Annotated in this window: 55 protein-coding genes and 1 riboswitch; of the genes, 15 read left to right on the top strand and 40 right to left on the bottom strand. The window is 74.0% G+C overall.

The features are described 5' to 3' along the window. Positions 1-303: glycerophosphodiester phosphodiesterase family protein (locus VGP36_18440; protein ID HEV7656698.1), on the bottom strand; the 303-nt coding region annotated here is incomplete at its 3' end. 17 nt (positions 304-320) lie between these two features. Here VGP36_18440 and VGP36_18435 point away from each other — a divergent pair. Next, positions 321-1502: a cytochrome P450 gene (locus VGP36_18435; protein ID HEV7656697.1), complete on the top strand. Its 1182-nt coding sequence runs from the start codon at positions 321-323 to the stop codon at positions 1500-1502. A 9-nt stretch (positions 1503-1511) separates the two neighbouring features. On the opposite strand, the gene VGP36_18430 is transcribed toward VGP36_18435, so the two are convergent. After that, positions 1512-2192 carry a hypothetical protein gene (locus VGP36_18430; GenBank protein ID HEV7656696.1) on the bottom strand — a complete coding sequence of 227 codons (681 nt, stop codon included), beginning with the start codon at positions 2190-2192 and terminating at the stop codon, positions 1512-1514. A 59-nt stretch (positions 2193-2251) separates the two neighbouring features. Here VGP36_18430 and VGP36_18425 point away from each other — a divergent pair, with 59 nt between their 5' ends. Then, positions 2252-3109, top strand: coding sequence for an oxidoreductase (locus tag VGP36_18425; GenBank protein HEV7656695.1), 858 nt, complete (start codon positions 2252-2254; stop codon positions 3107-3109). Here VGP36_18425 and VGP36_18420 read toward each other — a convergent pair. Then, a complete protein-coding gene (locus VGP36_18420; GenBank protein HEV7656694.1) occupies positions 3090-3698 on the bottom strand; it encodes a hypothetical protein in 609 nt (202 codons plus the stop codon). The genes VGP36_18425 and VGP36_18420 overlap by 20 nt on opposite strands. Before the next feature lie 56 nt (positions 3699-3754). Between VGP36_18420 and VGP36_18415 the strand changes: the two genes are divergently transcribed. Continuing rightward, positions 3755-5383, top strand: coding sequence for a long-chain fatty acid--CoA ligase (locus tag VGP36_18415; GenBank protein HEV7656693.1), 1629 nt, complete (start codon positions 3755-3757; stop codon positions 5381-5383). 6 nt (positions 5384-5389) lie between these two features. Here VGP36_18415 and VGP36_18410 read toward each other — a convergent pair whose 3' ends face one another. The 4 genes from VGP36_18410 to VGP36_18395 form a co-directional block, all read right to left on the bottom strand. After that, entirely contained in the window at positions 5390-6511 is a 1122-nt protein-coding gene (locus VGP36_18410; protein HEV7656692.1) for an alkaline phosphatase family protein, read from the bottom strand. A 20-nt stretch (positions 6512-6531) separates the two neighbouring features. Then, on the bottom strand, positions 6532-7659 hold the full coding sequence (locus VGP36_18405) for a winged helix DNA-binding domain-containing protein (GenBank protein HEV7656691.1): 1128 nt from the start codon (positions 7657-7659) through the stop codon (positions 6532-6534). Further along, on the bottom strand, positions 7656-8171 hold the full coding sequence (locus VGP36_18400; GenBank protein HEV7656690.1) for a hypothetical protein: 516 nt from the start codon (positions 8169-8171) through the stop codon (positions 7656-7658). Before VGP36_18400 ends, VGP36_18405 begins: the two co-directional genes overlap by 4 nt. A gap of 19 nt (positions 8172-8190) precedes the next feature. After that, positions 8191-9486, bottom strand: a complete 1296-nt coding sequence (locus tag VGP36_18395) for a cytosine permease (protein HEV7656689.1) — start codon at positions 9484-9486, stop codon at positions 8191-8193. After that, positions 9480-9589, bottom strand: a riboswitch (TPP riboswitch). It overlaps the preceding gene by 7 nt. Positions 9590-9701: 112 nt before the next feature. On the opposite strand from VGP36_18395, the gene VGP36_18390 reads away from it, so the two are divergent. Next, positions 9702-11423, top strand: a complete 1722-nt coding sequence (locus tag VGP36_18390) for a RecQ family ATP-dependent DNA helicase (protein ID HEV7656688.1) — start codon at positions 9702-9704, stop codon at positions 11421-11423. Here VGP36_18390 and VGP36_18385 read toward each other — a convergent pair. Then, positions 11420-11752, bottom strand: coding sequence for a rhodanese-like domain-containing protein (locus VGP36_18385; GenBank protein HEV7656687.1), 333 nt, complete (start codon positions 11750-11752; stop codon positions 11420-11422). The two genes, VGP36_18390 and VGP36_18385, sit on opposite strands and share 4 nt — an antisense overlap. Positions 11753-11790: 38 nt before the next feature. Beyond that, on the bottom strand, positions 11791-13590 hold the full coding sequence (locus VGP36_18380; GenBank protein ID HEV7656686.1) for a cellulase family glycosylhydrolase: 1800 nt from the start codon (positions 13588-13590) through the stop codon (positions 11791-11793). 187 nt (positions 13591-13777) lie between these two features. On the opposite strand from VGP36_18380, the gene VGP36_18375 reads away from it, so the two are divergent. Further along, positions 13778-14812 (top strand): hypothetical protein, encoded by a 1035-nt coding sequence (locus tag VGP36_18375; GenBank protein ID HEV7656685.1) that lies wholly within the window; start codon positions 13778-13780, stop codon positions 14810-14812. A 194-nt stretch (positions 14813-15006) separates the two neighbouring features. On the opposite strand, the gene VGP36_18370 is transcribed toward VGP36_18375, so the two are convergent. The 7 genes from VGP36_18370 to VGP36_18340 all read right to left on the bottom strand — a co-directional run bounded on the left by VGP36_18370 (position 15007) and on the right by VGP36_18340 (position 20795). Further along, the gene (locus VGP36_18370; GenBank protein ID HEV7656684.1) at positions 15007-15222 is read right to left on the bottom strand and encodes a hypothetical protein; all 216 of its coding nucleotides are present in this window, start codon (positions 15220-15222) and stop codon (positions 15007-15009) included. A gap of 129 nt (positions 15223-15351) precedes the next feature. Beyond that, on the bottom strand, positions 15352-16995 hold the full coding sequence (locus tag VGP36_18365; GenBank protein HEV7656683.1) for a cation acetate symporter: 1644 nt from the start codon (positions 16993-16995) through the stop codon (positions 15352-15354). Next, positions 16992-17339 (bottom strand): DUF485 domain-containing protein, encoded by a 348-nt coding sequence (locus VGP36_18360; GenBank protein HEV7656682.1) that lies wholly within the window; start codon positions 17337-17339, stop codon positions 16992-16994. The genes VGP36_18365 and VGP36_18360 overlap by 4 nt, the downstream gene beginning before the upstream one ends. Positions 17340-17479: 140 nt before the next feature. After that, positions 17480-19000, bottom strand: coding sequence for a cation acetate symporter (locus tag VGP36_18355; protein HEV7656681.1), 1521 nt, complete (start codon positions 18998-19000; stop codon positions 17480-17482). Beyond that, positions 18997-19389 (bottom strand): hypothetical protein, encoded by a 393-nt coding sequence (locus VGP36_18350; protein ID HEV7656680.1) that lies wholly within the window; start codon positions 19387-19389, stop codon positions 18997-18999. The genes VGP36_18355 and VGP36_18350 overlap by 4 nt, the downstream gene beginning before the upstream one ends. A 19-nt stretch (positions 19390-19408) precedes the next feature. Continuing rightward, the gene (locus tag VGP36_18345) at positions 19409-20113 is read right to left on the bottom strand and encodes a hypothetical protein (protein ID HEV7656679.1); all 705 of its coding nucleotides are present in this window, start codon (positions 20111-20113) and stop codon (positions 19409-19411) included. A 532-nt stretch (positions 20114-20645) separates the two neighbouring features. Next, a complete protein-coding gene (locus tag VGP36_18340; GenBank protein ID HEV7656678.1) occupies positions 20646-20795 on the bottom strand; it encodes a hypothetical protein in 150 nt (49 codons plus the stop codon). A gap of 219 nt (positions 20796-21014) precedes the next feature. On the opposite strand from VGP36_18340, the gene VGP36_18335 reads away from it, so the two are divergent. Beyond that, a complete protein-coding gene (locus VGP36_18335; GenBank protein HEV7656677.1) occupies positions 21015-21239 on the top strand; it encodes a hypothetical protein in 225 nt (74 codons plus the stop codon). A 48-nt stretch (positions 21240-21287) separates the two neighbouring features. Here VGP36_18335 and VGP36_18330 read toward each other — a convergent pair whose 3' ends face one another. From VGP36_18330 to VGP36_18250, 17 genes are all read right to left on the bottom strand, one after another. Then, positions 21288-22040: a LytTR family DNA-binding domain-containing protein gene (locus VGP36_18330; GenBank protein HEV7656676.1), complete on the bottom strand. Its 753-nt coding sequence runs from the start codon at positions 22038-22040 to the stop codon at positions 21288-21290. Positions 22041-22101: 61 nt separating this feature from the next. Next, on the bottom strand, positions 22102-23217 hold the full coding sequence (locus VGP36_18325) for a histidine kinase (GenBank protein HEV7656675.1): 1116 nt from the start codon (positions 23215-23217) through the stop codon (positions 22102-22104). Positions 23218-23333: 116 nt separating this feature from the next. After that, the gene (locus tag VGP36_18320) at positions 23334-24392 is read right to left on the bottom strand and encodes an FAD-dependent oxidoreductase (GenBank protein ID HEV7656674.1); all 1059 of its coding nucleotides are present in this window, start codon (positions 24390-24392) and stop codon (positions 23334-23336) included. Between the two features lie 36 nt (positions 24393-24428). After that, complete coding sequence (locus tag VGP36_18315; GenBank protein HEV7656673.1) at positions 24429-25796, bottom strand: hypothetical protein; 1368 nt, start codon at positions 25794-25796, stop codon at positions 24429-24431. Beyond that, positions 25793-26305: a SigE family RNA polymerase sigma factor gene (locus VGP36_18310; protein HEV7656672.1), complete on the bottom strand. Its 513-nt coding sequence runs from the start codon at positions 26303-26305 to the stop codon at positions 25793-25795. Before VGP36_18310 ends, VGP36_18315 begins: the two co-directional genes overlap by 4 nt. 52 nt (positions 26306-26357) lie before the next feature. Then, positions 26358-27695 carry a hypothetical protein gene (locus tag VGP36_18305; GenBank protein ID HEV7656671.1) on the bottom strand — a complete coding sequence of 446 codons (1338 nt, stop codon included), beginning with the start codon at positions 27693-27695 and terminating at the stop codon, positions 26358-26360. Beyond that, positions 27692-28207, bottom strand: a complete 516-nt coding sequence (locus VGP36_18300; protein HEV7656670.1) for a SigE family RNA polymerase sigma factor — start codon at positions 28205-28207, stop codon at positions 27692-27694. Before VGP36_18300 ends, VGP36_18305 begins: the two co-directional genes overlap by 4 nt. Before the next feature lie 39 nt (positions 28208-28246). After that, positions 28247-29131, bottom strand: coding sequence for a DNA-formamidopyrimidine glycosylase family protein (locus VGP36_18295; GenBank protein ID HEV7656669.1), 885 nt, complete (start codon positions 29129-29131; stop codon positions 28247-28249). 326 nt (positions 29132-29457) lie between these two features. Next, on the bottom strand, positions 29458-30096 hold the full coding sequence (locus VGP36_18290; GenBank protein HEV7656668.1) for a hypothetical protein: 639 nt from the start codon (positions 30094-30096) through the stop codon (positions 29458-29460). After that, positions 30093-30707, bottom strand: coding sequence for a transcriptional regulator (locus tag VGP36_18285; protein HEV7656667.1), 615 nt, complete (start codon positions 30705-30707; stop codon positions 30093-30095). Before VGP36_18285 ends, VGP36_18290 begins: the two co-directional genes overlap by 4 nt. Before the next feature lie 37 nt (positions 30708-30744). Further along, positions 30745-31719: an L-histidine N(alpha)-methyltransferase gene (egtD, locus tag VGP36_18280; protein ID HEV7656666.1), complete on the bottom strand. Its 975-nt coding sequence runs from the start codon at positions 31717-31719 to the stop codon at positions 30745-30747. Further along, on the bottom strand, positions 31716-32486 hold the full coding sequence (gene egtC, locus VGP36_18275) for an ergothioneine biosynthesis protein EgtC (protein ID HEV7656665.1): 771 nt from the start codon (positions 32484-32486) through the stop codon (positions 31716-31718). Before egtC ends, egtD begins: the two co-directional genes overlap by 4 nt. Further along, the gene (gene egtB, locus VGP36_18270; protein HEV7656664.1) at positions 32479-33783 is read right to left on the bottom strand and encodes an ergothioneine biosynthesis protein EgtB; all 1305 of its coding nucleotides are present in this window, start codon (positions 33781-33783) and stop codon (positions 32479-32481) included. Before egtB ends, egtC begins: the two co-directional genes overlap by 8 nt. Continuing rightward, positions 33780-35021 (bottom strand): glutamate-cysteine ligase family protein, encoded by a 1242-nt coding sequence (locus VGP36_18265; GenBank protein ID HEV7656663.1) that lies wholly within the window; start codon positions 35019-35021, stop codon positions 33780-33782. Before VGP36_18265 ends, egtB begins: the two co-directional genes overlap by 4 nt. 63 nt (positions 35022-35084) lie before the next feature. Then, positions 35085-36053, bottom strand: a complete 969-nt coding sequence (locus VGP36_18260) for an ABC transporter substrate-binding protein (GenBank protein ID HEV7656662.1) — start codon at positions 36051-36053, stop codon at positions 35085-35087. A 4-nt stretch (positions 36054-36057) separates the two neighbouring features. Next, complete coding sequence (locus VGP36_18255; protein ID HEV7656661.1) at positions 36058-36996, bottom strand: D-2-hydroxyacid dehydrogenase family protein; 939 nt, start codon at positions 36994-36996, stop codon at positions 36058-36060. 11 nt (positions 36997-37007) lie between these two features. Next, complete coding sequence (locus VGP36_18250; protein HEV7656660.1) at positions 37008-37481, bottom strand: MarR family transcriptional regulator; 474 nt, start codon at positions 37479-37481, stop codon at positions 37008-37010. 65 nt (positions 37482-37546) lie between these two features. Between VGP36_18250 and VGP36_18245 the strand changes: the two genes are divergently transcribed. Beyond that, the gene (locus VGP36_18245) at positions 37547-38440 is read left to right on the top strand and encodes an ABC transporter ATP-binding protein (GenBank protein HEV7656659.1); all 894 of its coding nucleotides are present in this window, start codon (positions 37547-37549) and stop codon (positions 38438-38440) included. Further along, positions 38437-40014, top strand: coding sequence for an ABC transporter permease (locus tag VGP36_18240; GenBank protein HEV7656658.1), 1578 nt, complete (start codon positions 38437-38439; stop codon positions 40012-40014). Before VGP36_18245 ends, VGP36_18240 begins: the two co-directional genes overlap by 4 nt. A 9-nt stretch (positions 40015-40023) precedes the next feature. Here VGP36_18240 and VGP36_18235 read toward each other — a convergent pair whose 3' ends face one another. Both VGP36_18235 and VGP36_18230 read right to left on the bottom strand, forming a co-directional pair. Further along, positions 40024-40674, bottom strand: coding sequence for a response regulator transcription factor (locus tag VGP36_18235; protein HEV7656657.1), 651 nt, complete (start codon positions 40672-40674; stop codon positions 40024-40026). Continuing rightward, positions 40662-41825 carry a histidine kinase gene (locus tag VGP36_18230; protein HEV7656656.1) on the bottom strand — a complete coding sequence of 388 codons (1164 nt, stop codon included), beginning with the start codon at positions 41823-41825 and terminating at the stop codon, positions 40662-40664. Before VGP36_18230 ends, VGP36_18235 begins: the two co-directional genes overlap by 13 nt. 273 nt (positions 41826-42098) lie before the next feature. Here VGP36_18230 and VGP36_18225 point away from each other — a divergent pair, with 273 nt between their 5' ends. Next, positions 42099-42464 (top strand): hypothetical protein, encoded by a 366-nt coding sequence (locus tag VGP36_18225; protein ID HEV7656655.1) that lies wholly within the window; start codon positions 42099-42101, stop codon positions 42462-42464. Between the two features lie 102 nt (positions 42465-42566). On the opposite strand, the gene VGP36_18220 is transcribed toward VGP36_18225, so the two are convergent. Further along, a complete protein-coding gene (locus VGP36_18220) occupies positions 42567-43406 on the bottom strand; it encodes a helix-turn-helix transcriptional regulator (GenBank protein HEV7656654.1) in 840 nt (279 codons plus the stop codon). Between the two features lie 162 nt (positions 43407-43568). Here VGP36_18220 and VGP36_18215 point away from each other — a divergent pair, with 162 nt between their 5' ends. After that, positions 43569-43901: a hypothetical protein gene (locus VGP36_18215; GenBank protein ID HEV7656653.1), complete on the top strand. Its 333-nt coding sequence runs from the start codon at positions 43569-43571 to the stop codon at positions 43899-43901. A 23-nt stretch (positions 43902-43924) separates the two neighbouring features. Here the strand turns inward: VGP36_18215 and VGP36_18210 are convergent, their stop codons facing one another. Further along, a complete protein-coding gene (locus VGP36_18210; protein HEV7656652.1) occupies positions 43925-44137 on the bottom strand; it encodes a DUF397 domain-containing protein in 213 nt (70 codons plus the stop codon). A 448-nt stretch (positions 44138-44585) separates the two neighbouring features. Here VGP36_18210 and VGP36_18205 point away from each other — a divergent pair, with 448 nt between their 5' ends. The 4 genes from VGP36_18205 to VGP36_18190 all read left to right on the top strand — a co-directional run bounded on the left by VGP36_18205 (position 44586) and on the right by VGP36_18190 (position 46964). Continuing rightward, positions 44586-45485 carry a helix-turn-helix transcriptional regulator gene (locus VGP36_18205; GenBank protein ID HEV7656651.1) on the top strand — a complete coding sequence of 300 codons (900 nt, stop codon included), beginning with the start codon at positions 44586-44588 and terminating at the stop codon, positions 45483-45485. A gap of 250 nt (positions 45486-45735) precedes the next feature. Next, a complete protein-coding gene (locus VGP36_18200) occupies positions 45736-46128 on the top strand; it encodes a cupin domain-containing protein (protein HEV7656650.1) in 393 nt (130 codons plus the stop codon). A 42-nt stretch (positions 46129-46170) separates the two neighbouring features. Then, on the top strand, positions 46171-46476 hold the full coding sequence (locus VGP36_18195; protein ID HEV7656649.1) for a metalloregulator ArsR/SmtB family transcription factor: 306 nt from the start codon (positions 46171-46173) through the stop codon (positions 46474-46476). Next, positions 46473-46964 carry an SRPBCC family protein gene (locus VGP36_18190; protein HEV7656648.1) on the top strand — a complete coding sequence of 164 codons (492 nt, stop codon included), beginning with the start codon at positions 46473-46475 and terminating at the stop codon, positions 46962-46964. The genes VGP36_18195 and VGP36_18190 overlap by 4 nt, the downstream gene beginning before the upstream one ends. Here the strand turns inward: VGP36_18190 and VGP36_18185 are convergent. The 3 genes from VGP36_18185 to VGP36_18175 form a co-directional block, all read right to left on the bottom strand. Then, the gene (locus VGP36_18185; GenBank protein HEV7656647.1) at positions 46952-47884 is read right to left on the bottom strand and encodes a hypothetical protein; all 933 of its coding nucleotides are present in this window, start codon (positions 47882-47884) and stop codon (positions 46952-46954) included. The genes VGP36_18190 and VGP36_18185 overlap by 13 nt on opposite strands. A gap of 2 nt (positions 47885-47886) precedes the next feature. Beyond that, a complete protein-coding gene (locus tag VGP36_18180; protein ID HEV7656646.1) occupies positions 47887-48330 on the bottom strand; it encodes a nuclear transport factor 2 family protein in 444 nt (147 codons plus the stop codon). Between the two features lie 237 nt (positions 48331-48567). Next, on the bottom strand, positions 48568-49611 hold the full coding sequence (locus VGP36_18175) for an alcohol dehydrogenase catalytic domain-containing protein (protein ID HEV7656645.1): 1044 nt from the start codon (positions 49609-49611) through the stop codon (positions 48568-48570). 285 nt (positions 49612-49896) lie between these two features. On the opposite strand from VGP36_18175, the gene VGP36_18170 reads away from it, so the two are divergent. After that, entirely contained in the window at positions 49897-50859 is a 963-nt protein-coding gene (locus tag VGP36_18170; protein ID HEV7656644.1) for a TIGR03118 family protein, read from the top strand. Positions 50860-50934: the final 75 nt, after the last annotated feature.

Genomic DNA, 50934 nt, shown 5'->3' with positions numbered 1-50934 from the left:
CGCGAAGTAGGGCGAGTCGCCGATGAGCTCGTCGGCCGAGTTCGGAAGTTCGCGATGCCGCGACGCGAAGTCCAGTTCCTGCAGCGCGTGCAGTTCCAGATCACTGACGACCCCGCGGCCGTCCGACGTACGGTCGACCTTGCGGTCGTGGACGCAGATGAGGTGCCCGTCGCGGGTCAGCCGGACGTCGCACTCCAGCGCCCCGGCACCCTCGTGGAGCGCCCGTATGTAGGCCCCGAGCGTGTGCTCGGCCAGCGCGGACGACGACCCGCGGTGCGCGACGACCAGCGGCTGCTCCCGCATCCCCCTACCGTTCGGTCGTGGAGTTCGACCCGACCGTGCCCTCGATCATCGCCGACCCGTACCCATTCTTCGCCGAGCGGCGCGCAGCCGCTCCCGTCTCCTGGAGTCCGGCGCTGGGCGAATGGGTGACGTACGGGCACGCCGAGGCCGACACCGTGCTGCGGCATCGCGGGCTCGGCCGGCTCTGGAGCCTGCGCTGGCCGGACGAGCCGCTGCCGGACTACACGCTGCTGCACGAGCACTCGCTGCTGGAGAACGAGCCGCCGACGCACACCCGGCTGCGCCGGCTGGTCGCGGCCGGCTTCGGCCGCCGCCAGGTCGAGCGGCTGCGGGACCGGGTCACCGACATCGCCCGCGGCCTGGCCCGGGACGTCCGGGACGCCGGCGCGGACGGCTCCGCCGTCGACCTCCTCCCGCTGTACGCCGAGCCGCTCCCGGTCGCGGTCATCGCGACGCTGCTCGGCGTCCCGGACTCCGACCGCGGGCTGCTGCGGCCGTGGTCCAACGCGATCGTCAAGCTCTACGAGGCCTCCCCCTCGGCGGCGACCCGGCAGGCCGCCGAGACCGCCGCCTCCGAGTACGTCGCGTACGTCCGGGAGCTGGTCGCCTTCCGCCGCCGCACCCCCGGCGACGACCTGCTCTCCGACCTCATCGCGACCCGGGACGCCGACGGCGCCCGGCTGTCGGAGGACGAGCTGGTCGCGACCGCGGTCCTGCTCCAGATGGCCGGGCACGAGGCCAGCGTCAACGTCGTCGGCAACGGGGCGTACGCGCTGCTGACCCACCCGGCCGAGCGGGCCCGGCTGACCCCGGAGCTGGTCCCGTCCGCGGTCGAGGAGCTGATCCGGTACGACTCCCCGCTGCAGCTCTTCGAGCGCACCGCGACCCAGCCGGTCCCGATCGGCGCGGTGACGGTCGAGCCCGGGCAGAAGATCGCCGCGCTGCTGGGCGCGGCCAACCGGGACCCGGCCGTGTTCGCCGACCCGGACCGGCTGGACCTGACCCGCTCCCCCAACCCGCACCTGGGCTTCGGCGCCGGCATCCACTTCTGCCTGGGCGCCCCGCTGGCCCGGGTCGAGCTGCAGGCCTCGCTGGCCACGATGCTCACCGACCTGCCCGGGCTGGCGCTCGCGGGCGAGCCGGTCCGGCACCCGACCTTCACCCACCGCGGCTTCGCCACACTCCCGGTGACGATCTAGGCGACCCGCTCAGACCAGGCCGAGCTCGCGGGCGCGGAGGCCGGCCTGGAAGCGGGACGTCGCCCCGACCGCCGCCATCAGCTCCGCCACCCGCCGCCGGTAGGTCCGCAGCGACATCCCCAGCGCCCGCGCCGCGGCCTCGTCCTTCGACCCGGACGCGAGCGCGTCGAGCAGGCTCGGGGCCAGGTCGCGCAGCCCGCCCAGCGACGTCTCGTACACGGCCCGGTCGGTGGCCGCCCGCCAGGCCGCGTCGAACAACGCGCTGACGCTCCGCACGACCTCCGGCGCGCTGACCACGCGGTAGCGGCGCGGCCGCTCGTCCGGGTCGCCGGCCATGATCACGAACCGCCGGTCCACGATCATCGTCTCGTGCAGGTCGGCGGTGGTGATCCGGATCGTCGCGCCGTACGCCTCGAGCTGGTGGACGTGCTCGGCCGCCCGCGGGTCGACCAGCACCTGCGGCCGGTAGAGCTTGCGGGAGCGGAAGCCGCCGGCGACCTTCGGCACCCAGGACGGGACAGCCGGCGCGGCCGCGTCGGAGACGTGCAGCACGGCCCAGGTCCGCAGGTCGGGCGCGGCGCAGGACATCTCGAACCGGGCCGCGGCGAAGATCGGCGCCGCCCGCAGCCGCAGCTCGGCCTCGCCGCGGACCTCGATCGCGTTGTCCATCGCCGCCGTCACGCATTCCATGGTGGCACCTTGCTGCCAGACCCGCGCCCGGCCGGGCTCCGGCGGGCACCGTGGCAACCATGACGACGGCGACAGCAGCAGGAACGTGGGCACTCGGCGGGGACCTCGAGGTGGCCCGGATGGGGTTCGGCGCGATGCAGCTCGGCGGGAAGAACGCGTTCGGCCCGCCGGCGGACAAGGAGAAGTCGCAGCGGGCGCTGCGCACCGCACTCGAGCTCGGCGTACGGCACGTCGACACCAGCGACTACTACGGGCCGTACCTGGTCAACGAGCTGATCAAGGAGACGCTGGCGCCGTACCCGGACGACCTCGTGCTGGTGACGAAGATCGGCGGCCGGCGCGACGACGCCGGGCAGTGGCTGCCGGCGCTGAGCCCGGAGGAGATCCGCTCCGGCGTGCTGGAGAACCTGGAGCACCTCGGCGTGGACCGCCTCGACGTGGTCAACCTGCGCGTGATGACCACCGGCGAACCGATCGGCGACAAGTTCGCCGTGCTGGCCGCGATGCGGGAGCAGGGACTGATCCGGCACCTCGGGGTGAGCAACGTGGACGCCGCCCAGCTGGCCGAGGCGCAGGCGATCGCACCGGTGGTCTGCGTGCAGAACATGTACAGCCTGGGCAACCGGGCCGACGACGCGCTGTTGGACAGCTGCGCCGAGCAGGGCATCGCGTACGTCCCGTTCTTCCCGCTCGGCGGCGGCTTCTCGCCGTTCGCGGCCGAGGGGCTGGCGGCGGTGGCGAAGCGGCACGAGGTCGGCCCCCACCAGGTCGGCCTGGCCTGGCTGCTGCAGCGCTCGCCCAACGTCCTGGTCATCCCGGGCAGCGGCGACCCGGCCCACGTCGAGCAGAACGTCGCCGCCGCCGGGCTGACCCTCGCCGAGGAGGACCTGACCGAGCTCAGCAGTTCGGGAAGCTGACGCCGCCGAGGTCCGAGAGCAGGGTGTAGTCGGTGTCGATCGTGGGGGCGGCCGCGTCGGCCTGCTCGCTGACCACCGCCTGGACCGGGTACGGCGTGGGGCACTCGTCCGGCAGCTCGAAGTAGAGCGTGGCGACGACGAACGAGGCCGGCCGGACCACGACCGGCCGGGCCCGGCCGAGCCGGTTGTCGGTCAGCAGCGTCCCGGTCGGCGGGCACGAGCCGGACCGGATCGTGTACCCGCGCTCCTTCAGCCCGGCCTCGGGCCGGTTCGGCGACACCGCGGTGAGCCGGACCGGCTTGGCGCTGTTGTTGCGCAGGGTGAACGAGACGGCCAGCGAGACCGGGCTCGACGGCGTCACCGGCCGGCACACGTCGCCGAGCGCGAGCACCGGCGTCGGCGGCAGGATGACGCCCGGCGGCGCGGGCAGCTGCGACGGCCCGTTCGAGGCCCGCGGGAGCGCCGGCGGGTCGACCCCGCGCCGCAGCGAGGTCACCGCCGCGACCGCGACGATCACCCCGATGAGGACGAACAGCACCGTACGGCCCCGGCGCGGCGGCCGGTCGCCCCCGCTGATCTCGTCGGCCATCAGCCGATTGTGGCAGGCTTCACAAGACAGACCGGACGCTCGCGAGGAGGCCTGCCGTGCAGGGCTTGATGCAGGACTACCCGCTCACCTTGCCGTACGTCTTCGACCGGTTCGAGAAGCTGCACGGCGACAAGCAGCTGGTCTGGAGCACGGTCACCGAGCGCAAGCGCACCTCGATCGCCGAGTGGACCGACCGGGCCCGCCGCTTCGGCGGCGTGCTGGACGCGCTCGGGGTCCCGGCCGACGCCCGGGTCGGAACGTTCGCCTGGAACACCGCCGACCACCTCGCGCTCTACTGGGCCGCGCCCTGTTCCGGCCGGATCCTGCACACGCTGAACATCCGGCTGTTCCCGGAGCAGCTGACGTTCGTGGTCAACCACGCCGAGGACGACGTGGTGTTCGTGGACCGGTCGCTGCTGCCGGCGTTCTGGAAGCTGGCCGGCACCTTCGAATCGGTCCGGCACATCGTGGTGATGGACGACGGGGCGCCGTGCGAGATCCCGGCCGACCCGCGCATCCGCCTGCTGGACGAGCTGCTCGCGGACGCTCCGCCGGTGAGGTTCGCGGCCGAGGACGAGAACGCGGCCGCGTCGATGTGCTACACGTCCGGCACCACCGGCAACCCGAAGGGCGTCGTCTACTCGCACCGCTCGATCTACCTGCATTCGCTCGGCGTGCTCAACGCGGCCGCCGGGATCGGGATGATGGAGCGCGACCGGGCCCTGCCGGTGGTGCCGATGTTCCACGCGAACGCCTGGGGCTGGGGGCACGCGCCGCTGTTCGCCGGCACCGAGCTGGTGCTGCCGGGGCCGCAGATGACGCCGGCCGCGATCGCCGCGATGCTCGAGGAGGAGCACGTCACGATGACCGCCGGCGTGCCCACGATCTGGATGGGCATGCTGCCGGAGCTGGACGGGCGTGACCTGTCCTCGCTGCGGGCGGTCCTCTGTGGCGGGTCTGCGGTGCCCAAGGCGCTGTCCGAGGCGTACCGGGAGAAGCTCGGGATGCCGATCCTGCACGCCTGGGGCATGACCGAGACCAGCCCGCTCGGCTCGATCAACGGCAACTTCAGCGCGTACGACGGGGTGGGCGAGCAGGAGGCCGCGGACGTCCGGTCCCGGCAGGGCATCGCCCCGGTCGGCGTGGACGCCCGCATCGTCGAGCCCGGCACCCTCACCGAGCTGCCCTGGGACGACAAGGCCACCGGCGAGCTGCAGGTCCGGGGCCCCTGGATCGCCGCCGACTACTACAAGGTCGAGCACTCCGAGGAGTCGTTCACCAGCGACGGCTGGCTGCGTACGGGCGACGTCGGCGCGATGGACGCGCACGGCAACATCCGGCTGTCGGACCGGACCAAGGACCTGGTGAAGTCCGGCGGCGAGTGGATCAGCTCGGTCGAGCTGGAGAACCACCTGATGGCGCACCCGGCGGTGGCCGAGGCCGCGGTGATCGGCGTGCCGCACCCGCGCTGGCAGGAGCGTCCGCTCGCGACCGTCGTGCTCAAGGAGGGTGCGAGCGCGACCAAGGAGGAGCTGCTGGAGTTCCTCACGCCGCGGGTGGCGAAGTGGTGGCTGCCGGACGACGTCGTGTTCATCGACGAGGTACCGAAGACGTCGGTCGGCAAGTTCTCCAAGAAGGACCTGCGCTCCCGCTTCGCCGACTACCAGCTCCCGACGATCGACTGAGCCGCCTCAGGCCGAGTACGTCAGCAGCGGGATCAGCAGCTCGTCCTCGGTCAGGGAGCCGTGCTGGCCGGTGAGCTCGGACAGCACCGGCTCGGTCTCGGGCCGGGTGATGGCGGTGGTGCCGGTGCAGGCCGCGACGATGTCGCCGATCCGCGGCGCGATCCGGTCCTGCACATGGCCGAACCAGCCCGCGTCGACCGCCTCGTCCCGGGTCAGCACGGTCGCTCGGGTGCCGAGCGACTCCCGCCAGGTGGCGAGGACGTCGGCCTCGGCACCGGGTTCGGCGTACACGTGCCGGGCCCGGGGCTCGCCGGCCAGCAGCCGGACCCCGTCGAGCAGGCCGGCGGCATCGATGCGGTCCGCCTCGCCGACCTGGACCATGCCGTGGTCGGCGGTGACGAGCAGCAGGCCGCCGGCCGGCAGCCGCCGGGCGACCGTCTCGACCAGCCGGTCGACCTGGGCGAGCTGGTAGCGCCAGGGGTCGGTGCCCGGGCCGTAGACGTGCCCGATCAGGTCGAGGTCGCCGTGGTAGCCGTAGCGGAAGGTGCGGTCCGACTCGGGCTCGCCGGTCAGCGCGGCGACCAGGTCGCCGAGGGCGCGCACGCCCCAGTGCTGGCCGCCGCGCAGCACCGCCCGGGTCAGCCCGCCGCCGACGAACTGGCCCGGCAGCACCACCCGGACCGCCACCCCGTGCGCGGCCATCCGCTCGAACGTCGTCGGCAGCGGCTGCACGTCCTCCGGCGGGAACCGGTCGCGGAGGTCGCGGACGTGGCCGTCGCCCTGGGCGGTCCAGCCCAGCGCGTTCATCGGGGTGTTCTCGCCGACGTCGAAGGCGAGCCCGACCACGCCGTGCGCGCCCGGGGCCATGCCGGTGCCGACGCTGGCCAGGCTGGTCGCGGTGGTCGAGGGGAAGCCGGCCGTGATCGACCGGCCGGCCAGCCCGGCCAGGAACGGCGCCTCCTCGGCGTACGTGTGGAGCAGGTTCCAGCCCATGCCGTCGATCAGCAGCAGCACGATGTGCCGGGCCTCGGGCAGGCCCAGCACCTCCGATCCGCCCGGGACGTCCAGGGCGGTCAGCACGCCCGGCGTCACGTCCGACAGCGCACCGGCACCGTAGGCAGGATCCATGCCCGGAGCCTAGACACGCCTCAGGCGTGCGCGCCGACGGTGATCGGGCCGATCGTGAGCCGCGGGGTCAGGCCGAGGAAGGCGCCGATCCGCTCGACCTCCGCGTCCAGCGCCTTCCGGTGCGCGGCGGACAGCTCGTCCAGCGGCTCGACGGTGACGTCGACGTACCGGCCGGCGCGCTTCTGGTGCCAGACGCCACCGACGACGCCACCGAGCAGCAGGACCGGGAAGTTGCCGGCCTGGCTGCGGGCCAGCGCCCGGCCGGCCGCGCGGCCCGGGTAGACGAGCTCACGTGGGTGGGAGCCCACCGCGTACGCGTCGAAGTACGGCAGCAGGCGCAGGCCGCGCGGTGGGGCGTCAGGGAACGTGGTGTCGCCGGCGACGACCCAGCCGAGCTCGCCCGCCAGCTCGATCTCGCCCTCGAGCGTCTGGAACAGGCCCGTCGCCCACGCCGCCGGCGCGCTCAGCCAGCGGGCGAAGTGCTCGGGCCGGGCCGGCCCGTACGAGTGCAGGTAGGAGCGGACGAGCCAGGCCAGGGCGTCGGGTCCCGGTACCGGGACCAGGCCCGGGGACCAGCGCTGCGGCGAGGTGTAGGTGACCTTGCGGGCCCGGTCCGGGCCGAAGCAGAGCGCGCCCCGGTTCGCGGCCGTGTCGACGGCCTGCCGCCAGCGCGGCCAGAGCTCCTGGAACGCGGGCATGCAACGCTCCACCGCCCAGGGCCCGACCTCGGCGGCCAGCGCCTCGGTGAGCTCGTCGATGGTCAGCGCCGCGGCCGCGAGCACGGTCTGGATACCGGCCACGATCTCGTCCAGCTGCTCGGGCGCCAGCCGGACGGCCGGGTCGAAGGAAGGCAACGGCCGGGGCACCGCGCTCAGCGCCCCGGTCCACCGGCCCAGGTCCCGGGTCGGCAGCAGGTGCACGGTGCCGCGCGGGCCGAACGTCTTGACCAGCTCGCGGGTCTCCCAGAGCGCGGCCTGCACGTCCGGCCGGGTCGTACCAACCAGCCGCAGCCCGATGGAGAGCTCGCCGGCGGACAGGATCTGGGCGTGCGCGCCGACCATGCCGGCGACCACGTCCGCGGGCGACGGGCCGGGAGCGGTGAGGAAGTGCCGGTCCAGCCGCCGGGCCCGGGCCTGCGCCCAGGTCACGGGCGCTCGGCCGCGTCCAGGGCGCTCTCGGCGGCGTCCAGCCGGCCCCGCAGCCGCGCGCTCGACAGTGCCCCGGCGATGGCGATGCCGAGCATCACCACGGCGATGGCGTAGTCGGCCCGCGCGCCGCCGCTGATGCCGAGGCCGAGGAACGCGAGGCCGAGCAGACCGAACAGCAGCGGGATCCAGCGGTAACGCTGCAGTTGCTCGCGCTGCCGGGCCAGCAGCGTCCGGGCGCCGGGCCAGGCGGCCGGATCCGGCGGCAGCTCGCCGCGCAGCACGGCCCGCTCGGCGTCGGCGTGCTGGTCGGCGTCGAACCCGGCCTGCTCCCGCTCCTGGTTGCGCTGCCGTACGAACCACCAGGTCATCGCCGCGCCGAAGATCGGGGCCGCGTACGGCAACCCGCTGGAGTCGGCGCTCGCGAGCCCGTCCCAGGCCAGGGCCAGGACGGCGAACAGCACCGTGCAGACGGCGAGGATCACCGGCCACGGCGCCTGCCGCCAGCGGGTCATGTCGTGCCGGGGAGGACGCTCACCCGCGCGATCCTAGGCGTGCCACCGGGGTGAGCAGCGCGGCGACCGCGAGCGCGACGATCGAGGCCGAGAAACCGTTGGTCGGCGAGATGTGCAGCAGGTCCTGGCCGTGCCGCCAGAACGACTCCCAGCCCGGCCAGGACGAGAGCACCGTCGGCGCGGTCAGCTGGTACGCGACGAAGCCGGCCACCCACGGCACCAGCATCAGCCACCGCCCGGGCGCGTCGTCGGAGGTGTCGTACCGGCCGCGGGAGAGCGCGAAGTCGATCACCACGGTCGCGGCCAGCGGCACGAACACGGCCCCGATGAGGAACAGGAACGGCTCGTACGCGCTGCCGTCCACCGCCAGCGCCAGCACCGTCGCGAGCCCGCCGACCAGCACCGCGAGCAGCCGCCGGTCCGCCCGCGGCAGCACGTTCTGCGCGGAGGTCGCGGTCGAGTAGATGTTGGCGAAGGCCTCGTCGACCTCGTCCACCGCCAGGATGACCAGCGCGATCGCCCCGGCCGGGACGGCCAGCAGCGCGCCGACCACGTCCGCCGACGCGTCGGAGTACGCCCGCAGGGCCAGCACGCCGAGCAGGAAGAAGACCGCGCTGGAGGCCGCGTACCCGATCCCGGTGCCGAGCGTGGCCGCCCGTGGCGACCTGGAGAACCGCGAGTAGTCCGCGACCAGCGGGATCCAGGACACCGGCAGCGCGACGACCAGGTCCATCGAGGTCCAGAACCCGGTCCAGCCGCCCTCGGTGAACCCGCCCAGCGGCCGCCGCAGCGTCTCCACCAGGAAGTACGCCGAGCAGGCCAGCACCGCGACGACCGCGATCCGCTTGAGCAGCCGGACCGAGCCCAGCGGCCGCAGCGCCATCCCGGTGGCGACCGCGCCGGCGATCAGCACGTACACCCAGCGGGGCAGGCCGGCCCAGACGGCGTGCGCGGCGAACGAGATCACCCAGATCTCGTACGTGGCCCAGCCGACGCACTGCAGCAGGTTCAGCACGGTCGGCGCGTACGACCCCGAGCGGCCGAGCAGGCCGCGCAGCAGCACCATCGTCGGCGCCCCGGTGACCGCGCCGGCCCGGGCGACCGCGGCCAGCAGCAGGCAGCCGAGCGCGGTGCCGGCCACGATCGCGACGACGGTGGCCAGGAACGACTGCCCGGGCGCGACCAGGAACGTCGCCGTGACCGGGATGAGCAGGCTGATCCCGAGGTTGGCCCAGAGCCCGAGCTGGTCGGTGAAGCCGAGCGAGCGGGGCTGGTCCTCGGTGAGGGTGGCAGGGGCTTCCGCGGTGGTGGCCAAGTGAGCACGCTCCCTACGCCGGCATGACCCGGACAGGTTCCGACGGTCGGCGGCCCGCTGCCGCCCTCTCAGCCCGGTACGCCGGGCTCCCGTGTGTGGCGAGGTCACCGTACCCTCCCGCTCGTGGGAGCCGCCGGTCGCCGAATGCGCGCCCCCGGCCGCCGCCTGGAGCCGGGCGCGTGTCGGGCCGGGCGGCGCCGGGTAGCGACCGCGGCGTGAGCAGCGCAGCCGTACGCAAGGCCGTCCGCGAGGTCCTCGGCACGTCCCGGTTCCGGCGCACGACGTTCCGGCCCGGGCAGTCCGAGGCGATCGAGGCCGTGCTGGAGCGCGACACCCTGGCCGTGCTCGCCTCCGGCACCGGCAAGACGCTGATCTACACGGTCGCGGCCAAGCTCATCGACGGCGGCACGCTGGTGGTCTCCCCCACGATCGCGCTGCAGCACGACCAGCTGCGCGCGCTGGAGGGCGCCCACGAGACGGCCGCGCTGCTGAACAACACCCTGCCGGCCGCGCAGCGGAAGGCCGCGCTGGCCGACTTCGCCGCCGGGAAGATCGAGTTCCTGCTGCTGGCGCCGGAGCAGCTGGCCAACGACGAGGTCCTGGCCGCGCTGACCAAGGCCCACGTCTCGTTGTTCGTGGTGGACGAGGCGCACTGCATCAGCGAGTGGGGCCACGACTTCCGCCCGGACTACCTCGGCCTCGGCTCGGTCGCCCGCGCGCTCGGCTCACCCCGGCTGCTCGCGCTGACCGCGACCGCCTCGCCCCGGGTGCGGGCCGAGATCGTGCGCCGGCTGCGGATGCGCGACCCCGAGATCGTGGTCCGCGACGCCGACCGGCCCAACATCTGGCTCGGCGTCGACCTGGTCGGCTCCGAGGGGGCGAAGCGGGACGAGCTGATCCGGCAGGTGCTGCTGTCGCTGCACGGCGAGCCGGACCACGAGGAGATCGACGGCCGGACCCGCTCTGACCACTCGACCCTGCCGACCGGCTCCGGCCGGGTGTCGCCGGGCGGTCCCGGCATCGTCTACACCGCCACCCACCGCGGCGCCGAGGAGCTGGCCGCGGTGCTGCGGGACAACGGGGTCGACGCGGTGCACTACCACGGCGGGCTGTCCCGCCAGGATCGCGAGTCGGCCCAGGACGCGTTCATGAGCGGGGCCGTCGAGGTGATCGTGGCGACCAGCGCGTTCGGGATGGGGGTCGACAAGCCGGACGTCCGGTTCGTCTTCCACGCCGAGCCGCCGGACACGCTGGATGCGTACTACCAGGAGATCGGGCGGGCCGGCCGGGACGGGCTGCCCGCCCGGGCGGCGTTGTTCTACCTGCCCGGCGACCTGTCGCTGCCGAAGTTCTTCGCCTCCGGCGGCGGCCCGACGGTGCCGGAGATGGCGGGCCTGCTGCAGGTCATCAAGGACGACGGGCCGATCTCCCGCAAGGACCTCGCCGCCGCGACCGGGCTGTCCACGGCCCGGGTCACCGCGATCGTCAACGAGCTGGAGTCGGCCGGCGTGATCCGCGCCGGCACGGACCGGAAGGTGTCCACGACCAGGACGGGCCGGGAACGCGCCGCGGCCGACATCGCCGCCGCGGCCAAGGACCGCCGCGAGGTCCGCCGCGAGTACGCCAAGTCCGCCGTCGAGATGGTCCGCACGTTCGCGGACTCGACCGACTGCCGGCGCCGGATCGTGCTGGAGCTGCTGGGCGAGTCCCACCCGCAGCGCTGCTTCCACTGCGACAACTGCGACAGCGGCGCGGCCGTCGACTCCGGCAACCGCCCGTTCGACGTCGGCTCGCACGTGCGGCACCCGGAATGGGGCCGCGGCACGGTCCAGACGTACGAGGAGGGCGACCGGATCGTCGTCCTCTTCGACTCGGCCGGCTACAAGACCCTCTCCCTCGGCCTGGTCGAGGACCAGCACCTGCTCCGCAAGGCCTAGAGGACCGTGCCGGGGGTGCCGGTGTCGGTGACGAGGGGGCGGCCGGCGGCTTCCCAGGCCTGCAGGCCGCCGGCCAGGTTGGTCGCCTCCCGGCCCTGGCCGCGCAGCCAGGCCGTCACCTGGGCCGAGCGGCCGCCGACCTTGCAGACCACGAGCAGCGGCCCGTCGTCGGGGATGTCCCCGGCGCGGGCGGGCAGCGCGCTGAGCGGGACGTGGGCGGAGCCGGCCACGTGCCCGGCCTCCCACTCGTCGTCCTCGCGTACGTCGAGGATGGTCACGCCGTCGGGGACCTCGGTCGCGCCGACGGTGGGGAGGTGTCCGGGATGCACCCGGTGATGGTGCCTCATCACCCCCACGGTAGGACCGGTCAGGGTTCGCTGCCCCAGACCTTCGTCCCGTCGACGTACGCGGTGACGTGCGGTGCGTCCGCGTACGGGCCGGCCGGGCCGGAGCTCCAGTCGTCGGTCTGGGTGAGGGCCGACCAGTCGGTCCGGTTGAACCGGGTCTGGATCTCGCCGGTCGACCCGCCCGGCGCGAGCGGGCCCGAGCCGAACCCGACCTCCAGGTACGGACGGCCGCCGAGCACCACCCGCTCCGTCACCGACCCGCACCCGATCCGGGCGTAGTCGCAGTACGTCGCGTAGCTGGTGCCGCCGTCGGTGAACCAGTACCGGAGGGTGACCCGGCTCAGGTCCAGCGGCGCGGTCCCGGTGTTCCGTACGGCCAGGCCGGGCTGGACCTGCGGGGCGGTCACGGCGGCGTTGTCGTTCGCGTACTGGGCGGCGAGGACGCCCGGGCGCACCGGCCGGCCGGGCCCCGTCGGCACCGGAGCAGGCGCCGGGATCGTCACCGGCGGCACCGTCGGAATCGGAATCGGAATCGGAGTCGGGGACGCGGCCGTCGGGACCGGGGTGGGGCTCGGCGCCGGGGTGAGGCTCGGCGCCGGGGTGAGGCTCGGCGCCGGCGTGGTCGGCAACCCGGCCGTCGGCGCCGGGACCGGCACGGTCCCGCCCAGCGGCGACTTGATCGGGGCGAGCATCCCGTCCTTGGCGGTGTCCACCGTGGTCCAGTCGTCCTGCAGGATCCCGCGCGTGTCCCCCGAGTCCGGGTTCCAGGACCAGAACGTCCACCCCACCGACCGCGCCCCCACGTACGAGACCAGCGCGGTCAGCCACTGCCGGTCCGACTCGGTCGCCAGCTTCGAGCCGAACTCGCCCAGCAGCAGCGGCGCGGTCCCCGCCCGGGCGAGGTAGCCCCAGTGCGTGTCCCAGACCGCGGGCAGGTTGGCCGGGTAGTCCGGCGCGGCGAACCAGGTCTGCGGGAAGGTCGAGGCCGGGTAGTCGTGCGGCGAGTAGACCAGCCGGTGGGCCACGCTGAGGCGGACCGGGTAGCGCCCGGCCGCGGACAGGTTGCCGCCCCACCAGGTCGAGTCGGCGCCGACCTTCTCCACGCCCTCGACCAGGATCAGCCAGCTCGGGTCGGCCGCGAGGATCGCGTTGCCGGCCCGCTCGGCCGCGAGCCGCCAGTCCAGCGCCCGGTCGCCGCAGCCCCAGCAGGCCGTGCCGTGCGGCTCGTTCATCAGGTCGCCGCCGACCACGGTCGGGTTGTTCGCGTAGCGCCGGGCCAGCATCACCCAGTCCGAGATCCAGCGGGACTCCGGGTACTGCGGGGTGTACCAGAGCTCCGACTGCGCACCGGAGTCCGGCCGGTGCCGGTCCAGGATCACCCGCAGCCCGAGGCTCCCGGCGTACGCGACGACCTTGTCCATCACCCGCAGCCCGGTCAGCCCGGCCAGGTCGGCGTTCTTGCCGCCGTCGAAGGCGATCCCGGTCGGCGTCGAGCCCCGGTCGAAGAGCTGGCTGCTGTACGGCAGCCGGATCGTGTTGTAGCCGGTGGCCCGGATTTGGTCGAGCATCGAGCGGTAGTCCCGGGTCCAGAGCCCGTGCGGCGCGTAGTTCGGCGTCTCCAGGCCGAACCAGTTCACCCCGGCGATCCGGACCGGCCGGCCGGCCCGATCCACGATCCGGCTGCCGTCGGTGTGCCAGTAGCCGGACGCGGCCGCGTCGGCCCGGGGCGTGCCCGGCGGGGCGACGGCGAGGCCGACCGCCACCAGCGCGGCCGCCAGCAGCGTGACGACCGTGCGGACCACGCGGGGAGAGGTACGCATCCGCTGAGCATGCGCCCGCCCGCGCACCCGGACCGGGCGTTCGGCCGAACGCGACGTACGTCCCCCACCGACCCCGGTCCGTCCCCGTTCCGCCGCCGAGGTGTTACCCGAACGAGTTCTGCTGCGCGAGCACCGAAAGTGACACCATATCTATTCTGGTAGTCAGACACCGCTGATCGGAGGATCGGTGACCGAACCCGCCGTACGCCGGACGGACGAGCCGGCAGATGCCGAGCCGACCGTCGACGGCCTCGGCTGGAAGGACTTCGCGACCACCCTCAAGACCACCGCGGTCGGCGCGAACGTCGTGCTGGCCGCGATCTCGACCGGCCTCGCGGTCTGGACCGACGGCGTCGGGCGCTGGCTGCTGGCCGGGCTGGTCGCGGCCTCGGTGCTGCTGTTCCTCGGCCAGCTCGCGGTCGCCTGGGTCCGGCTCCGGCAGCGCGCGTGGGCCCAGCTGGCCGAGACCCGGCACCAGCAGGAGCTGTCCGAGGCCCGGGAGGAGGTGGCCCGGGCGACCGAGCGGGCCGCGGCCGCCGCGGCCGAGCTGTCCGGGCTGCAGGCGCTGCGCGGGCGGTGGTCCGCGGCCCAGGCCGCGCTGCACGACCTGTGGCTGGGCTACCCGGCGCCGTACACCGACGAGGTCGAGCTGACCTACCTGGTCGGCACCGACACCGAGGCCGACCGGGTCGTCGAGCACCGCCGTACGGTGCCGGACCGGGGCGCGGCGCTGCCGTTCCTGCAGGGCCGGCTGACCACGCCGACCCAGCTCGACGCGGACGGCGTCACGCTGGCCGACATCGAGCTGGTGACCCGCTCGGAGGACGACCGGACGGCGATCGGGCAGATCGCGCTGACCGAGAAGCCCGGGCTGCTGCGCTGCATGTTCGTCTTCCGGCCGAGCATCACCAGGCCCACCAGCTGGTACGTGCGCTACCGGATGCCCGGGCTGTGGGACGTGCTGCGCGACAGCGGCCACGACCGGCTCACCTGGACGCCGTCCGCCCGGGCCGGCGACCCGGAGCGTTCGACGCTGGGCCGGCTGGTGGTGAACTTCGACTTCCCGCCCGAGGCCGGGGACGACGTGTTCGTCCGCGACCGCGACAACCGGGAACTCAAGCGGCTGACCGGCCCGGACGGGTCGCTGCGCTACCGCTGGGAGAGCGCGGACCCGCTGCCCGAGCAGTACAGCTGGGACCTCTGGTGGGCGATGGCCCCCTGAGGGGTGGTCCGGGCCCGGCGCTGCGGCCGGGCCCGGTCGGTCAGCCGCCGCCGCCGTCGCCGCCGGCGACGCGCGCGCAAGCACCCTCGACCCTCATCCGGACACCTCCCGATCACCGGAGGCGGCGCACGCCTCGGAAGCGGGGCGCCGCCGGCTCTCCGTCGGAGGCCTCAGGCTACTGAGCCGGGAACGGCTCAGCGGTCGGCTTCGGCGCGAGCCTCGGCGCCGGTCTCGCCGGCGTACCCCTCGTCCTGGCCGGCGGTCCGGCCGACGAACTCCTCGCTGTCGCCGGTGCCGGTGGTCGACTCGGCGTCGCCGCCGGTGTCCGGGCCGCCGCCGGTGGCGCGCGAGTTCGCCACCTGGTCGTCGCTGTCGACGTCGTCTTCCTTGTCGTAGGTCCGTTCGCTCATGTGCTGCGGGCTACCCGCCCGACGGCACCGGAAACGGGCCCGGGACGCGGAGCGGCGCCGGTGGGGGGACCGACCGCCCACCGACGCCGCGTTCCGGACGACCCGCCGAGACGGGCCGAGCGACAAGCCCTAGTGCGCTCCGGCCCCGGTCAGCGACCGGACCTCGAGCTCGTCGTACTTCGCATCATCGCGTTCCTTGGACAGGACCGTGCCCAGCCAGCCGAAGAAGAAGCCGAGCGGGATCGAGATCACACCCGGGTTCTCCAGCGGGAACCAGGAGAAGTCCTTGTCGCTGATCATCGAGGTCGGCGCCCCCGAGACCACCGGCGAGAAGATCACCAGGAACAGCGCCACCCCGAGCCCGCCGTAGATCGCCCACGCCGCGCCCTGGGTGTTGAACTTCCGCCAGAACAGGCTGTAGAGGATCGCCGGCAGGTTCCCGGACGCGGCCAGCGCGAACGCCAGCGCGACCAGCGCGGCGACGTTCACGTTCTGCAGGAACACCGACAGCACGATCGACACCGCGCCGATCACCACCGCGGAGATCCGGGCCACCCGGACCTCGGAACCCTCGTCGGCGTCGCCCTTGCGGATGACGTTGGCGTAGATGTCGTGCGCCACCGACGACGAGGACGCGAGCGTGAGCCCGGCGACCACGGCGAGGATCGTCGCGAACGCGACCGAGGCGATGAACGCGAGGAAGATCGCGCCCCCCGTGGAGCCGGCACCGCCGCCGAGCTCTTCGGCCAGCTGTGGTGCCGCGGTGTTGCCGCTGGGGCTCGACGTCCGGATCACCGAACTGCCGACCAGCGCCGCCGCACCGAACCCGAGCGCGAGGGTGAACAGGTAGAAGACGCCGATCAGCCCGATCGCCCAGTTGACCGACCTCCGCGCCTCCTTGGCCGAGGGGACCGTGTAGAAGCGCATCAGCACGTGGGGCAGGCCGGCGGTGCCGAGCACCAGAGCCAGCCCGAGGCTGATCAGATCGAGCTTGGACTTCCAGTCGCCGGTGCCGTACCGCAGGCCGGGCTCCAGGAAGGACTGGCCCTTGCCGCTCTTGTCGGCCGCGGCCCCGAGCAGCGAGGAGATGTTGAAGTTGAACTTGGCCAGCACGAAGATCGTCATCAGCAGCGCGCCGGCCATCAGCAGCCCGGCCTTGACGATCTGCACCCAGGTCGTGCCGCGCATGCCGCCGACGATGACGTACACGATCATCAGCGCGCCGACCAGGACCACGGTGACGTTCTTCGCGGTCGAGGCGGACATGCCGAGGAACGTCTCGCCCTTGCCGATGCCCAGCAGCAGCGCGACCAGCGCGCCCGCGCCGACCATCTGCGCGATCAGGTAGAAGATCGAGACCACGATCGTGGACACGCCCGACGCGACCCGGACCGGCCGCTGCCGCATCCGGAACGCCAGCACGTCGCCCATCGTGTAGCGGCCGGAGTTGCGCATCAGCTCGGCCACCAGCAGCAGCGCGACCAGCCAGGCGACCAGGAAGCCGATGGAGTAGAGGAAGCCGTCGTAGCCGAACAGCGCGATGATCCCGGCGATGCCGAGGAACGAGGCGGCCGACATGTAGTCGCCGCCGATGGCCAGGCCGTTCTGGAAGGCCGAGAACGAGCGGCCGCCGGCGTAGAAGTCGGCGGCGGTCTTGTTCTGCCGGCTGGCCCAGAGCGTGATGTAGAGCGTGATGAGGATGAAGACCACGAACAGCCCGATGGTCAGGGTGTGCTGGCCGTCCTCGCTCAGCGCGAGCGCGGGGTCGTTCACCGGGCGCCTCCCAGCTCGTCGTGCAGCTCGGTGGACAGCGGGTCGAGCTTCGCGTTCGCGTAGCGCGAGTAGCTCCAGGCGATGACGAACGTCGAGACGAACTGCAGCAGCCCGAAGAAGAAGGCCACGTTGAGATTGCCCACGACCTTGTTGTCCATGAAGCCGCGGGCGAACGCGGACATCAGGACGTAGAGCAGATACCAGGCCAGGAACGCGATCGTCATCGGGAACACGAAGCTCCGATAGCGACGGCGCAGCTCGGCGAATCTCGGGTCGGCGTCCATCCGCGTGTACGCCTCGGTGGTGGGGGTGGTTCCGGTGCGTTGAATCTCGCTGCTTGTCATGAGGGCACCTCCTGCGTCGCCGTCGACGGCAGCTCTCCTTGGCGCGACCGTAGAAGTGCGGCCGGTCGGGTGCGGGCCCGCGCCGCGGCGGGTGCGCCGAGCGGCGTACGGCGTGCGCCGAGTGACGGCTGTCACTCCGGTCACCCTTGGAGGCGCAGCCGCTCCGGTGCGTGCAGCTGGACCATGGTCCGGCCGACGTCGGCCGGCACCCGCTTCTGCGTCGCCAGCGACACCAGCACCATCACCCCGAACGCCGTCGGCACCGTCCAGGCCGCCGGCTGGGCCAGCAGCGCCCCAGGCCAGCCGTCGAGATCCGGCCCGAGCACGGTCATCAGCACCGCCCCGAGCGAGAGCCCGCCGCCGACCAGCAGCCCGGCCCCGGCGCCGATCCCGGTCAGCCGCGTCCACCAGATCCCCAGCACCAGCAGGGGGCAGAACGTCGAGGCCGCCACCGCGAAGGCCAGACCGACCACAGTGGACAGTCCGAGCGAGCCCGCCTGCAGCGCCAGCAGCAGCGGCACCACCCCGGCCACCATCGCCGAGCGACGGAAGTCGCGCACCGAGCCGTGCCCGCCGGACCAGCGGCCGAGCACGTCGGTCGACAGCACCCCCGACACCGAGACCAGCAGCCCGCTGGAGGTGGACAGGAACGCGGCGAACGCCCCGGCCGCGACCAGCCCGCCGAGCAGCTGCCCGGGCAGGCCGCCGATCGCCGAGCCCGGCAGCACCAGCACGACCGCGTCCGCGTTGCCGTCCCGCAGCAGGTGCGGTGCGTACACCCGGCCGAGCGCGCCGTAGATCGTCGGGAACAGGTAGAAGACGCCGAGCATGCCGAGCACGACCAGCGTGGTCTTCCGGGCCGCCCGCCCGTCCGGGTTGGTGTAGAAGCGGACCAGCACGTGCGGCAGCCCCATCGTGCCCAGGAACGTCGCCAGGATCAGCGAGTACGTCGAGAACAGCGGGTGCCCGCCCGGCAGCCCGGTCAGCGGGATCACCCAGCGGGCGCCGTCCGGGACCAGGCCCGCCTGCCCGGCCGGCGAGGGCGCGCCGTCGCGGTGCAGCCAGACGATCAGCAGCACCATCGCCGGGAACGCGATCGCGGTCAGCTTCACCCAGTACTGGAAGGCCTGGACGAAGGTGATGCTGCGCATCCCGCCGACCGCGACGTTGACCGTGACCACCACGCCGACCACGACCGCGCCGACCCAGGCCGGGGCGCCGGTGACCGTGGACAGCGTGAGCCCGGCGCCCTGCAGCTGCGGCACCAGGTAGAGCCAGCCGATGAGCACCACGAAGCCGGTGGCCAGCACCCGCAGCCCGGGCGAGCGCAGCCGGGCCTCGGCGAAGTCCGGCAGCGTGTACGCGCCGGACCGGCGCAGCGGCGCCGCGACGTACAGGAGCATGGCCAGGTAGCCGGCGGTGAAGCCGACCGGATACCAGAGCATGTCGACGCCGTAGACCATGATCAGCCCGGCGACGCCGAGGAAGCTGGCCGCGGACAGGTACTCGCCGCTGATCGCGGAGGCGTTCAGCCGCGGGCTGACCGTCCGGGACGCGACGAGGAAGTCGCTGGTGTTGCGGGAGATCCGGTAGCCGAAGGCCCCGATCCCCAACGTCGCCAGCGTGATCACCACGATCGCCGGCACGGCATACGGGCTCATTCGCGGCTGACGAGTTCCGCGAAGTGCTTCTCGTTGCGTTCGGCTGCGCGGACGTAGGCCCAGGCGATGCCGAACACGACCGGGTACGCCAGCACGCCCAGCAGCAGCCAGGGCAGCGGCAGCCCGGCGAACCGGATCCGGTCCACCCCCGGCGCGAGCGCGAACAGCAACGGCTGGATCCCGAACACCGCGACGACCAGCAGCGAGAGCCGGACGGCCAGCGCCAGCTGGGTCCGGATCAGCCCCTTGACCAGGACCTCACCGACCGGGGTCTGGTCCTCGATCTCCCGCGCGGCCGCGTCCGGGCGGGGGGCCCGGGCGCCGCCGGCCAGCACCACCCGGACGCGGGGCGGCGGCCGCTCGTCCGCGGGGCCGTCGGTGCCGTCCATGTCGCCGAGACTGCCATCCTCAGACGGTTTCCGGCACCCGCTCGTGCTCCGGCAGGTCGCGGCGCGTCTTCACCGGGCCCACCAGCAGGACGGTCGCGGCGAGCAGCACGCCCGCGGTCCCGGCCCACATCGTCGCGCGCAGCCCGATCGTGGTCGCCAGCGCGCCGCCGAGGACCGCGGCCAGCGGCATCGTGCCGTAGTTGAGCACCCGCATGCTCGCGGTGGCCCGGCCCAGCAGGGCGGGCGGGCAGTAGCGCTGGCGGAAGCTGCAGTTGATCACGTTGCCGGCCACGACCCCCGCGGCGACCCCGGGGTCGCCGGCGACGAGCCAGGCCGCGCCCCAGCCGGCCGAGGTCAGCGGCATCAGCAGCGCGCAGGCCCCGGCCCCGAACTCGTACAGCACCAGCCCGACCATGCCCGAGCCCAGCCCGACCTCCCGGACCAGGAACACCACCAGGATCGCCTGGTACGAGGTGAGCGCCAGGTTGGACATGGCGCCGTAGCTCGCCAGCACCCGCAGGTAGGGGTCGCGGGCGGTGAACCGCAGCCCGGTCCGGGCGGCGGCCAGCATCGACTCCCGGCCCGGGTCCGGCGCGACCCGGTCCCGGGTCCGCATCCGCAGCAGGCAGCCGGCCGAGACGACGTAGCTGGCGGCGTCCGCGACCAGCGCGGTGACGGCGCCCCCGAGGGTGGCCAGCAGGGCGGCGACGCCCGGGCCGGCCACCCCGGCCGCGGACGCGCCCCCCTGCAGCCGGGCGTTGCCGGCCGGCAGCTGGTCCGGCGCCAGCGCCGGGGGCTGACCTGCAGGGCGCTCGCGTGCAGCGTGGTCACCGCGACCAGCGGTACGGCCACGGAGCTGGCCGAGGTGCCGAGCCGGCTCACGGTCTGGCCGGCCAGCAGCAGCCGGAAGTCGCGGGTCACGACGGGCCTCCCTTTCTCGGGAACGACTGGAGCTGGACCACGACGGTCTCGGCACCCTCGGCGGCGGGCCGGTCCCGGTAGCGGTTGATGACGTCCATCAGCTCGTCGTTGGGCTGCTCGAGCCCGGCGGCGTCGAGCCGGGCGGTGAAGTCGGAGAACGTGGCCGAGTCCTGCCAGGCCGGCGACCACTGCTCGACGTGCTCGATGAAGTCGGCGGCGCGGGCGAAGTTCTGCTCCAGGAGGCCCTGCAGATTATTCTCTGCGGTTCGCGGGTGGTCGCTGCCCGCTGAGGTCCGGCTCGTGGCCGACGAGCCGACGCGCGGCCGGCTGCTCGGCTACCGGATCGGCTCGATCGGCACCGGCATCTTCGGCGCGGTGCCCGGGCTGCTGCTGCTGATCTTCCTGACCGACACGGTCGGCGTCCCGGCGATGCGGCGGGCGGCCTGGTTCGCGTACGCGGGCTGGCCCGGGTACCCGGTGCTCACCCCGACCCTGCAGCGCGCGACGTCGGCCGGTCCGCTGGCGGCGGCCTGGGCGGTGCTGCGTCAGGTCGGCGTCGAGGGCTACCGCTCGCTCAAGCTGGCGGCCCGGTCGGCGCCGCTGACGCTGGCCGCGGGAGTGTCCACTGTGGAAGGCCTGCGGGTGCGGGGCGTCCCGGACACCACACTTCTCGCGGTCGCCGGGTCACCCGGGGCTGCGATCCGGTGGCCGCGGCCCGGGCGGCCGGCCCGGCCGCCGCCGTCGATCTGTCCGGAGTGGACCTGTCCACAGTGGACGAGGGCGGACTGGTCCGGCTGCTCACCGAGACCGGCCTCACCCTCGACACGGTGGCCCCCGTCAACGCCACCCTCGACGCCTTCCCGGTCCCCGCCCGCGAACACCACCTCGCCGTCTTCCTCTCCACCCTGCTCGCTCCTCCCGCCGGCTGACGTGCGGGAAGGGCCGATCCGAAGTGCTGCCGGTCCGGCCCCAGACCATCAGGAGCGGGCCCAGTCGGCTTTGGTGGCTCGGATGAGGCGGTCCTTGAGCTCGCGGGTGTGGCGGCGGGAGACGGGCAGCTCGCGGTCGCCGGTGAGCACGACGTACCCGGATCCGGTCAGCCGCAGCTCCCGGACGTCGCGCAGCGAGACCAGGTACGAGCGGTGGATGCGGACGAAGCCGGCGTCGGCCCAGCGCTCGGCCAGCACCGAGAGCGGCACCCGGATCAGGTGCGAGGCCCCGTCGGTGTGCAGCCGGGCGTAGTCGCCCTGCGCCTCGACCCAGCGCACCTCGGCCCGCGGCAGCATCGTGGTGCGCCCGGCCAGCTCGACCGGGATCACCTCCTCGTACTCGGCCCGGTCCAGGTCCGGCCCGGCCGAGCGGGCGGCGACGACCCGGCGCAGCGACTCGGCCAGCCGCTCCGGCCGCAACGGCTTGAGCAGGTAGTCGACCGCGCCGAGGTCGAACGCGTCCACGGCCCGGTCGTCGTGCGCGGTGACGAACACGATCGACGGCGCCGCAGGATGCCGGTGCAGCGCCCGGGCCAGCTCCAGCCCGTCCATGCCCGGCATCCGGATGTCGAGGAAGACGGCGTCGACGTCGCGCAGCAGGCGCAGCGCGCTGCCGGCGTCGCCGGCCCGGACCACGGAGTCGACCCGCGGGTCGGCGTCCAGCAGGTAGCCGAGCTCGTCCAGCGCCGGCGGCTCGTCGTCCACCGCGAGCACCCGCAACCGGCGCCGGGGCCCGCTCATCGCCTGCGCTCCGCGCGCTGTGCGCCGAGCCCGGTCCGCGCGCGCCGCGCGCCGCGCCCGCTCATGACGCCCGCACGTCGGCGTGGAACTTCGGGATCCGCATGCTCACCTTCGTCCCCGCGCCGGGCGCGGTCTCCACCACCAGGCCGAACTCGTCCCCGAAGACCGACCGCAGCCGGTCGTCGATGTTGCCGAGGCCGACGTGCCCGCCCTCGTCGGCCTGCCGCTGCAGCACCTCGGGGTCCATCCCGACGCCGTCGTCCTCGACGCTGATGAGGCAGGCGGTCCCGGCGTCCTCGGCCACGATCGAGACGGTGCCGACACCGGTCTTCGCGGCCAGCCCGTGCCGGACGGCGTTCTCCACCAGCGGTTGCACGCCGAGGAACGGCACCGCCACCGGCAGCACCTCCGGCGCGATCTGCAGCCGAACCTGCAGCCGGTCGCCGAAGCGGGCCCGCTCCAGGGTCAGGTACCGGTCGATCGAGCGCAGCTCCTCGGCCAGCGTGGTGAACTCGCCGTGCGAGCGGAACGAGTAGCGGGTGAAGTCGGCGAACTCCAGCAGCAGCTCCCGCGCCCGCTCCGGGTCCGTACGGACGAAGGACGCGATCGTGGTCAGCGCGTTGTAGACGAAGTGCGGGCTGATCTGGGCCCGCAGCGCGCGGACCTCGGCCCGCACCAGCCGGGCCCGGGACCGGTCCAGCTCGGCCAGCTCCAGCTGCGTCGACACCCAGCGGGCGGTCTCCAGCGCGGCCTGCACCAGCCCCGGTCCGGGCTCGGTCGAGGTGATCGCGGCCAGCGTCCCGACGACCCGGTCGTCGACCGCGATCGGCACCACGACCGCGCCCCGGGCCAGGCACATCGGGTCGTTGCAGAGCAGCTCCTCCGGCCGCACCACGACCGGCCGCCCGTTTGCCAGCGGGCCTTCGGACGCCGCGGTCCAGATCCGGTCGGCGTGGTGGTCGCCCGGGCCCTCCCAGACCAGCGCGCGCTCGGTGTCGGAGATCGCGACGGCCGGGGTGCCGAGCAGCGAGCGCAGGTGCCGGGCCGACTTGCCGGCCGAGGTCGCGTTCAGCCCGAGCCGCAGCGGCGGGGCCGCCAGCGAGGCGGTGTGCAGCGTCTCGAACGTGACCCGCTCCGCGGACGTGGCGAACCGCCGCCGCGACCGGACCCGGCCCACCGCCCACACGGTCAGCACGACCACCAGCAGCAGCCCGAGGCCGAGCCACGCCGTACGCACACCCGCATGGTCGCCGTCGTCGCCCTTTCGGGCAATGGACCGGCAATACTCGACACCTACACGTGACCGCCCTGACCGACCAGCCGGACGACCTCGTCCGCGCAGCCCCAGGACAGGGTGACGCCGGCGCCGCCGTGGCCGTAGCAGTGCACGACGTCGCCCTCGCGCTCGAGCCGTACGGCCGGGCGGGCCGGGCGGACCCCGACCGCGTGGCCGAGCACAGGCGCGTCGCGCAGCTCCGGGACGACCTCCCGGCAGCGGGCCAGGATCTTCCCGGCCACGGCCGGGTCGGGTCCGGTGCTCTCGTCGCCCTCGTCCGCGGTGCCGCCGCAGACGACGTCGGTGCCGCGCGGCACCACGTACACCATCCCGTCGGGGTGGTCCTCGTCGATCGTCCAGCCGGCCAGCCCGGGGTCCGCCACCCGCACCACCTGACCCCGTACGCCGGTCAGCGCCGGGTCGCCGGCCAGCTCGCGCGCGCCCAGGCCGGTCGCGTTGACCACCGCGTCGGCCGGGACAGCGGCCAGGTCGGTGACCGTGGTGACCCGGAAGCTCACCCCGGCGGCGGCCAGCTCGTCCAGCAACCAGGGCAGGTAGGCCGGCATCCGCACGACCGGCGCGGCGAACTCGTACCCGTCGGCGTAGCCGGGCGGCAGGTCGGTGACCCGGCCCAGCCGCGGCACCGCGGCCATCCACCACGGGTCCGGCTGCGGCTGGCGGAACAGCTCCCGGCCGCGCAGCAGCGCGACGCCGGTCTCCGGCCGTACGGACAGGATCGAGAGCATGTCGTAGGTCGCGCCGGCCCACCGGGTCACCGCGTCCTCGGGAAAGGCCCGGTACGGGTACCAGACCGCGGCCGCGACGGCGGAGGTCGTGTCCTGGATCGCGTCCCGGCTCCAGACCTCGACCGTGTGACCTGCGCGCACCAGCCGGTGCGCGCAGGTCAGCCCGATCACGCCCGCCCCCACCACCACGACCCGCACCCCGCCGATCCTGCCGCACCCGTGCGCCGCGGCCGAGGTCCTCGGCGAGACCGCGGTCACCGCCACCACGAACTCCCGGAACTCGTCCTCCGCGCTCGGATCCACGTCCAGCCCCTCCGCCGTCCTGTGCACCGTGACACGCCCGCACCGGCGGCAGAGGTTGAGCCCTCAGAGCGCGGGACCCGGGAAGTGCGGCAGGTCGGTCACGTCGACGGTCTGCAGACCGTCGACCTCGACCGGGCCGCCACCCTCGACGATCAGCCCCCCGGTCGCGGTGGTCGTCCGGCTGCCGGCGTGGACCCGATGGGTGCCGGTGAACACGACCGCGGTCGCGTTGCCGGCGACCCGCATCCGGATCACCAGCGCGGTGTCGTCCAGCTTCCCCGACCCGAGCAGCCCGTCGAAGGGGAAGAACGGGCCCGGGGTGGCGGACTCGGCCGCGCCCCAGACGTAGCGGGCCCCCGACGGCAGGGCGGTGGTCGCGACCACGACCGTGTGGCCGGAGGCGGTGCGTCCGCTCCAGAGCACCCGCGGGTCGGACTGGTCGACCGGCACCAGGTGCCACTGCTGCTGGATCAGCTCCACCGCGATCGGCCAGTCCCCGTCACCCGGAGCGCGCTCCAGCGACGTGGCCAGCTCCTCGTGGCTCGGCCGCCGCGGCTGCGTCGTCCGGGTGCCCACGTTCAGGCTGTAGATCTCCCGGCCGTCCTTGCTCACCGCCACCCGGATCTCCCTGTTCTGCACCGGCGGCGGGAACACCGCGAACCCGTCGGCCCGCATCGGCACCGGCGCTGAGCCGCCGACCAGCGTCCCGTCCGCCCGGACGTCGGCGGTCCAGGTCGCCGTGGCGGTGCTGCCGGCCGGCGCCATGACGACGACGTACGTCACGCCGCAGGCGGTGATCTGGTTGATGAACGCGGTCCCTCCGTTGGGCAGGGCCCGGCCGCCGGAACCCTCGTACACCGACGCGTTGTGGTCGACCTTGAGGCGGTTCACGTCGGTGCCGACGACGGCCACATCCCAGCCGACCTTGCCGTCGGGCCGGGTCGCCCCGACGTCGCCGACGATCAGGCCGTCCTCGGTCCGCTGCACCATCCGTACGTGGGCGGTGGCCGGGTCCAGGCGGCCGCCGGGCACCGCGGTCCGAACCAGCAGGTCGTTCCAGCCGGCCCGCAGGACCGCGGTCACGATCGGCAGGTCGTGGCCGAGGGACCCGGCCACCGGGCCCGGCGCACGCAGTCCGGCCACCGGCTTGATCGACGCGTACGGCGGGACGCACGGTGCTGCCCCCGGACGCGCGCTCGGCGTCGGCGCTGTCGCCGCCGGGGCCGGGGCCCGGTCGGGGCGGGCCGCGACCACGACCGGCACGGCGACCAGCACGACGGCCGCCGCGGCCGCGACAGCCCCGGCGGTGGTCCGGCGGCGGCTGCGGCGGCGGACGGCGGTGTAGAGGCCGGGCACGCTGGGCGCATCGTCGGCGCGGTCGGTCAGCAGGTCGCGGAGCGCGTTCTCGGCTCGGGTCAGGTCGTCGGTCACCGTGCGCCTCCTTCGGTCGCGTTGGCCGGATCGAGGAGGGCCTGCAGGCGGCGGAGCCCGCGGGAGGCCTGGCTCTTCACGCTGCCGACCGAGCAGCCGAGGATCTCCGCGGTCGCGATCTCGGAGAAGTCCTCCCAGTAGCGCAGGATCAGGATCGCCTTCGTCCGCGGCGGCATCTGCTGCAGCGGCCGCCAGAGCCGGTCCCGCTCGTCGACCGCGGCCGGCTCGTCCCGCCCGGGCCGCTCGGGCAGCTCGCCGGCCAACACCTCGCGGCTGCTCGGCTTGCGCCACCACCGCCGCTGCTCGTTGAGCAGGATCGTCCGGACGTACGCCTCGGGGCTGCCGGCGGTGCGGACCCGCGCCCAGTGCCGGTACGCGCGGGTCAGCGCGCTCTGCACCAGGTCCTCGGCCAGCCCGCGGTCGCCGGTCAGCAGGTACGCCGTACGCAACAGCGCCGGTGACCGCGTCGCGACGAACTCGCGGAAGTCCTCGTCGTTCTCCCGGCCCATCCGCCCTCCCTCGTCACCCGCTCATCACCCGGAAGAGGACATGGAGGTTGAGTCAGACCTTCGTCAGGGTGCGGACGTCCCGGACCGGCACCGGCTTCCCGGCGGCGTCGGTGACCCGGACGCCCGCGGCGGACGACCCGCTCGGGGCCAGCACGCCGGCGGTCACCGTGCTCGTCGTGCCGCCCGCGGTGACCGTCTTGGTCCCCGGCACGATCACCACCAGCGGTCCGCCCGGAACCTGCCAGGTCAGCGCGGTTCCCGGCAACGCGCCGGCGGCCAGGTAGCCGCCGAAGGACTCGTCGGCCCCGCGGCCGGGGGGCGAGGCGCCGCCCCAGACGTACTGGGCGCCGCTGGGCAGCGTGGTGGCGAAGGCCGCGAGGGTCCGGCCGTCGCCGAGCCGGGCGCTCCAGAGCACCCGGATGCCGGTCTGTGTGAACGGCACCGCGTCGGGCTGACTGTCGGAGAGCGTGGTGACCTCGGCACGGACGCCGTCGCCGGGCGCGGCGGCCACGGCCCGGAGCCGATCGGCGGTCGAGAGGAGGGCCGGGATGGGCGGCCCGTCGACCGCGTGCGTGTACGACGTCCCGCCCGCGTCCTGCACCCGGACGATCGTCCGCGGCAGCGCCGGCCGGGCGAAGACCGCCGTCCCGTCGGCCCGCAGCGGGACCGGGACGGTGTGCCGGACCGGGTGGCCGTCGGCGTCGACCGCCGTGTCGTGGCTGAGCTGCGCGGCCGACCCGGGCGGCGCCACCACCGCGATCAGGTTCACCGACCGGCCGCAGACCTGCAGGAGCTGCCCGACGAAGAACTCACGGCCCGACGCGAACGGCTCGCCGGCCAGGACCGCTCCCCCGCTGGTGAAGCCGCCCGGGCCGAGGTGGTCGCGGTCCGGACCGCCCACCACCGTCTCGAGCTCCGTCGTCCCGGCGGTGCCGGTGGCCACGGCGACGATCAGACCACCGTCGGCCCGCTCGACGGAGTGCACCCGTACCGTGCCCGGGTCGAGGCCGTGGTCCCCACCCGAGTCGGGCGAGCTGAGCGCGGACCAGGCGGCCCGGCCGGCGGCCGCGACCGTCTTGGCGTCGCCGCCGAGGGAACCCCGCACGTCGTGCTGCGCGGGCAGGCCGCGCACCGCCGTCGGCGTCGTGGCGCAACCCTGGACGTCGGCGCTCGACGGCGTCGCCGTCGGGGCCGCGCCGATCCGCCCGTCCAGCAGCACGGCCGGCACGCCGACCGCGGCCACCGTGACCGCCACCGTGCCGCCGACGAGGGCCTGCTGCCGGCGACGGTGCCGGCGGCGGACCGCGGCGTAGACGCCGGTCGGGGGGACGACCCCTCCGGCGCGGTCGGCGAAGACGTCCCGGAGGATCGACTCGGGATCGCGGCTCATCGGTGTCCCCCTTCCGTCCGGGCGGCAGCCGCCCGGTCCGGGTCGATGGCGTCCTGGAGCTTGCGCAGACCGCGCGACGCCTGGCTCTTCACGGTGCCGACCGAGCAGCCGAGGACCGACGCGGTGTCGGCCTCGGAGTAGTCCTCCCAGTAGCGCAGGACCAGCACGGCCCGGGTCCGCGGCGGCAGCGTGAGCACCGCGCGCCAGACCGCGTCCCGCTCGGCCACCGCGCCGGACTCGTCCGGGCCGGGCCGGTCCGGCACCCCGCCGACGACCTCGCGGCCGGGGTTGCGGCGCCACCAGGACCGCCGCTCGTTGACCATGATCTTCCGGACGTACGCCTCGGGGTTGCCGGCGGCGGTGACCCGGGCCCAGTGCCGGTACGCCTTGGCCAGCGCGCTCTGCAGCAGGTCCTCGGCCAGCCCGCGGTCGCCGAGGAGCAGGTACGCGGTCCGCAGCAACGCCGGGGACCGCGACGCCACGAACTCGCGGAAGTCCTCGTCGTCGCTCATACCCGACAACACTCCGGGCGCGGCGGCGAGGTTGCGCGGCTACTTCAGCAGCTTCGACATCCGCCGGTCGGCCAGCTGCTGGCCGTTGGTCTGGCAGGTCGGGCAGTACTGCATGGACCGGGACGCGAACGACACCTCGCGCACGGTGTCCCCGCAGACCGGGCAGGGCAGGCCCGGCCGGGCGTGCACCCGCAGGCCGGACCGCTTCTCCGCCTTCAGCGTCGCCGCCTGCTGCCCGATCGAACGGTCCACGGCATCGCGCAGCGTCGTGATCATCGCCGAGTGCACCCGGGACAGCTCGGCCTCGGTCAGCTTCCCGGCCGGCTTGAACGGCGACAGCTTGGCCACGTGCAGGATCTCGTCCGAGTACGCGTTGCCGACGCCGGAGATCATCGTCTGGTCGGTGAGCGCGCCCTTGAGCTGGCCGCCGTGCTGGGTCAGCAGCTCCCCCAGCCGCTCGGCGGTCAGCGCCGGGTCGAGCGCGTCCGGGCCGAGCCGGGCGATGCCGGGCACGTCGGTGGGCGCGCGGACCAGGTAGAGCGCGAGCCGCTTCTGGGTGCCCTGCTCGGTCAGGTCGAAGCCGCTGCCGTCGTCCATGTGCAGGCGGGCCGCGATCGGGCCGCGGCCGGGCTTGGGCGGGGCCGGCGGCAGCTTGTCCCGCCAGTGCAGCCAGCCGGCCCGGGACAGGTGCGTGATCAGGTGCAGCGCGTCCGGGGCGCCCGGGGCCGAGCCGCCGATCTCGACGTCGAGAAACTTCCCGTACCGCCCGGCGCCGCTGACCTCCATCCCCGCGATCGCGGTCGGCGGCGGGTCGAACGTCTTCAACGCGCTGAACGCCACCAGATCCAGCCGAGCGACGACATGGCCGACCGCGCGCTCCCGCAGGAACGCCGCGAGCGCCTCCACCTCCGGCAACTCAGGCACGCCCCCAGTATGCGCCCATCGGGCAAGAACGGTCACCGAGGGTCAACGAGATGGGGCGGGCTGGAGTGCTCATCGGTGCGGACGCAGGGAACACGGGGTGTGAACAGGGGTGATATCCGGTCCCGTGTGGACAGTTCGGCGTCTGGGGTGGTTACGGAAAGTGTTCGAAGTTGTGCGTTGGGCTTCTCGCCTCGGCCGCCGGATCGTGGTCTTCTCAAGGTGAGTGAACGTGGTCGGGGCTGCCCCCGTGGTCCTGATCCGGACGGTCCCGGTGTCGTCAGGCGGTTAACCCCGTGGTCGCCTGACGGCCCGGGACCGTTTATCGCTCACCACAGGTCGCCGGTGTGCGCGGCGCTCCAGAACCTCAGCTCGTACCGGACGACGCGGTCGAAGGCCGAGCGCATCGCCGGCGAGGGCCCGCCCGGCGCGACCACGTCCAGCAGCCCGGCCAGCTCCGCGACCCACCCCGCGAACGCCGCCGAGGACCAGTTGTCCACGAACGGCCAGTAGTCCGTCTCCCGGACGGCCCCGCCCCGCACCGTCGACCAGGCGTCGAAGTACGCCTTCTCCGCGCCGTACAGGACGGCGAGCGCGACCGCGTAGCCGTCCTGCAGCGAGGACCGCAGGAACGCGGTGTAACCGAGCGTGGTCGGCCCGGGGTCGACGGCGAGGTCGAGCCCGCGCGCGGCCGCCTCCCGCCGGAACAGGTCCAGCTCGGCCTGCAGTGCGCCGAACCCGGCCGCCAGCGTGTCGGCCGCGTGCTCGTCCGGGGCCAGCGTGACCAGTCCGGACAGGAAGCGCCGGAAGCCGACCACGAAGTAGTGGTCCGCGACGAGCCAGCGGTCGAACACGGCCCGGCGCAGGCTCCCGTTGCCGGCCTGTGTGATGAACGGATGCGTCGCCAACCGGGCCCAGGACGTACTGCACCCGGCCAGCAGCTCGGCGGCCACGGTCCCCTGGCTCACGGGACGTCCCAGAAGGCGAGCTCGTGGGCGAGGGCCGCGTCGAAGGCCGCGGTCGCGGTCGGCTCGTCGACCAGATCCTCCGCGTACGCCTCGTCCAGCAGCTGCCCGCACCGCGCGGCCAGCGCGGCGAACCCGGGGTCGGCGTAGGTGGCGACCCAGCGCGCGTACCGCGGCTCCGGCGGCGGCGGCAGCATGCCGCCGAGCGTGGAGTAGCCCCACATGCACGGCAGCAACGCCGCCAGCCCCCGCCCGTAGTCGTTGGCCGCCGCCAGCAGGAACTCGGTGTACGCCGAGGTCGCCGGCCCCTTCACCGCCCCGAACAGGTCGGCGTCGAACTCCGCCGCCAGCGACCGGTGCAGCGTCAGCTCGTCGTGCCAGGTCGAGTGGGCGAGGTCGACCAGGTCGCCGAGGTGCCCGTCCGGCGCCTGCCCGGCCAGCCGGGCGAACACCCGGACGTAGTCGAGCAGGAACAGGTAGTCCTGTTCCAGCCAGGACCGGAACACGGCCGGGTCGAGGTCGCCGCGGGCGATGCCGGCCACCGTCGGGTGGGCCAGCTGGGCCCGGACGGACGGCAGGCCGCGCTCGGTCAGCCGCTGAGCCAGGGACGCCACGTCGTCATCGTGCCCGGGCAGCACCGGTCGGACACACTCAGACGGCCTCCGACAGGGTGACGAGGAACCGGCCCTCGGCGTCGGTCCACGCCTCCCGGACGGCGAGCCCGGCCACGGCCAGCTCGGCCCGGATCCCGTCCGGCCGGAACTTCGCCGACACCTCCGTCCGCATCTCCTCGCCGGCCGCGAACGGCACCAGCAGGTCCAGCGCGCCGATCTTCACATCCTGCTCGACCGTCGAGCGCAGCCGCATCTCGATCCACTCCGCCGCCGGGTTCCAGCGCGCGACGTGCTCGAACGCGTCGAGGTCGAAGTCGGCCCGCAGCTCCCGGTTCACCACCTGCAGCACGTTCTTGTTGAACCGCCCGGTCACCCCGTCCCGGTCGTCGTACGCGGGGACGAGGACGGCCGGATCCTTGACCAGGTCGGTGCCGAGCAGCAGCCAGTCGCCGGCGTCGGTGGACCCGCGCAGCGCGGTGAGGAACGCCGCCCGCGGGCCCGGCTCCAGGTTGCCGATCGTGCCGCCGAGGAACGCGGTCAGCCGCCGCTCCCCGGTGGGCAGCACCCCGAGCTGGTGCTCGAAGTCGGCCAGCAGCGCGTGCACCCGCAGCCCCGGGTAGTCCCGGACCAGCACCCGGCCGCTCTCCAGCAGCGCCGACGGGCTCACGTCCATCGGCACGTACGTCCCGAGCGTGCCGATCTCCCGCAGCGCCTCGATCAGCAGCCGAGTCTTCTCCCCCGAGCCGGAGCCGAGCTCCACCAGCGTCGAGGCCTTGGTCGTCGCGGCCACCTCGGCCGCGTGCGCGCCGAGGATCTCCCGCTCCGCCCGGGTCGGGTAGTACTCCGGCAGCCGGGTGATCTGCTCGAACAGCACGCTGCCGCGCTCGTCGTAGAACCACTTCGGCGGCAGCGTCTTCGGCGTCGAGGTCAGCCCGCGGGTGACGTCGGCCCGCAGCGCGTCCTCCAGGAAGTCGGGCGGCAGATGCGACTGCAGCGTGAGGCGTTCGGTCAGCGGATCCACGGTGCCTCCGGGGGTACGTCCAACGGGAGCGGCGTGGTGTCCACGCCGTCCGGGGTTGCGACCAGCAGCGAGCGGTCGGGCACGTCCACCCAGCCGGGCTCGTCGTCGTACGGTTCCGAGGCGACCACCACGCCGTCCGCGTCCGCCCGCCAGCACAGCGAGTCGCCCCAGGTGGTGGCCGCGATGCTGCGGCCGTCGGTGAGCAGCAGGTTCAGCCGGCCGCCCGCGGTCGAGGCGGCCAGCCGGACGGTGTTGCCGAGCGCCTCCGGCATCCGCTCGCCGTCGCTGAGCCGCTGGTGCACGACCAGCCAGAGCAGCGCCGAGTCCGACACCGCCTCCATCGCCATCAGCTCGACCGGGTCGAGGTCCACGGTCAGCTGCGCGATCGAGGTCGGCCAGCCGGTGACCGCGCCGTTGTGGCTGAACAGGTAGCGCCCGCTGGAGAACGGCGCGACCGCGGCCTCGCCCTGGGCCATCCCCGGGGTGGCCGAGCGGACCGCGGCCAGCACCGAGCCGGACCGCACCACCCGGGCCAGGTCCAGGAACGACCGGTCCGTCCACATCGGACTGTCGCGGCGGTAGCGGGCCGGGACCGGGTCGCCCTCCGCGTACCACCCCACCCCGAAGCCGTCGGCGTTGACGACGCCGTGGGCCTGGTTGCGGGGCTCCCAGGACTGCCGCAGCAGCGAGTGCGGTGGGTCGCTGACCAGGTCGCGCAGCGCCTTCGGGCGGCCCAGATAGGCGAGATGCCTACACATCGGCGTCCCGGGCGCAGCGGAAGCCGGTGAAGATCTGCCGGCGGACCGGCAGGTCCCAGTTGCGGAACGTGGACCGGCAGGCGGCCCGGTCGGTCGCCCAGGAGCCGCCGCGCAGCATCCGGTAGCCGTCGCCGAAGAACACCTCCGAGTACTCCCGGTACGGGAACGGCTCGAAGCCCGGGTAGCCGCGGAAGTCGCTGCCGCACCACTCCCAGACGTCGCCGACGAGCTGGTGCACGCCCAGCGCCGACGCCCCGGCCGGGTACGCCCCGAGCTCGGCCGGGCCGAGGTGGGTGCCGTCGAGGTTGGCCCGCTCCGGGGTCGGGTCCTCGTCGCCCCAGGGGTAGCGCCGGGACCGGCCGCCGACCGGGTCCCAGCGGGCGGCCTTCTCCCACTCGGCCTCGGTCGGCAGCCGGGCGCCGGACCAGCGTGCGTACGCGTCGGCCTCGAACCAGGTGACGTGCTGGACCGGCTCGTTGTCCGGCAGCGCCTCCTCGTGCCCGAAGCGGCGCCGCGACCAGCCGTCGCCGTCCCGGCTCCAGTTGGCCGGGGCGACCAGGGCGGCGGCCCGGACGTGGGCGAAGCCCTCGGCCGTCCACCAGCGCGGGTCGTCGTACCCGCCGGCCTCGACGAACGCCGCGTACGCCGCGTTGGACACGGGGAACGTGTCGATCCGGAACGCGGGCACGTCGACCCGGTGGGCCGGCCGCTCGTTGTCCAGGGCCCAGGCCTCGATGCTGGTGCCCATCTCGAACGGCCCGGCCGGCACCAGCACGTCCGCCGGCAGCCGAGCCGGGTCCACAGTGGACGATGGCGGCGGCGGCGCGTCCAGCACGGCCGCGCCGGCCCGCAGCTGGTGAGTGGCCAGCATCGTCTCCACGTGCTGCTGCTCGTGCTGCACGACCATGCCGAACACGAAGCCGCTGTCGGTGAGCCGGCGGCCCTCCAGCGGCACCTCGCCCAGCACGTCGAGCACCTTCTGCCGGACCTCCCGCGTGTACGCCAGCGACTGGCGCGGGTCCAGCAACGGCAGTGCCGGGCGGTCCTTGCGCGGGTGCTTGAACGCGTCGTACATCTCGTCGATGTCGGCCCGGACGGCCTCCCGGCCGCCGGCGTCCCGGACGAGCCAGAGCTCCTCCTGGTTGCCGATGTGGGCGAAGTCCCAGACCAGCGGCGACATGATCGGCGAGTGCTGGGCGGTCAGCTCGGCCTCGTCCAGCACGTCGACGGTCAGCGACTCGGACCGGCGCCGGGCCCGGGTCAGGTCGTCGGCGATGCGCTGCCGAAGGTCGGTCATGCGCCCTCCTCGGGTGCGATCGGGCGGTCGTCGGCGGGGCATCGGGACCGAGCGGGGTACCGCTCGCCGAACCCCTCGACCTCTCGGGCGAGCTCCGCCGCGCCGGCGCGGGTCAACGCCCCGGCGGCCGTCTCGATGAAGCACAGGGCGGCCCGGCGCAGGCTCGGGTCCGTCATCGCGTCCCGCGCCGCCACGGTCAGCGCGGTCGCCTCTCCGCCGGCTCTTCCGGACGTCGCGGCGAGCGCGTCGAGCGCGTCGGTCGCGGCCGCCGTCGCCGTCGCGCGGGCGACCGGGTCGTCCAGCAGGGCGGCGACCAGCGCTGCGACCACCCGCCACCCGTCCCCGGGCTGCGCGTCGATCGCCCGCAGCTCCAGGTGCCCCTGGCCCCGGACGGGCGGGAACAGCGTGGTCAGGTGGTAATCCAGGTCGGCCCCGGTCGGCGCGGGCAGTTGCGGCGCCGCCCCGCGCAGCCACCCCCGGAACGTCACCCCGTCCGGCGCGGTCCACGACCCGCCCTCGCGGCGGACCGCGAGCAGCTCCGCGTCCAGCGCCCACCGCGCGTACGCCGCGCGGGGGTCCGGGCCGGTCGGCGCGGCGGTCCGGGTCGGGTCGATCGCCGACCAGATCGCCGTCCTGGTGCAACGCCAGCCGGCGGACGGCGAGTTCGCGAACAGCCCGGTGAGCACCGGCAGCCAGGCGTGCAGCGCGTGCCAGCGCTCGGCCACCTCGGCGTCGTCGGTGCCCGCGTCCAGGCAGACCTGCACGGACGCGGTCGAGCACATCATCGCCCGGCCCTCGGGGCCGCGGGCGGCGAAGTGCCGCTCCATCGCGAGATAGCGCGGCAAGGTCGTACACAGGACCGGCGGGCGGGAATCGAGGCCCAGGCCGGTGAGGGTCAGCCCGGCGGTGGCGAGACGGTCGCGGAGCCGGGCCAGGTCGGCGGCGGTGCCGTCGAGACACTGGGTGAGCGGGGCGGGCGGCGAGCTGAGCTCCAGCTGCCCGCCGGGCTCGGTGGTGAGCGAGCCCGCCAGCGGCGGGTCGAATCTCGCGGAGAGCGCTTCGGTGAGGCGCGGGGGGTGGACGGGATCGTCCGGCCGGACGGCGTCGTGGACGAGCCACTCGAGCTCGACGCCGACGCGGGTCGGGGGTCCGGTCTTGAAGACGGTGCCGCCGACGTAGAGCTCGGCGGTCTCCTCGGTGATCGGAGCACGGAGCTCCGCGGTCAGCACGTCGATCACGGTCGGCAACCCTCCGCACTCGCTCCGATGCGACCCGGCCACGGTACGCCCGGCCTATGACCGTTACCCGTCTCGCGCCGGACCATTCCCTGATCTGTAAGAAGCGGATCCATGCCTCGGACGGTAGGCCGGGGGTCCGACAGGAACGGCCTCCGTGCCGGTCACGGTGCCGATCCCGTGCAGGACGTGCGCGAGCACCTCGACCCCGCGCACCACCCGCGGACCCGGCCGGTTGACGTACGCCGGCCCGTCCACGACCCAGACCCGGCCGTCCCGGACCGCCGGCAACGACGCCCAGCCCGGCCGGGCGGTGAGCACGTCCAGCTCGGCCAGCGTGCGCTCCGGCGGGAACCCGCAGGGCGCCAGCACCAGCACCTCCGGCCCGGCCGCGACGACCCGGTCCCACCCGACCGGGTCGGTGTGGGCGCCCGCGGTGCCGAGCACCTCCGTACCGCCGGCGGCCGCGACCTGCTCCGGCACCCAGTGCCCGACCGGCCAGATCGGGTCCAGCCACTCGAGCACGACCACCCGCGGGCGCGGTCGCCCGCTCACCGCGGCGGCGACCGCGGCCAGCCGGCGCTCGGCGTCCACCCGGGCCGCGGCCGCCTCGGTCCGCCGGCCGGTGAGCGCGCCCAGGGTGGCCAGCGTGCCGAGCACCTCGCCCAGCGTCCGCGGCTCCAGCGACACCAGCCGGGCAGCACCGTCGGCGACCCGGACGGCGTCCGCGACCTGGGCGTACGAGACCGCGCAGGCGTCGCAGAGCTCCTGGGTCAGGATCAGGTCGGCGTCCAGGGCGGCCAGCGCGGCCGGGTCCAGCGCGTAGAGGGACGAGCCGACGTGCGCGCCGCCGACGGCGGCGCTGATCTCCCGGCTGGACAGGCCGTCCGGCAGCGAGGTCCGCGTCACCACCGGGATGTGCTCGAGCGCGCCCGGCGGCCAGTCGCACTCGTGCGTACGGCCGACCAGGTCGCCGGCCAGGCCGAGCGTGACGACCAGGTCGGTGGCCGCCGGGAGCAGCGAGACGATCCGCACCCGGTCAGGACAGCACGCGCACCGGGTTCCCGCCCAGCCAGGCGGCCACGTCCTCGACCGCGTCGGCGAAGAAGGTCCGGTACGTGTCGGTGCTGACGTAGCCGAGGTGCGGCGAGAGCACCGTGCGCGGGGCCGAGCGCAGCGGGTGGCCGGCCGGCAGCGGCTCCACGTCGTACACGTCCAGGCCGGCGCCGGCCAGGCCGCCGGACCGCAGCGCGTCGACCAGCGCGGACTCGTCCACGATCGGCCCGCGCGAGGTGTTCACCAGGTAGCCGTCCGGGCCGATCAGGGCCAGCTCGCGGGCGCCGAGCAGACCGTGGGTGCGGTCCGAGAGCTTGAGGTGGATGGTCACCACGTCGGCCCGGCTGAGCAGGTCGTCCAGCGCGACCGGCTCGACCCCGAGCTCGCGGGCGTGCTTCGGGTCGAGGTTGGCACTCCAGCCCAGCACCCTCATCCCGAACGCCCGGCCGTAGCCGGCCACCCGGCTGCCGAGCCGGCCGAGCCCGAGCACGCCCAGGGTCCGGCCGGACAGCTCCGGCCCGATCGTGGTCTGCCAGCCGCCGGCCCGCACCGCCGCGTCCTCGTACGCGAGGTGCCGGGTCACCGCGAGCACCAGCGCCCAGGTCAGCTCGGCCGGCGCGTCCTGCCGGCTGCGGGTGCCGCAGACGGTGACCCCGCGCTCGCGGGCGGCGGCCAGGTCGATCGAGGCGTTCGCCATCCCGGTGGTGACCAGCAGCCGCAGCTCGGGCAGCCGCGCCAGCAGGTCGGCGTCGAACGCGGTCCGCTCCCGCATCGCGACCACGACCTCGCTGCCGGCCAGCGCCTCGACCAGCGCGGCGCCGACCAGGTGCTCCCGCCGGGCGACCACCTCCGCGTCCAGCTGACCCCACGGCCCCGCGGCCAACGCGACCCCCTGGTAGTCGTCCAGCACCGTCACCTTCACGAGCGGAGAACCTACTGGGCCGGGGGGTGCTCGATGCGCCACTTCTCCAGCAGGCCGCCGAGTTCCGCCTGGATGAAGACGAAGAAGTCCCGCATCCGCTCGACCCGGACGCCGCCGGGGCTGCCTGGACCGAGCGCCTTCACCCCGTCGTCGGAGGCGGCGGCGATCTGGCTCATGAAGCCGTCCCGGAGCGAGGCCGACTCGTACCAGGGATCGGCGGGGAGCCGGTAGCGATCACGCCGGGAGTTGGGGGTCGGGACGCGCTGCAGCATCCCGATGTGGATCAGGTAGCGCACCGCGCCGGAGATGGCCGCCGCGCTCACACCGAGCCGCTCGGACAGGTCGGCCGCGGTCAGCGCCTCCTCGTCGGCGGCCATCAGCGTCACCAGCACCCGGGACGGCATCCGCGGGAAGCCCCAGTCGGTGAAGATCAACGCCATGTGTTCGACGGCGGCCTTGACCTGCTCGGCGTCGCGTTCGGTCACCCGATCAGTCTTTCGTCTCTATAGAACATTCACAACCTTATGAAACAAGCGTAGCGTCTGACCGCGTGACCGATCCGATCTCCGTGTCCGGCCTCTCCAAGCGGTACGGGCACACGCAGGCGCTCGACGGGCTCGACCTGACCGTCCGTACGGGTGAGGTGCACGGCTTCCTCGGACCCAACGGGGCCGGGAAGTCCACCACGATCCGGGTTCTGCTGGGCCTGGCCCGGGCCGACCGCGGGACGGTGGCGCTGCTCGGCGGCGACCCCTGGAAGGACGCCGTCGCCCTGCACCAGCGGCTCGCGTACGTCCCCGGCGACGTCGTGCTCTGGCCGACGCTGACCGGCGGCGAGACCATCGACCTGCTCGGCCGGCTGCGCGGGGGGCTCGACCGGGACCGGCGGGACCAGCTGCTGAAGCGCTTCGAGCTCGACCCGACCAAGAAGGGCCGGGCCTACTCCATGGGCAACCGGCAGAAGGTCGCGCTGGTCGCGGCGTTGGCCGCGGACGTCGAGCTGCTGCTGCTGGACGAGCCGACCTCCGGGCTGGACCCGCTGATGGAGGAGGTGTTCCAGGAGACGGTGCGCGAGGCCCGGGACGCCGGCCGGACCGTGCTGCTGTCCAGCCACGTGCTGGCCGAGGTCGAGGCGCTCTGCGACCGGGTCAGCATCGTGCGCGCCGGCCGTACGGTCGAGAGCGGGACGCTGACCGAGCTGCGGCACCTGACCCGGACCTCGGTCACCGCGACCACCGCGACGCCGGCCGAGCTGGCCGGGCTGCCGGGCGTGCACAGCCTCACCGTCGACGGCGACCAGGTCCGCTGCGAGGTCGACACCGCGCAGCTGAACCCGGTGCTGGAGCGGCTCACCGCGGCCGGCGTCCGGAGCCTCGTCAGCCGGCCGCCGACGCTGGAGGAGCTGTTCCTGCGGCACTACGGCGACGAGCTGGCGCCGGCATGACCGGCTGGGCGCCGCTGCTGCGGCTGGCGTTGCGGCGGGACCGGATCATGCTGCCGGCCTGGGTGTACGGCATCGTGCTCACGGTCGTCTCCACCGCGTCCTCGTACGACCGGCTCTATCCGACCGAGGCCGAGCGGGCCCAGGTCGCGGCCGGGGCGAGCACCGGCGCGCTGCGGGCGATCACCGGGCCGGCGTTCGACCTGACCACGGTGGGCGGGCTGACGGCCTGGCGGATCGCCGGGTCCGGTGCGGTGCTGGCCGCGCTGATGAGCCTGCTGGTGGTGGTCCGGCACACCCGGGCCGAGGAGGACGCCGGCCGGACCGAGCTGGTCGGCGCCGCCGCCACCGGGCGGTACGCGGTGGCCGGGGCCGGGCTGCTCGTCGCCGCCGTCGCGAACGGCTCGATCGCGGTGCTCACCGCGGCCGGGCTGGTGCTGGTCGGGCTGCCGGTCGCGGGTTCGATCGCGCTCGGGCTGGCGATCGCCGCGGCCGGGCTGGTGTTCGCGGCCGTGGCGCTGGTGACCGCGCAGGTCGCCTCGGTCGCGCGGGCGGCGTCGGGGACGGCCGGCGCGCTGCTCGCGCTGGCGTTCCTGCTCCGGGCGGTCGGCGACTCCGGCGCGCCCTGGCTGTCCTGGCTGTCGCCGATCGGCTGGACCCAGCAGGTGCGGGCGTTCTCGGGCGAGCGCTGGTGGGTCTTCGCGCTGCCGCTGGCGCTCACGGCCGGCCTGGTCGGGCTGACCGGGGTGCTGCTGCCGCGCCGGGACGTGGGCGCCGGGCTGCGCCCGCAGCGGCCGGGACCGCCGGTCGCGGCGCCGCGGCTGGCCGGACCGCTGGCGCTGGCCTGGCGGCTGCAGCGCGGCACCCTGCTCGGCTGGACGGCCGGGTACGCGCTGGTCGGCGTCGCGGTCGGCGCGGTCGCGAGCGACGTCGGCGACCTGCTCGGCGACGGGCAGCAGGCCACCGACCTGATCGACAAGCTCGGCGGCGGCAGCAGCGACGTGGTCCGGACGTACCTGGCCCTGATCGTGGGGCTGCTCGGGCTGGTCGCGGCGGCCTACGCGGTCCAGGCGGTGCTGCGGGCCCGGACCGAGGAGACGGCGCAGCGGGCCGAGCCGGTGCTCGCGGCCGGGACGCCGCGGCTGCGCTGGGCCGGCGCGCACGTGCTGGTCGCGGCGGCCGGGTCGGCCTGGCTGCTGGCGGTGGCCGGGGTCACGCTCGGGCTCGTGCACGGGCTGCGGACCGGGGATCCCGGCCAGGTCGGCGTGCTCACCGGCGCGGCGCTGGCCCAGCTGCCGGCGGTCTGGGTGCTCGGCGCGCTGGCCGCCGCGCTGGCCGGGGCCGTACCGCGGCTGGTCGCCGCGGCCTGGGCCGCGCTCGCGGTCTGCCTGCTGCTCGGCCAGATCGGCCAGCTGCTCAGCCTGCCGGACTGGCTGCTGGACGCCTCGCCGTTCCAGCACACCGGGCCGGCCCCGCTGCACTCGCCGGGCCCCGTCCCGCTCGCCGTCCTGGTCGCGGTCGCGCTGGGGTTGGCCGGCGCCGGGGCGGCCGGGCTGCGACGGCGCGACATCGGCTGATCGCGCGGGTCAGACCAGGCCCGCGTCGTGGGCCAGCAGGGCGAGCTGGGTGCGGTTGGCCAGCCCGAGCTTGGTCATCGCGTGCGAGATGTGGGTCTTCACCGTCGCCACCGAGAGGTAGAGCTCGGTCGCGATCTCCTGGTTGGTCCGGCCCTTCGCGATCGCGAGGACCACGTCGGCCTCGCGCTCGGTCAGCCGGGCGAAGTCGGCCCGGGACCGGTCGGCCGTACCGCCGTCGACGGTGACCCGGGCGATCAGCCGCCGCGTCACCGCGGGCGACAGGATCGACTCGCCCGCCGCGACCCGCAGGACGGCCTCGACGATCCGGGCCGGCGGGGTGTCCTTGAGCAGGAACCCGCTGGCCCCGGCCCGCAGCGCCCGCAGCACGTTCTCGTCCGCGTCGAACGTGGTCAGCACGATCACCTCGGGCGGGTCCGGCCGCCGGCGCAGCGCCACGGTCGCGCTGATCCCGTCCACCCGCGGCATCCGGATGTCCATCAGCACGACCTCGGGCCGGTGCTCGGCCAGCGCCGCCTCGACCTCGTCGCCGTCGCCGGCCTCGCCGACGACCTCGAGCACGTCCGAGCCGGACAGCATCATCCGCAGCGCGCCCCGGACGAGCGCGTCGTCGTCGACGATGAGCACCCTCACGCCGGCCACGGCAGCACCGCCCAGATCCGGAACCGGCCCCGTCCGGCCTTGGCGTCCAGCCGGCCGCCGGCCAGCTGCACCCGCTCGCGCAGACCGACCAGGCCGGTACCGCTGCCCGGCACCCGGTCCCCGGCCGGGTCGGCGGTCGGGTTCGTGACCACGACCAGCAGGTGCCGGCCGGGCTTGCCGGCCAACAGCACGGTCGCCGACTGCCCGGCCGCGTGCTTGCGGGCGTTGGTCAGCGCTTCCTGCACGACCCGGTAGACGGTGCGACCCAGCACGTCCGGGACCGTACCGGGGTCCTCGATGCGGTTGTCGAGGCGGACCGGGGTGCCGGCCGCGCGGGACTCCTCCAGCAGCCGCGGTACGTCGGCGAACGTCGGCTGCGGCCGGTCGCCCTCGGTCTCGGCCCGGTCCTCCCGCAGCACCCCGATCACCTCCCGCAGCTCCTCCAGGGCCTGGTGCGCGCCGGTCCGGATCACGCCGCTCGCCCGGGCCAGCTCCTCCGGCGGCGCGTCCGGCCGGAACTCCAGCGCCCCGGCGTACGCGGCCAGCAGGGACAGGCGGTGGGCCAGCACGTCGTGCATCTCCCGGGCGATCTTCGTCCGCTCGCCCCGCCGGGCCTCGGCCAGCCGGTTGGCCTGGTCGGCCTCGGCCCGCCGGGCCCGGTCGCGCAGGGAGTCGACGAGAGCGCGCCGGGCCTGGTTCTGCGCGCCCCAGCCGACCAGCGCCGCGTACGAGGCCACGATGATCGCGATCCAGAGAACCAGTGGGCGGTCCGGCACGGGTCGCCAGAGCTCGCGCACGGTGTGGCCGGCCACGCCGGCCAGCGCGACCCCGATCGCGACCGGCAGCCGGCGGCGCTGGGCGACCCAGAGCACGGCCGTCCCGGCGGCGGGCGTCAGGGCGGCCGACACGGTGAGCAGGGCCGAGAGCACCAGGGCGAGCCCGACCGGAGCGCGGCGGACCAGCGGCAGCGCCGCGGTGCCGAGGACGCCGACCACGATGTCCAGCGCCAGCAGGATGCCCGACCGGCCGTCCAGGGCCGGCAGCTCGGCCTGCAAGGAGAAGAACCCCAGCGCCACCAGGAAGGAGAACGCCACTCCGGCGGCGGTGGCGCCGCGGCGACGGACCGGGTTCGGCAGCGAGATCGTGCTCATGGCACGGACAGTAGGTCGGTGTGCGCGGGCGCCGACACCGACGAAAGTCGGAGGTCAGGGTGCCGGTCGGCTAAATGTCTTGCCTGCGGGCCCGGTCGGTGGCACGGTCGTGGCGTGACCGACTGAGGACAGGCGCGGACGTCCGCGCCCGCCGCCGGGACCGGCTTCTCCGACCGGCGTGCGACCGAGTGAAACCCAGCCCCGAGGGGCGTACGCCGGTTTCCGCTGTCCCACCTCCGGCACCACGCCCCCTTGCTCTCCGAGGAGGCCCTCATGGCACAGCACCCAGCCGAACCCACCCCCGCCACCACCCCACCGACGACCGACCCATCCGGCCTCGCCGAAGGCCCGGTCACGATCGAGGTGCCGGGGCTCGCCCCGGGACCGGGCGGATCGGCCGACGCTCGGATCGAGATGCCTGCCCCGGGACCGGGCGAGTCGGCCGACGGCCGGGTCGAGATGCCGGGGCTGGAGCCGACGGCGGGCGAGTCCGGCGAGCCGGTGGCGATGAGCCGCCGGGAACGGCGGGCGGCGGCCCGCGGAGCCGATCCGGCGGCGAAGATCGCCGGCCACTCCGGCACCCGCCTCCCCCCGCCCCCGGTACGCCGCCGCGACTACGCCGCCCGCAAACACGGCTGACCCCCCGCGCGGCCGGGGCCCAGCCGGCCGACGTCTGACGGCCGAGCCGGACCTGCGGGTCCGGCTCGGCGACCGGACCGCGCCCGCCGCTGCGGCCGGGGGTCAGTGGGGCGGGGTGCCGGTGACGCGGAACTCGTACTTGGGGGCGGCGGGATCGCCGTCGTGCCAGGTGATCTCCTGCTGCCCTGACTCGCGCCGCATCGCCTCGCTCGGCACGCCGACCCCGCTCTGCTCGGCCAGCCCGATCCCGGTCCACCCCGCCGGGAACACCACCCGGAACGCCATGTCGACCACCGTCGGCCGGTGCCCGCCGGTGTTCCCACTGGTCACCGTGGACCAGCCGAACCGGTCGGACCCGCCGTCCCGCAGCGGATCCCAGAGCCCCTCGGACGCGTAGCTCAGCGTCCACTCGGTCTCCTTGGTCAGCCCGGGCCGGAACAGCACCACCGCCAGCGGCCGCCGGTCCGGCTCGATCACCGCGGACACGCTCGCCTCGACGTCGGCCGCCGCGACCGAGGTGGTCAGGCCGAGGCTGTCGGGACCGCGCCCGAGCCAGTCCGGCCCGACCAGCGGCCGCGAGGTCCGGTAGACCACGAACGGCTTCGGCACCGTCCAGCGCCGTTCGACGACACTGTCGGCGTCCCCCCGGGCGCCGACGGTGAAGGTGATCTCGACCCGTTCCTCGAACAGCGAGAGGTGCCGGTCGACCAGGCTCCGCAGCACCGCGTCGTACTGCGCGAGCCGGTCGGCGCCGGCGGCGACCGGGCCGGGCGGCGTCGCGAGCTGGCTCCGGCTGGTCACACCGGTCTTGCGGAACAGCGTGCGCATGTGGGCCTCGACAGTGCGCCGGGAGATGTTCAGCCGGTCGGCGATCTCGTCGTTGCTCAGCCTCTGGACGGCGAGGCGCAAGACCTCGTCCTCCCGAGCGGTGAGGTCGGTCATGGAGTGCCGCTCCTTTGCAGCAGGGTCACACCACCTACTGAACCAGAGAAACACCGGGAAGTCTTGCTCAAACGCCTAGGTGGCACTTACCTTTTACGTAGGTACTTACACGGTGTCCACCGAAGATCACGGACGGGCGCCGATGTCCGGGAGGGGTACGCGATGACCCGAGACAACTGCTTCCGCGGCCTGATGATCACCGCCGGCGTGCCGTCGACGCTGATGATCGTCACCCACCATCCGTGGCTCGGCGCAGCCACGCTCGCGGGCGCGGTCACCGCGTGGATGGCGTGTGAAGTGATGGCCGTCCGGGCTCGACAGGCGCGCGACGCCGCGCTGCTCGACTACGCCCGGACCGCGACCAACCTCGGCGACGACCCGGCGCCGGTGATCAGCGCGCTGCGGTCGCGGTCGCCGGACCCCGAGGAGGACGACCTGTTCCGGCCCGAGCCGGACGAGCGGCCGTGGGTGCACCTGCGACCCAGCGAGTGGTGAGCGGCACGACGAACTGAGTCAGCTCACTGGAATGGACCGTCGAACTCGCCCGCTCTGGCACCGGCGAGGAAGGCGGTCCATTCGTGTCGGGTGAAGGTGAGGATCGGGCCCTCACGGTCCTTCGAGTCCCGCACCCAGACGTGCTGCGCGGTGTCGGCGATCTCCACGCAGCCGCTGCCTTGGCTGGCGCGGGCCTTGCGCCACGGAGCGTCGATGGGCGGCGGCACACTGATCACGCGTGACTCCTCAGGCCTCGGTCCGTCCGTCCGAACCGGACAGAGGACACCAACCACGATGTCCGGAGTCTAACTCGCGTTCGTCATCAGGACGCAAAAAACCGACACGCCTCACCCGTCCATCGCCCCGCCCGCGGGGTTTCGGTGATGGACACCTGGCGCCTCGCCAGCAATCGTAGCGATGGTTGCCCGTCGTACACCAGCCGAACCGACGTCTTGCGGTCCGCCAGGTGGCAGACCGCTGTCCGGCGATGTGCCGATCACCTCCGTGTTCCTGCTGTTCAGCGCGGTGTACCCGCCGTGCCATGCGACGTCCTGCCTTATGCGATGTGCCATGTAGCAGATCGGTGGTAGTCTCCTGCTACCTAGCAGACCGACAGATCCCGGCCCGGTAGATGGCACACAGCCAGACACCTAGGTGCCAGGTTCAGGAGAGGACGACGACACGATGGCCGCCATCCAGGATCCCTCCGTCCAACGGCGGAGGCTCCGCAGCGAGCTGCGCAAGCTGCGTGAGACGGCCGGGTTGAAGCAGGGAGAAGTTGCCAAGGCGATGGACTGGTCCCCCTCGAAGCTCATCCGGATCGAGGGCGGCCAGGTCAGCATCTCGACGAACGATCTGCGTGCGTTGCTCACCCACTACAACGTCAAGGACAGCCGGCGGGCCACGAGCCTGATCGAGCTGGCCAAATCCAGCCGCGGTACCTCTTTCTACGATCAGTATCTGTCGGTGCTGAAGCCGGGCTTCCGCGAGTACCTCGCGTACGAGGGCGCGGCTTCGGTGATCCGGCAGTACGACCCGGTCTACGTCTCGGGCCTTCTCCAGACGGAGGAATACGCCCGCGCCATTCTCAAGTTCGCCGCCGGCTTCGACGAGGAGCAGGCCGAGCGGGCCTGGATCGTCCGCGAACACCGGCAGGAGATCCACGACCGCGACGACCCGCCCGAGATGCACGTGATCGTCGACGAGTCGGTGCTCCGGCGCCGGGTCGGGCACCGCGACCGGACCATGATCCGGCAACTGGAACGCCTGAAGGAGTACGGGGCGCAGCCTCATGTCACGCTGCGGGTGCTCCCTTTTGCGGTGGGGGCCCACCCCGGCATGCAGGGGAACTTCATCCTGCTGGAGTTCGCGGAGGCGGACCTCGACGAGGTCGTCCACATCGAGACGGTGGAGGACATCACGATCAAGGACGATGCCGAGCTCATCGCCCGGTATCTGGACCGCTTCGAGGACCTGGAGCGGCTCGCTATGTCTCCGGAGGACAGCGTCGTCTTCCTCGACAAGCTCATTGCCGAGATGAATTCGGAGAGGAGTGACGACGCGACGATGCAAGCAGCCGTCTGACGAAGAAGAGAGCTGGGGTCGATGGTCAGATCGACCCCCGCCCGGAACTCGACCAAATCTCACCCTGGACATCCGCGAAGAGGCCGGGAGGAGGCTCAGTCATGCGCGAGCGTAGCACCTCAGCCACAGGCGGCGATGGCTCCAACGGCGGTTGACGCCAGCGCGGCGAGCAGGTCCGGCCCGGTCCCGACTGGGCTCGGACCTGCTGTTTCGTGATTGGACGCCGTCAGTACGGGGCACCGAGGACGGCATGGATCACTTCACGATCGCGACCGTCGCCGAGACGAGCGCGGACTTCCGGCGGGTCCTGTGGACCGGCGAGCACTCGCAGCTGGTGATCATGACGATCCCGGCCGGCGGCGAGATCGGCGAGGAGGTGCACGAGGACACCGACCAGGTGCTCGGCTTCGTCAGCGGGGTCGGCGAGGCCCGCGTCGGCGGCCGCAAGCGCAAGGTCGAGGCCGGCGACATGGTCGCGGTGCCGGCCGGGACGAAGCACAACTTCGTCAACACCGGACCCAACCCACTGGTCCTCTACACCGTCTACGGACCGCCGGAGCACGCCGACGGCGCCGTCCACAAGACCAAGGAGGAGGCCGACGCGGCCGAGGAGTCCGGCCGGGACGAGCCACCCACCGCCTGAATTCCTTGACGAGTATATACGTCTAGAGGCATGCTCAGACGCATGGCGTTCGAGGTGCTCGCGGAGCCGACCCGGCGGCGGATCGTCGCCGAGCTGCGCGGGACCGAGCGGAGCGTCACCGAGCTGGTGGGCGCGCTCGGCGTACCGCAGCCGACGGTGTCCAAGCACCTCAAGGTCCTGCGCGAGGCCGGCTTCGTGTCGGCCCGGGTCGCGGCCCAGCAGCGGATCTACCGGCTGGAGGCCGCCCCGTTCCGGGAGCTGGCCGCCTGGCTGGAGCCGTACCGGGAGCTGTGGGAGCGGCACCTCGACCGCCTGGAAACACACCTCGACGGGCTGGAGGATCGATGAGCGCGTACGCGGAGTCGACTGCGGAAGGCTGGGTCCTCGTGCTGACCCGGCAGCTCGAGCACGAGCCGGCGAAGGTCTGGGCCGCGCTCACCGAGCCGGGTCAGCTGGAGCGGTGGGCGCCGTTCACGGCCGAGCGCAGCCTGGCCGAGCCCGGCGACCTGACGCTGACCATGATCGACGGACCGAGCACGGTCGACCTGCCGGCGACGGTGACGACGGCCGATCCGCCGACGCTGCTGGAGTACCGCTGGGGCGAGGATCTGCTGCGCTGGGAGCTGATCCCGGCCGCTGCCGGCACCCGCCTCACCCTGCGGCACCGCGTCGGCAGCCAGGACGATCTGGCCCGCGCGGCGGCCGGCTGGCACCTCTGCCTGGACGTGGCCGGGCACCTGCTCGACGGCGACCCGGTCCCGCCGGTGCGCGGGCGGGAGGCGCTGGAGCACGGCTGGCAGGCCCTGCACGACGACTACGCGGCTCAGCTGAGGTAGGACAGGACCCGGTCGGTGTGGTGGGCGGAGATCTCCAGCATGAACTCGCGGTCCGGGAAGTCCCCGTCCAGCAGCCGCAGCGGCCCCGCCACCAGCGACAGGTGCCGGGCCAGCCGGTAGAACCGCATCCGGTCCGGGTCCAGCCCCGGCGGCCGCAGCGGCTCGTACGCGTCGGCACCGAAGCGCATCTCCAGGAACGCGTGCTCCCACTCGACGTCGAAGTACGCCAGTCCCTCGATGTCGATGAGCACCGGCGCGCCGGCGTCGTCGAGCAGCACGTGGTCGCCACCGAGCTCGCCGTGCACCAGCGCGTGGCCGGTCCGCGGCCCGACCACGGAGAACGCCCGGAGCCGGTCCGTCAGCGCGGACCGGGCGGCGTCGATCGCCGGGACCCGGGCGGCGGCCTCGGCCAGGTCCCGCAGTGCCATGTCCAGCACGATCCGGGCGCAGGACCGGCCGCTGCGGTCGGGCCGGGCCACCTTCCCGATCGCCGTCGACGTCGCGGCCGCCATGGTGGCCAGCAGCTCGGCCAGGGCCGCGAGAGCCGGCGCGGCCGGCTCCCGCGCGAGCAGGGATTCCAGCGTGCCGCCGCGGACCTCCTCGACCAGGGCGACGTCGCCGTCCGCCCAGAGCAGCCGGGGTGTCCGGACACCGGCCGCGGCCAGCGCGTCGTGGGAGGCCCGGAACAGGTCCGGCCCGGACGCGTCGGTGAACACGTCCTGCGGACCCTCCCGGGCGGGCCAGTAGTCCTCGGCCGCGGTCCAGATGTACGCGACCGCGCTGCCACCACCGGCGAGGCCGAGCAGGTAGACGCCCTTCTTGCTCCCGCCGGCCAGCCGCGACACCGCGACGAGCTCGCCCCCCAGCGCCGACCGCACCACCGGCGCCAGCTCCGCGACCCCCGCGAAGGAGCGGGGCACGGTCAGGCGGCCGGGATCGGCGGGAGGTCGAAGGGGCGGCCGACCGTGCGGCGGGCGATCCGCCAGCCGTCGGCCTCGCGCCGGTACTCGTCCTCGTACGCGCCGCCGCCGACGATCCAGCGCCCGTCGCCGAGCTGGATCTGCACGATCACGTCGCAGTGCCCGGTGGCCTTGTCGCCGGCGACCTCGACCACATGGTTGACCGTCGAGTGCTGCATGATCGGGAACGACTGCCACTGGCCGGTGACGGCGGCGTTGATCTCCGCCACCCCCCGGTACGCCTTGTCCGCGCTGGTCTGCCAGACCGCGTCCGCGGTCCACACCCGCTGCCAGCGGTTCAGGTCACGATGGTCGGCGCCGATGCAGTAGTCGTTCACCAACCGGTGCAGCGCGAGCTCCGCCTCGACCCGCTCCACCCGCTCCGCCAGCTCCTCGAGCAATCCCATACGCGCAGCCTAGGCGGGTCGCCCGCGGGGCCGGCAGGCGCAGTCCCGACATGCGGGCGACCGCCGGGGTGCACCCCCGGCGGCGCTCCTGGCCGGCGCGCAGCCGGCCGCCATCTCCGGCTTCTTGTCGCCGCCGCTGCACCCGGCCAGCGCGAGCGCGATGACCGCGGTCGACAGGACCGTCCGGCGAAGGGGCGGTGCCTCGTTCGAGGCACCGCCCCTCCGACTCGCCCCGGGTCAGGGTGTGATGACGACCTTCAACGCCGAGTTGGCGGCGGCGTCGGAGAAGACCTCGTAGGCCTCGTCGATCCGGTCGAACGTGAACCGGTGGGTACCCATCTTCTCGGACGGGATCTTGCCCGAGGCGACCATCGTGAGCAGGGTCGGGATCGACACCGTGTCGACCAAGCCCATGGTCAGCGTGACGTTGTGGATCCAGAGCTCGTGCATGGGCAGCTCGACCGGGACGCCGTGCACGCCGATGTTCGCGATCGTGCCGCCCGGCCGGACCAGCGCCGCCGCCGTCCGCAGCGTCTCCGGGTAGCCGACGGCCTCGATCGCGACGTCCACGCCGAGCCCGTCGGTCAACGCCTTGACGTCCGCGATCGCGGTCTCGCCGGCCTCGACCGTGTCGGTCGCGCCGAAGTCGCGGGCCTTGTCCAGGCGGAACTTGTTGGAGTCGATCGCGATCACCTTCGACGCGCCCCAGAGCCCGGTGGTGAGGATCGCGGACAGGCCGACCGCGCCGGCACCGACGACCGCGACCGTGTGCCCGGGCCGGACCCGGCCGGCCAGCACGCCGACCTCGTACCCGGTCGGCAGCGCGTCGGCCAGGAAGATCGCCTGCTCGTCGGTGACGTCCGCCGGGACCTTGTAGAGAGAGGTGTCCGCGTACGGGACCCGGACCGACTCGGCCTGGGTGCCGTCGATGAGGTGACCGAAGATCCAGCCGATGCCGCCGACGGTCTGGCAGTGTGACGGCATCCCGCGCACGCAGTACGCGCAGCGGCCGCAGCGGGTGATCGCGGGCACCAGCACCCGGTCGCCCTCGGCGAACCCGGTGACCGCGGCCCCGACGGCGGTGACCGTGCCGACCGCTTCGTGGCCCAGCACCCGGCCGTCGGTCACCGCGGCCACGTCCCCCTTGAGGATGTGCAGGTCGGTGCCGCAGATCGTGGTCGTGTCGACGCGCACGACCACGTCGGTCGGGTCCTGCACCGCGGCGTCGGGTACGTCCTCCCAGCTCTTGCGGCCGGGACCGTGGTAGACCAGCGCCTTCATGGGGCCTCCTCGTAGGCGGATCCCTCGACGCTAGAAGCGTCCCGCCGGCACGGCTGTCGCAGATCGAGACGCGGTCGGGTGAACGGTCCCTGTGCGCCGGCCGTGTACGCGAAGTGGTGCGGGGCCAAAGACGTCCCTCACCATTAGGGAGGCACCGTGCACGCACGACGCACCGTCGCGGCACTCGCCGCGCTCACCACAGTCGGGTTGGTGGGAGCAGCTCAGGCTGCTTGGGCGGGCCCGGGCCCGGGTGGCGGGGACACCCAGGTCGTCCAGTCCAATGTCGTGTCCGACATCCCGGGCATGGCCACGCTCACCGATCCGCACCTCGTCAACCCGTGGGGCCTGTCGTTCCTGCCGACGAGCCCGGTCTGGATCTCCAACGCCGGCACCAGCACCGCCACGCTGATCTCGGGGGCCCCGCCGGCGACCCCGAACGCGATCGTCCCGCTGGTCGTGACCATCCCCGGCGGACCCCCGTCCGGCCAGGTCTCGAACGCGACGACCAGCTTCCCGGTGACCGGCTCGCTCGGCACCGGCTCGGCCCGGTTCATCTTCGCCGGCCTCGGCGGGTCGATCACGGCCTGGACGCCCTCGGCCGAGGCGACCACCGCGGTCGTCGTGGCGACCACCCCGGGCGCCAGCTACACCGGCCTGACCATGATCCAGACGGCGAGCGGGCCGGAGCTGCTCGCCTCGAACTTCGCGCAGGGCCGGATCGACGTCTTCGACCAGAACTTCCACCGGGTCGCGACGCCGCGGGCGTTCCGCGGGACCAACATCCCGCGCGGGTTCTCGCCGTTCAACGTGCAGGCGCTCGGCAACTTCGTCTACGTGTCGTACGCGAAGGTCGGCCCGGACGGCCGCAGCGTGGACGGCAAGGGCCTCGGCTTCGTCACCCGGTTCACGCCGGACGGCCTGCACTTCAAGCGGGTCGCCGCTCGCGGTGAGCTCAACGCGCCGTGGGGGCTGGCGATCGTCCCGGCCGGCTTCGGCTCGCTGACCGGCAAGCTGCTCGTCGGCAACTTCGGCGACGGCCACATCGGCATCTACGAGCCGAACCAGTGGCACTTCCGCGGCCTGCTCGAGAAGTCGGACGGCCAGCCGTTCCAGGTCGACCGGCTCTGGTCGCTCCTGCCCGGCACCGCGACCACCGGCGGCACCGACGCGATCTGGTTCTCCGCCGGCATCGTCAACGAGACACACGGCCTCGTCGGCACCCTCAAGGCAGCACCCGACCACAACTGAGTAGTCCGGAGGCGGGGCCGCTCGGACCCGGCCCCGCCCCCTGATCCCCGAAGCGGGCCCCGCCCCCCCCCCGGG

It is taken from the genome of Mycobacteriales bacterium, from assembly GCA_035995165.1.
Taxonomy (GTDB): Bacteria; Actinomycetota; Actinomycetes; order Mycobacteriales; family CADCTP01; genus CADCTP01.
The sequence above is the reverse complement of the archived record's forward strand: the minus strand, read 5'-3'. Positions and strand labels throughout refer to the sequence as shown.

Bases quoted from the DNA above. Each gene is read 5' to 3' on its own strand.
- egtC (HEV7656665.1), bottom strand. From the start codon at position 32,486: ATGTGTAGGCATCTCGCCTATCTGGGCCGCCCGAAGGCGCTGCGCGAC.
- VGP36_18300 (HEV7656670.1), bottom strand. From the start codon at position 28,207: ATGAGCGACGACGAGGACTTCCGCGAGTTCGTGGCGTCGCGGTCCCCG.
- VGP36_18240 (HEV7656658.1), top strand. From the start codon at position 38,437: ATGACCGGCTGGGCGCCGCTGCTGCGGCTGGCGTTGCGGCGGGACCGG.
- VGP36_18425 (HEV7656695.1), top strand. From the start codon at position 2,252: ATGACGACGGCGACAGCAGCAGGAACGTGGGCACTCGGCGGGGACCTC.
- VGP36_18175 (HEV7656645.1), bottom strand. From the start codon at position 49,611: ATGAAGGCGCTGGTCTACCACGGTCCCGGCCGCAAGAGCTGGGAGGAC.
- VGP36_18310 (HEV7656672.1), bottom strand. From the start codon at position 26,305: ATGGGCCGGGAGAACGACGAGGACTTCCGCGAGTTCGTCGCGACGCGG.
- VGP36_18305 (HEV7656671.1), bottom strand. From the start codon at position 27,695: ATGAGCCGCGATCCCGAGTCGATCCTCCGGGACGTCTTCGCCGACCGC.
- VGP36_18380 (HEV7656686.1), bottom strand. From the start codon at position 13,590: ATGCGTACCTCTCCCCGCGTGGTCCGCACGGTCGTCACGCTGCTGGCG.
- VGP36_18330 (HEV7656676.1), bottom strand. From the start codon at position 22,040: ATGAGCGGGCCCCGGCGCCGGTTGCGGGTGCTCGCGGTGGACGACGAG.
- VGP36_18355 (HEV7656681.1), bottom strand. From the start codon at position 19,000: ATGAGCCCGTATGCCGTGCCGGCGATCGTGGTGATCACGCTGGCGACG.
- VGP36_18200 (HEV7656650.1), top strand. From the start codon at position 45,736: ATGGATCACTTCACGATCGCGACCGTCGCCGAGACGAGCGCGGACTTC.
- VGP36_18215 (HEV7656653.1), top strand. From the start codon at position 43,569: ATGACCCGAGACAACTGCTTCCGCGGCCTGATGATCACCGCCGGCGTG.
- VGP36_18370 (HEV7656684.1), bottom strand. From the start codon at position 15,222: ATGAGCGAACGGACCTACGACAAGGAAGACGACGTCGACAGCGACGAC.
- VGP36_18220 (HEV7656654.1), bottom strand. From the start codon at position 43,406: ATGACCGACCTCACCGCTCGGGAGGACGAGGTCTTGCGCCTCGCCGTC.
- VGP36_18410 (HEV7656692.1), bottom strand. From the start codon at position 6,511: ATGGATCCTGCCTACGGTGCCGGTGCGCTGTCGGACGTGACGCCGGGC.
- VGP36_18420 (HEV7656694.1), bottom strand. From the start codon at position 3,698: ATGGCCGACGAGATCAGCGGGGGCGACCGGCCGCCGCGCCGGGGCCGT.
- egtB (HEV7656664.1), bottom strand. From the start codon at position 33,783: ATGACCGACCTTCGGCAGCGCATCGCCGACGACCTGACCCGGGCCCGG.
- VGP36_18360 (HEV7656682.1), bottom strand. From the start codon at position 17,339: ATGACAAGCAGCGAGATTCAACGCACCGGAACCACCCCCACCACCGAG.
- VGP36_18225 (HEV7656655.1), top strand. From the start codon at position 42,099: ATGGCACAGCACCCAGCCGAACCCACCCCCGCCACCACCCCACCGACG.
- VGP36_18195 (HEV7656649.1), top strand. From the start codon at position 46,171: ATGGCGTTCGAGGTGCTCGCGGAGCCGACCCGGCGGCGGATCGTCGCC.
- VGP36_18350 (HEV7656680.1), bottom strand. From the start codon at position 19,389: ATGGACGGCACCGACGGCCCCGCGGACGAGCGGCCGCCGCCCCGCGTC.
- VGP36_18205 (HEV7656651.1), top strand. From the start codon at position 44,586: ATGGCCGCCATCCAGGATCCCTCCGTCCAACGGCGGAGGCTCCGCAGC.
- VGP36_18430 (HEV7656696.1), bottom strand. From the start codon at position 2,192: ATGGAATGCGTGACGGCGGCGATGGACAACGCGATCGAGGTCCGCGGC.
- VGP36_18400 (HEV7656690.1), bottom strand. From the start codon at position 8,171: ATGACCCGCTGGCGGCAGGCGCCGTGGCCGGTGATCCTCGCCGTCTGC.
- VGP36_18180 (HEV7656646.1), bottom strand. From the start codon at position 48,330: ATGGGATTGCTCGAGGAGCTGGCGGAGCGGGTGGAGCGGGTCGAGGCG.
- VGP36_18190 (HEV7656648.1), top strand. From the start codon at position 46,473: ATGAGCGCGTACGCGGAGTCGACTGCGGAAGGCTGGGTCCTCGTGCTG.
- VGP36_18230 (HEV7656656.1), bottom strand. From the start codon at position 41,825: ATGAGCACGATCTCGCTGCCGAACCCGGTCCGTCGCCGCGGCGCCACC.